Raw genomic sequence first — 53,882 nt, forward strand, 5'->3', positions numbered from 1 at the left:
ATGGGTCGTTAGCTCAGTTGGTAGAGCAGTTGACTTTTAATCAATTGGTCGCAGGTTCGAATCCTGCACGACCCACCATCATCTCAAAGCGTTAAAATCCTGCACGACCCACCATCATCTCAAAGCGTCAAATTCCTGCACGACCCACCATCATCCTAAAGCGTCAAATTCCTGCACGACCCACCATCATCCTAAAGCGTTAAAATTCTGTACGATCCACCCATCACTCCAAAGCCTTCACATCCTGTAAAAGTCATCATTATCCTGTTATCTTCCTGCTTCCCTGCCTAATCCCAACCCTCAGCATTCCGGTTTTTTCTGTTATGCCCTGAAATCACTGCCCTAAACAAATTCCTCGCCTGTGATGCGATTCTCAGCGACATTGCGTTTTTTATCCGCTATTTTGTTTAGCATATAAAACACGCGCGGGCGAAGGGTCGCCACGGTGCGGCCTGAACTGAGAGAGCAAAATGAGTGACGTGCTGGATCTGAATGTTGATGTCTATCCGTTTCCACCCAAGCCCGCGGCGTTAAGCCCGGCGCAGAAGCAGGCGTACCGCGATACCATTGCTGCCCAGCTGAAGCAGCAGAATGCGGTGTTGGTGGCGCACTACTATACCGACCCGGACATCCAGGCGCTGGCAGAAGCGAGCGGCGGCTGCGTCGCAGATTCGCTGGAGATGGCGCGCTTCGGCAGCCAGCACCCGGCCACCACGTTGCTGGTTGCCGGCGTCCGCTTTATGGGCGAGACGGCGAAAATCCTTAACCCGGAAAAACGGGTGTTGATGCCGACGCTACAGGCGGAGTGCTCGCTGGACCTCGGCTGCCCGGATGAAGCCTTTGCCGCCTTTTGCGACCAGCACCCTGACCGCACCGTGGTGGTCTACGCCAACACCTCCGCCGCGGTGAAAGCACGCGCCGACTGGGTGGTCACCTCCAGCATTGCCGTGGAGCTGGTTGAGCACCTCGACAGCCTGGGGCAGAAGATCCTCTGGGCACCTGACCGCCACCTGGGCAATTATGTCCGCAAGCAGACCGGTGCCGATGTGCTCTGCTGGCAGGGGGCCTGTATCGTTCACGATGAGTTCAAAACCCAGGCGCTGAGCCGGATGAAAGCGCTGCACCCTGACGCCGCCATCCTGGTGCACCCGGAGTCCCCACAGGCGGTGGTGGAGATGGCAGATGCCGTGGGCTCCACCAGCCAGCTGATCCAGGCGGCGCAACGGTTGCCGCAGCGTAAGCTGATTGTCGCCACCGACCGCGGCATTTTCTACAAGATGCAGCAGGCCTGCCCGGAGAAGGAGCTGTTCGAAGCGCCAACCGCCGGGGAAGGGGCGAGCTGCCGCAGTTGCGCCCACTGCCCCTGGATGGCGATGAACGGCCTGCAGGCGCTCTCTGAGGCACTGGCGCAGGGCGGGGAAGCCCATGAGATTCATGTTTCTCCGGCGCTGCGTGAGCAGGCGCTGATGCCGCTGAACCGGATGCTGGCGTTTGCCGCCACCCTGAAGAAGCCGGTAAAAGGCAACGCCTGACCGCCCGCAGAAAAAAGCCACCGTGAAGGTGGCTTTTTTTGTCAGTGGTGATGGTGGTGGGCGTGTGCATGGGCGGGCGGGGCCGCCTCATTGATCAGGCAGTCCGGCGTGGTGCAGTGCTGGTACTCCATCTGAACGGTGGCGTGGCCGATATTGCAGTGGTCCAGCAGGTAGTGCTGGATGCTGTGCAGCAGCGCATCGTGGTCATGGGGCGGGATCACCTGCACATGCAGGGTCATCAGCCGCTGTTCGCCAATCTGCCAGACGTGCACATGGTGCACATTGCGCACTTCAGGAATGTTGCTGCACAGCTCACGTTTCAGGGCGGCAATATCCACCTCCTGCGGCGTCCCCTCCAGCAGCTCATGGAAGCTCTCTTTCATCAGGCCCCAGGCACTGCGCAGCACCAGGCAGGAGACCAGCACGGAGAGGATCGGGTCGATCGGCGTCCAGCCGGTGTAGAGGATAATCAGCGCCGCCGCAATCGCCCCCACCGACCCCAGCAGATCGCCCATCACATGCAGTGCCGCCGCCCGCACATTGATATTGGCTTTCTCCTCGCCGCGGTGCAGCAGCCAGAACGAAATGAGGTTCGCCATCAGCCCGGCCACGGCAATCACCATCATGGTGCCGCCCAGCACCGGCTGCGGCGTCATAAAGCGCTGGATCGCCTCCCAGAGAATCAGCAGCACAATCACCAGCAGCGCGGCAGCATTGACGAAGGCCGCCATGGTGGTCAGCCGCAGGTAGCCGAAGGTGTGGCGCGCATTGGGTTTGCGCTGGGCGAACCGCACGGCCAGCAGCGCCATCAGCAGCGCTGCCGAGTCCGTCAGCATATGGCCGGCATCCGCCAGCAACGCCAGTGACCCGGAGACCAGCCCGCCGATCACCTCCGCGACCATAAACCCGGCCGTCACCAGAAACGCCCACAGCAGGCGTTTGCTGTTGCCCGATTGCGGGCCGGCATGAGAGTGATGAGAGTGAGACATAACATTTCCTATCAATAAGTGACAGCCTGGCAAGACCGGCTGCGGGTGTCATGTTATAACAAAACACTAAAAATCAGGGGGTTAACCTGTTACTGATAGCATAACCTACGCAGGGCAGGTTGCAAGGGGCGCAGTCGGGAAGGGAGGAGCAGAAGGCGGAAAGAGAAACAGGGGGCAACGCCCCCCGTTTGATGTATCACTGACAAACCCGGCCGGTTATTTGGACGTGGCGTCCGCTTCGGAAGAACCTGGGGTCTGATCCGGGCAGCGGCCATCTTTACAGATGGTGTCTTTATGCGCTTCGTTGGCATCGGTGCTGCCGGTGGCGGTGCTGGTGTCGCCGGTGCCCTGCTTGTTGCTGCTGCCCTGGTCGATGCTGGTATTACCGCTGGTGTCCGTGGAGCCGGTGTTGATCTGGTTGTTGTCTACGCTGGCCGGCGGCAGATTCTCTTTGGCGCCTGGGCTGCCGGACTGGTTAGACAGACCGTTATTATCAGAAGAGGAGCCGCTGTCAGAAGAAGAACCAGCCGCCAGCGCTGCGCCACTACCGAAAGCCATGGTTGCGGTCAGAAAAATCAACGCGAGTTTTTTCATAACGTTTTCTCCATTTTATGATGCTGTGAGTCTGATTGAGTGAAACTTTCAAAGACGGCGGCCTGCCGGGCCACCTGCTCTGCACCCAATCAGGCGCAGCCACAAGGGCTGATGTGCCGCCTTGGCACTGAAAATACGTTTTCACATCCTGATTCACTGCGGGCAGTGAGCGTCCGGCTGCGGGTTTAGCCGGTTGCGCCGGGAGAAACAGGCGTTGCAGGTGCATAGCCTGCGGGGTTTACCGTGTTACATGCATACTTTAAGCCTAGATTATAATTTTCAGTTATCAATCAGAGATTCAGAAAATCGGGGTGTTAAATTATGTTTACAGCTGAAGGCAGAGACGATAAATTTAGCCGGATATGCCGCGTGTGCACCCCCCTGAATACCGAATGGATCAGCTATGAATTATCAAAACGACGATTTACGCATTAAAGAGATCAACGAACTCCTGCCGCCGGTTGCCCTGTTAGAAAAGTTTCCCGCCACGGATAACGCCGCCGCCACGGTGTCACACGCGCGCAACGCTATCCATAAGATCCTGAAAGGCAACGACGATCGTCTGCTGGTGGTGATTGGCCCCTGCTCCATCCATGACCCGGTGGCGGCCAAAGAGTACGCCACACGCCTGCTGGCGCTACGGGAAGAGCTGAAGGACTCCCTGGAAATTGTGATGCGCGTTTACTTCGAAAAACCGCGTACCACCGTGGGCTGGAAAGGGCTGATCAACGACCCGCAAATGGACGGCAGTTTTCAGATTAACGACGGCCTGCGCCTGGCGCGCAAACTGCTGCTGGAGATCAACGACACCGGCCTGCCTGCCGCGGGTGAATTCCTGGACATGATCACCCCGCAATACCTGGCAGACCTGATGAGCTGGGGCGCTATCGGCGCGCGCACCACCGAATCCCAGGTACACCGTGAGCTGGCCTCCGGCCTCTCCTGCCCGGTAGGCTTCAAAAACGGCACTGACGGCACCATCAAAGTCGCCATTGACGCCATCAACGCCGCCGGCGCGCCGCACTGCTTCCTGTCGGTGACCAAATGGGGCCACTCCGCCATCGTCAACACCAGCGGTAACAGCGACTGCCACATCATCCTGCGCGGCGGTAAAACGCCGAACTACAGCGCCGCACACGTCAGCGAGGTAAAAGCCGGGCTGGAGAAAGCGGGCCTGCCGCCGCGTATCATGATTGACTTCAGCCATGCCAACAGCAGCAAGCAGTTCAAAAAGCAGATGGACGTGGCAACTGACGTCAGCGGGCAGATCGCCGGCGGCGACGCGAGCATCATCGGCGTGATGATTGAGAGCCACCTGGTCGAAGGCAACCAGAGCCTGGAGAGCGGCGAACCGTTGGTCTATGGCCAGAGCGTGACCGACGCCTGCATCGGCTGGGAAGATACCGACACCGTGCTGCGCCGGCTGGCGGCAGCGGTACAGGCGCGCCGCGGCTGACCCGCGCGCCCATAAAAAAACGGAGCCTTTCGGCTCCGTTTTTGTGTTCAGCGCGGTAAAAATTACTTCGCTTTACCCTGGTTGGCAACGGCCGCCGCTTTCGCCGCGATTTCGTCTGCATTGCCCAGGTAGTAGTGTTTGATCGGCTTGAAGTTTTCGTCGAACTCATACACCAGCGGCACGCCGGTCGGGATGTTCAGCTCGAGGATTTCCTCTTCGCTCATGTTGTCCAGGTATTTCACCAGCGCACGCAGGGAGTTACCGTGGGCCGCAATGATCACGCGCTCACCGCTTTCCAGACGCGGTTTGATCACGTCAGTCCAGTACGGGATCACGCGGTCGATGGTCAGCGCCAGGCTTTCGGTGGTCGGCAGCTCTTCGGCACGCAGTTTCGCGTAACGCGGGTCGTGGCCCGGGAAGCGCTCGTCATCTTTGGTCAGTTCCGGCGGGGTCACAGCGAAGCCGCGGCGCCACTGTTTAACCTGCTCGTCGCCATACTTCTGCGCGGTTTCCGCTTTATCCAGGCCCTGCAACGCACCGTAGTGGCGTTCGTTCAGTTTCCAGGATTTCTCCACCGGCAGCCACGGCTGGTCCAGCTCATCCAGGATGTTCCACAGGGTGTGGATGGCACGTTTCAGTACCGAGGTGTAAGCAAAATCAAAATGGAAGCCTTCCTGTTTCAGCAACTGACCTGCCTGCTTGGCTTCGGTGCGGCCTTTTTCAGAAAGATCGACATCTTTCCAGCCTGTGAAGCGGTTCTCTTTGTTCCACTCACTTTCACCATGTCTCACCAGCACCAGCTTCGTTACAGCCATAGCTAAACTCCTTAATTTCCTGATTTTTAATGATAACAATTATCATTATATTGCCTGACCATCACGCCGACAATCGGATTGTGCCGCGGTCGCCCGCGCCTTTTTCCACCAACCCATTGGCGGGGACAATCTGTTGACCTACACCATAACGAAATTCAGGGCACAAAGAAAATGAAACGCGGGGCAGGGGTGCCGCAGGCAGGCGGGCACCCCGGTGTTTTCAGGGGGCATCAGTGCTTTTTCAGGCACTTGCTCATAAAGGTTTTGCGGGCATCGCCGGTGATGTCCTGCTTGTCGGCGTCCTGGTTACAGGCCTGCATTTTGAGCTGGTGGGGCGTGAGTTCTTTCGCCGGGTTGACCTGCGCCGGCAGGCACTGGCTCATGAATTTTTTCTTGTCTTCCCCTTTGAGGGATTGCATCGTGGCCTGCTGTTCACAATCGGTCATTTTTTGCTGCTCAGGGTCGCGCAGCACGGATGAGGGCACGGCGGATGAGTGGCTGGCCGCCAGCGCACTGCCGGTAAACAGCAGGGCAACGGCACAGCAACGGAACACATTACACATAAGAACTCCTTGGACGGGAAAGGGCATACCGTTAAGCGTAGAGGGCAGAGCGCAGGCGAGGCGGGATTTCCGTGGGGAGTGTGCCGGTTCTCACATTTTGTTGCTGAAAAGGCACGAAAAAAACGGGAGCCAGGCTCCCGTCAGGTCAGGGGTTACAGCGCGAAAAACTGGTACACGGTGGTCGCGCGGTAGGGCTTGCCGGGGGCGAGCCAGCAGTCCGGCTGCGGCCATTCCGGGTGCGCCGGGCTGTCGGGCAGGAACTCGCTCTCCAGCGCCACGCCCTGGTAGGCGCTGTAGCTGCCGCCGCTGCGGTTCGGCACGCCGCTCAGGTAGTTGCCGCTGTAGAGCTGCAACGCCGGGGCGGTGGTGAACACGCTCAGCTTCACTTTGTCATCGGAAGACCAGAGGTGCGCCGCCGGGCAGTCCAGCGCGCCGCTGGAACGGCGCAGCAGGTAGGCGTGGTCGTAGCCCTTTACCCGCTGCTGGTCGCGATCTTTCAGGAAATCCTGCGCCAGGGTTTTGGGCTGGCGGAAATCCATGCCGCTGCCGTCTACCGCCGTCAGATCACCGCTCGGGATGCCTTCGCTGTCCACCGGCAGGAAACGGTCGGCAAAGAGTTGCAGCCGGTGGCGGCGCACATCCGTGCCTTCGCCGTCCAGGTTGAAATAGGCGTGGTTGGTCAGGTTGACCGGGCAGGGCTGGTCAACCGTGGCGGCGTACTCAATCTCCAGCCGGTTGTCATCGGTGAGCCGGTAGGTGACGGTGGCCGTGAGGTTGCCGGGGTAGCCCTGATCGCCGTCAGGCGACTGGATCTGGTAGCGGAGCTGTTTCTCATCCGCCTCCAGGCAGTGCCAGCGGCGGGCATGGAACCCTTCCGGCCCGCCGTGCAACTGGTGCGGGCCCTGGTTGGCGGCCAGCGGGAAGGTCTTGCCGTCATGCTGCAACCGGGCATGGGCGATGCGGTTGGCGTAGCGCCCCACGGTCGCGCCGAGGTAGGCCTCCTGCACCGGGTAGCGGTCGGTGGATTCACAGCCCAGCAGCAGCTCGCGTGCCGTGCCGTCGGCGAGCGGCAGCACGGCGGAGAGCCAGGTGGCCCCCCAGTCCATAAAGGTCGCAGTCATGCCGTGGGCATTGCGCAGGGTATGCAGGCGGAACGGCTGGCCGTCCGGTGCCGGGGTCTGGTTCAGCATACGCCCGCCCCTTGCATCGCGCGGCAGACGTAGAAGGTCTCTTTCAGCCCGGTTTTGGCCTGGTACTCCCGCGCCACTGTGGCTTTGACGTCGTCGACCAGTTCGGTCGGCATCAGCGCCACCACACAGCCGCCGAAGCCGCCGCCGGTCATGCGCACGCCGCCGCGCTCGCCAATCACCCCTTTGACCATCTCGACCAGCGCGTCGATCGGCGGCACGGTGATCTCGAAGTCGTCACGCATCGACGCGTGGGACTCGGCCATCAACTGGCCCATTTTCTTCAGGTCGCCCGCGGCCAGCGCATCAGCCGCCGCCAGCGTGCGGTTGTTTTCGGTGATCACATGGCGCGCACGGCGGGAGACCACCGGGTCAAGCTCGTCAGCGATCGGGAAGAAGATGTCCGGGTTGACGTCGCGCAGCGCCTTGACGCCGAAGAAGCGGGCAGCCACTTCGCACTGTTCGCGACGGGTGTTGTACTCACTGCCCACCAGCCCGCGCTTGACGTTGGAGTTGATGATCACCACCGAGACGTTTTCCGGCATCGGCACGGCGCGGGTTTCCAGCGAGCGGCAGTCGATCAGCAGCGCATGATCCTGTTTGCCGAGCGCCGAGATCAGCTGGTCCATGATGCCGCAGTTACAGCCGACAAACTGGTTCTCCGCTTCCTGGCCGTTCAGCGCCAGCGCCACGCCATCCAGCGGCAGGTTATAGAGCGCCTGCATCGCCTGGCCCACGGCCACTTCCAGCGAGGCGGAGGAGCTGAGGCCCGCGCCCTGCGGCACATTGCCGCTGATCACCAGGTCAGCACCGCCGAAGCCGGGGCTGCGCTGCTGCAGGTGTTTCACCACCCCGCGCACATAGTTGGCCCACGGCAGCTCATCGCTGCTCAGGATCGGCGCGTCGAGGGAGAAGCTGTCCTGCTGGTTGTCATAATCCACGGCCACCACGCGGACCTGGCGGTCGTCACGTTTCGCGCAGCTGATCACCGTTTCATAGTCGATGGCGCACGGCAGCACAAAGCCGTCGTTATAGTCGGTGTGCTCGCCGATCAGGTTGACGCGGCCCGGCGCTTTAACGGTCAGCGCGGCCGGGTAACCGAACGCCTGCTCAAAAATCTGTTGGGTAGTGGTGATAAGGCTCATGGGATCACTCCGCGTCACGGTAATGGATGTCACTGACGGCGCGCAGACGCTCGGCGGCCTGTTCAGCGGTCAGGTCGCGCTGGGTTTCGGCCAGCATCTCGTACCCGACCATAAATTTGCGCACTGATGCAGAGCGCAGCAGCGGCGGATAGAAGTGCGCGTGCAACTGCCAGTGCGTGTGGTCGCCGTCGGTGAACGGCGCGCCGTGCCAGCCCATAGAGTAGGGGAAGGAGCACTGGAACAGGTTGTCATAGCGGCTGGTGAGTTTTTTCAGCGCCAGCGCCAGGTCACTGCGCTGGTCGTCCGTGAGGCCGGTCAGGCGCAATACCGGGGCTTTCGGCAGCAGCAGGGTTTCGAACGGCCACGCCGCCCAGTAGGGCACCACCGCCAGCCAGTGTTCGGTCTCGACCACCGTGCGGCTGCCGTCGGCCAGCTCGCGCTGCACATAATCGACCAGCATCGGCGAGCCGTGCTGTTGCAGGTAGTCACGTTGCAGCCGGTCTTCACGCTCCGCCTCGTTCGGCAGGAAGCTGTTGGCCCACACCTGGCCGTGCGGGTGCGGGTTGGAGCAGCCCATCGCCGCGCCTTTGTTCTCAAACACCTGCACCCAGGGGTAGGTTTTGCCCAGCTCGGCACTCTGTTCCTGCCAGGTTTTCACCACCGCTTCCAGCGCCGCCAGCGAAAGCTGCGGCAGGGTTTTGCTGTGGTCCGGCGAGAAGCAGATCACCCGGCTGGTGCCGCGCGCACCCTGGCAGCGCATCAGCGGGTCTTCACTCTCCGGCGCGGCCGGGGTGTCCGGCATCAGTGCGGCGAAGTCATTGGTGAAGACATAGGTATGGGTGTAATCCGGGTTCACATCCCCGGTGACGCGGGTGTTGCCGGGGCAGAGGAAGCAGTCAGGATCGTGGCTGGGTAACGTTTCCAGCGCCGGGGATTCCTGCTGGCCCTGCCACGGACGTTTGGCACGGTGCGGGGAGACCAGGATCCATTGATCGGTCAGCGGGTTGTAACGGCGATGCGGATGATCAACCGGGTTAAAAATCGACATAACGTAAACATTCCTTAATCCGAACGGCCCTGAGGGTCGCCGTCAGGGCATCTGGCCCAGGGGCAAAACAGGGTACAGCAACAGGGAGCACCGCCTGCCGGCGCCATAAGTGTAATCGCTTCCACCCCTGGCCTTTACATCGCCACGCGTTTCTGTGGCACAACGTGCCGAAAGATAGCATGAACGGTGTTAAGAAAAGGTGATCCAGGCTGAAAAAATGGAATCGCTTACACCGGAAAGCCTAGCATAAGGCGCAGGGAAAATGCAGCGGGTGTTTGGCTGAAAAGGCGCGGAGCGGTAAACCGATGACAGGCAGCAGGCGGGCCAAAAACCCGCGGCCGCCCAGAAGTGTAACCGCTTCCACTGAATTGACGCGGAAAATCACGGCCGGCCCCGCGCGGCGCGGGGCCGGAGGCTCAGAGGCGCTCAACCGGGTAGCGGTAGCTGTCGCCTTCCGGCACAAAGCTGAGCCGGTGGGTGATGCAGAGCGGCGCATCCTCGGCGTGGTGCGACACAAACAGCAGTTGCGTTTCGCCCTCGCCAATCAGCACGTCGATCCAGCGGCGCACCAGCTGGCGGTTCAGCGGGTCCAGCCCCTGTAACGGCTCGTCGAGGATCAGCAGCGCCGGGTGTTTCACCAGCGCGCGGGCGATCAGCGCCAGCCGCTGCTGCCCCCAGGAGAGGCTGTGGAACGGCGCATCGGCGGCCGCGCCGTCCAGCCCGAGCAGCGCCAGCCATTGCTGGGTCAGCTGCTGCTGGCGGTCAGACGCCGCCTGATAGATGCCGATGGAGTCGAAGAAACCGGAGAGGATCACCGTGCGCACGCTGGCGCTGACGCGGTACTCCAGATGCAGGCTGCTGCTGACGTAACCGATATGCTTTTTGATGTCCCAGATGGTTTCCCCGCTGCCGCGGCGGCGGCCGAACAGCGTCAAATCGTTGCTGTAGCCCTGCGGGTGGTCGCCGGTGATCAGGCTCAGCAGCGTGGATTTGCCCGCGCCGTTCGGCCCGACAATCTGCCAGTGCTCGCCGGGGTTGACCTGCCAGTCAAGGCCGTTGAGGATCGGGCGGTCGTTATAGGAGACCACGCCGTTGCGCAGGATAATGCGCGGCTGGTCCGGCGGCAGGGTGGTGCGGCGCTGTGGCTCTTCGGTCTCCGGCAGCGTCATGCCCGTGAGCTGTTCACTGTGCGCCAGTTGCGCCACCAGCGCCTGGGACATCACCTCCGCGCGGTGGCCGGTGGTGGTGAGGTGGCAGTCGGCCAGTACCCCGACCTGCGCGATGAACGGCGGGATCTCATCAAAGCGGTTCAGCACCAGCACCAGCGTAATCCCCTGTTGGGAGAGGGTGCCGAGCAGCGTCGCGAGCTGGCCGCGGGAGTGCACATCCAGCCCGTCAAACGGCTCGTCGAGGATCAGCAGGTCAGGCGCGGCCATCAGCGCCTGGCACAGCAGCGTTTTACGCGTTTCGCCGGTCGAGAGGTATTTAAAGCGGCGGGTGAGCAGCGGCGTAATGCCGAACTGTGCGGCCAGCGCCGCGCAGCGCGCCGGGTCAGGGTGGTTCTCCTGGATAATCTCGGCGGCGGTGCGGCCGGTGTCATCTTCGTCGGCGCTCAGCAGGTCAGTATTGTTGCGCTGCCATTCGTCACTCACCAGCTTCTGCAACTGCTCAAAAGAGAGGCGAGCGACGCGGGTGAAATCACTGCGGCGTGTGCCGCCCAGTTGCGTCAGCTCCCCGGCCAGCGCCCGGGCCAGCGCCGATTTGCCGCTGCCGTTCGCCCCGACAAAGGCCCAGCTCTCCCCGGCGTTGAGGGTCAGTTCCGGCAGGTGGAGGGTGCGGGTATCGCTGAGGCGGAACAGGCCTTGCGCAATCTGCAATGACGACATGGTGGTATCCCTTAATGTGCAACCAGTTTGGGTTAGGGATAAGCGGCTCACCCGGTGAAGTCAATTGACAAATCTGCAAACTGTTAACGCTGAAAATGCAACTATCTGATAATAAAAGGCAATCAGCAGAGGGTCGCGACGATCACCTGATCCGGCTGCACCTGCGCCGCCACCTCCATGCCGGGGGCCAGCGCCAGCGCGGTGACCTGCTGGTTCGGTACCGTGGCGCACAAGGTCTCGTGGCCGGCGAAGGCCAGCAGCACTTCGCTGTTCTCACTGCCGGGGTGGATCGTGCTGACCACGCATGCAAACTGGTTGCCCTCAGGCGGGGGCGGCGTGCCGGCGGCGGCCAGCGTCACCCACGGCGCTTTGATCAGCGCCAGCACCTCTTTGCCCGGCTGTAACTGCAGGCGGTCGGCACTCTGCTCGGTCAGCGCGGCGGTGAGGTGGGTCTGCCCATCCGCCAGCAGCAGTTGCACCTGTTGTTGCACCGGCTGGTGGCCGCGGTCGGTCACGGTGGCGAAAAACTGGTTGCGGGCGCTGGTTTGCAGGGAGAAACGGGCAATGGCCGCCAGCAGGCTGTCGAGCGGCAGGGCGTCATCGTTCAGGACATCAAACGCCTTCTGCTGGATCTGGGTCAGCAGCTCATAGAGCTGGATCAGCCGCTGGCCGTAGCGCGTCAGCGTGGCACCGCCGCCCCCTTTGCCGCCGGTGGCGCGCTCGACCAGCGTCTGTTCGCCGAGCTGGTTCATTTCGTTGATCGCGTCCCAGGCGCTTTTATAGCTGATGCCCGCCAGCTTCGCCCCCTGGCTGATGGAGCCGGTGGCCTGCACCTGCTTCAGCAGGGCGATGCGGCGCGGGTCGGCGAACAGCCGTTGGTCGAGTTTCAGGGTCAGCAAAATATCAGCGTGCATGTCGGCATCCCACAGCGGAGAGGAAAAAAGGATTGTCGCTGATTGCAGCCGGTGAGGCAAACCGGCCCGGTTGGCGAATTGCTAACGCCACGGCGCGCAATCGTTGCTATTATCGGAACATAATGCGCGCGGCAGGTGCCGCCTGATGCACAGCTAAGTGAGGCAATGATGTTGGAATTGTTAGAGAGTCTGGTGTTTGCCATCGTGATGGTGCCGGTAGTGATGGCGATTATCCTCGGCCTGATCTACGGGCTGGGCACCGTGTTTAACGTCTTCTCGAAGATCGGCCACCCGAAAGAGGCGCGCAACGGCAACGCCCACGCCAACGCCCGCCACTGATACCGCGAGTGATCCCGCCCGGCCCCTGTGCCGGGTTTTTTTATGCTGCCGCCTCAGGTTCTGTTTTTCGCGGCCGATAAACCGAATGACAAGGTTTGTCATGACGTTATATTCTTGACTATATAACGTAAACCGGAGAGACCCTGATGCCCTTGCTGACCAAAAAAAGCCTGCTCGCCCTGACAATGCTCGCTGCCCTGACGCACCACGCGCAGGCGGCAGAGAAAATTACCGTGTTCGCTGCCGCCTCGCTGACCAACGCGTTGCAGGACATCGCCACGGATTACCAGAAAAGCCACCCGGTGGAGATTGTCTCCTCTTACGCCTCTTCGTCAGTGCTGGCGCGGCAGATTGAGCAGGGCGCCCCGGCTGACCTCTTCATCTCTGCGGACCAGCAGTGGATGGACTACGCCGCCGGGAAACAGCAGATCATCCCGGCCAGCCGTTATACCCTGCTGGGCAACGATCTGGTGCTGATCGCCCCGAAAACGGGCACGGCGAACGTCACGCTGGATAAGCAGACCAACTGGACGTCGCTTTTGGCAGGCGGACGGCTGGCGGTAGGCGACCCGGACCATGTCCCGGCCGGGATTTACGCCAAAGAGGCGTTGCAGTCACTGGGGGCCTGGACGGCGCTGGAGCCGGCACTGGCGCGGGCCAATAACGTGCGTGCGGCGATGGCGCTGGTGGAGCGTGGCGAAGCGCCGTACGGCATCGTCTACGGCTCCGATGCAGTGGTCAGTGACAAAGTGAAAGTGGCCGCGACCTTCCCGGCGGAAAGCCACAAGCCGGTGGAGTACCCGATGGCCATCGTCAACGATCACCAGACCGCCGCCGTCAGCGCCTTCTATGATTACCTGAAAGGGCCGCAGGCCGCGGCAGTATTCAAACACTATGGATTTACCCCCAAAACCAGCGGATTTACCCCCAAAACCAGCGGATTTACCCCCAAACAAGAGGGGTCAACGTCACACTGATGATCATGAGCGCGTATGAGTGGCAGGCGGTGCTGCTGAGTCTCCAGGTGGCGGGCGTGGCGGTGCTGTGCAGCCTGCCGTTCGGCATCCTGATGGCCTGGGTGCTGGTGCGCTGCCGCTTTCCCGGCAAAGCCCTGCTCGACAGCCTGATCCACCTGCCGCTGGTGCTGCCGCCGGTGGTGATCGGCTATTTGCTGCTGATCGGCATGGGGCGGCGCGGGCTGATTGGCGGCTGGCTCTATGAGACCTTCGGCATCAGCTTCAGTTTCAGCTGGCGCGGGGCAGCACTCGCCTCGGCGGTGGTTGCGTTCCCGCTGATGGTGCGCGCCATCCGGCTGGCGCTGGAGGCGATTGACCTGCGGCTGGAGCAGGCGGCGCGCACGCTGGGCGCGTCCCCGTGGCGGGTCTTTTTCACCCTGACGCTGCCGCTGTCGCTGCCGGGCATCATCGTCGGCGCGGTGCTGGCTTTCGCCCGCTCGCTGGGCGAATTCGGCGCGACCATCACCTTTGTCTCCAACATTCCCGGCGAGACCCGCACCCTGCCGCTGGCGATGTACACCCTGATTGAGACGCCCGGCGCGGAAGCGGCGGCGGCGCGGCTCTGCGTCATCGCCATTGTGCTGTCACTGGGGGCGCTGCTGCTCTCGGAGTGGCTGGCGCGCTGGAGCCAACGGCGGCTGGGGGCCTGATGCTGGAACTCGACGTCACCCAACAACTCGGCGATCTGTCGCTGTCGGTGCAGGCCACGCTGCCTGCGCAGGGCATCACCGCGATCTTCGGCCTCTCCGGTGCCGGGAAAACCTCCCTGATTAACCTGATCGGCGGCCTGACGCGCCCGGAAAACGGCCATATCCGCCTCAACGGCCGCACGCTGGTGGACACCGCCAACAACCAGTGGCTGCCGCCGGAAAAGCGCCGCATCGGCTACGTGTTTCAGGACGCGCGGCTGTTCCCGCACTACCGGGTGCGCGGCAACCTGACCTACGGGATGCCGGCCGCCCAGCGCGGGCAGTTTGACGCCGTGGTGGCGCTGCTCGGCATTGAGCCGCTGCTGGCGCGTTACCCGGCCACCCTCTCCGGCGGTGAGAAGCAGCGGGTAGCGATCGGCCGGGCATTGCTTACCGGGCCGGAGATGCTGCTGATGGATGAGCCGCTGGCCTCGCTGGATCTGCCGCGCAAACGCGAGCTGATGCCCTACCTGGAGCGGCTGGCGCGGGATGTTAAATTGCCGATTCTTTACGTCACCCACAGCATGGACGAGCTGCTGCGGCTGGCGCAGAACGTGCTGATGCTGGATCAGGGGCAGGTCCGTGCCGTGGGGCCGCTGGAGGAAGTGTGGGCCAGCAGCGCGCTGCGGCCGTGGCTGCCGAAAGAGGAGCAGAGCAGTGTGCTGCCGGTCACGGTGCTGGAGCACCACCCGCGCTACGCGATGAGCGCCCTGAGCCTCGGCGACCAGCACCTGTGGGTCAACCGGGTCGACGCGGCAGTGGAGTCGCCGCTGCGCATCCGCATCCAGGCGGCGGATGTCTCGCTGGCGCTGCAACCGCCCTCCGGCAGCAGCATCCGCAACATCCTGCGTGCCAAGGTGCTGGAGTGCCTGGAGGTCGGCGATCAGGTTGAAGTGAAACTCGCGGTGGGCGATCAGGTGCTCTGGGCGCGCATCTCCCCCTGGGCGCGGGACGAGCTGCTGATCAAGCCGGGCATGTGGCTCTACGCCCAGATCAAAAGCGTGTCGATTTCAGGCTAGGAAAACGGGCGGCCGCCACGGCCGCCCGGTCATGGCGTGCGTTACTGCAAAATTTCTCTGGTGATCACCTCTGCGATGCCCGGCTCCTCATTGGTGCCGATCACCCGCGCGGCGCGCTCTTTGATGTAATCATCGGCGTTGCCCATCGCCACGCCCAGCCCGGCGGTCTCCAGCATCGAGAGGTCGTTGTAGTTGTCACCAAACGCCAGCACATCTTTCATGGTCATGCCCTGCGCCTCGACCCACGCCTGCAGGCGTTTGCCTTTGCTGTTGCCGCCTTTGGCAACATCCACCTGATCGTGCCACGACCACTCACACGCCAGCCCCAGCTTCTCCTCCACGTCAATGGTAAAGGCCTTCAGCGCTTTCAGGTCGGGGTGGGTGGTGGCAAACTTCCAGATCGCGTCCGCCTCTTTAGCGGCCTCACGCAGGCTGTTGACCTGCAAAATCGTCGGGCGCTGCGCTTCCGGCAGCGTCTCCGCCCACGCCAGCGAACGCAGCACGTGGTCAGTCGGGCGCTCATACAGCATCGCGTTGTCGACGTAGAGCATCCCGTGGATTTTGGAGTGATCGAGCATGGTGATCACCTCCTGCGCCAGATCCTCACGCAGCGGGTCGGACGCCAGCACCTTCCGGTTCTGGTAGTCATACAGGTAGGTGCCGTTGCAGCAGATGGCCGGGGTATCAAGCTTCAGCGCCTGATAAAACGGGTGGATGGCGACATGGTGGCGGCCGGTGACCACCAGCACGGTCACGCCCTGTTCACGGGCCGCCTGAATGGCCTTGAGGGATTCCGGGAGGATACGTTTCTGACGGTCAAGCAGCGTGCCGTCGAGATCGAGCGCAATTACGCGATAGGTCATAGCGGGTCTCTTTATCGAAAGTGAATAAAAGTCAGCCTGTTCAGAAGATAGTACACGTGAACGGCGCACGGGGAAAACGCACACGGTACTTTGCGGCGGCGGGCTGAATGGTTATGGTAGAAGGATTACTGACAACGTACATTGACTTACGCCACCCATGCTGCCCGTTGCGGCAGCTGTAAAAGGAGAGACCATGAAGCAAGTCGTCTATGTCGCCAGCCCGGACAGCCAGCAGATCCACGCCTGGCAATTGGCCGGTGACGGTACGCTCACCCTGTTGCAGACCGTTGACGTCCCCGGCCAGGTTCAGCCGATGGTGTTGCGCCCGGACAACCGTTACCTGTACGTCGGCGTGCGCCCGGCATTCGGGGTGGTGAGCTACCGCATCGCCGATGACGGTAAACTGGAGCAGGCCGGTATGGCCCCGCTGCCGGGCGGCCCGACCCACCTGGAGACCGATTTGCAGGGGCGTTTCCTGTTCGCCGCCTCCTACAGCGGCAACTGCGTCAGCATCAGCCCGATCGGGCAGGATGGCGTGGTACAGGCCGCCACCCAGACGCTGGAAAATCTGCAGGCACCGCACTCCGCCAACATCTCGCCGGACAACCAGCTGCTGCTGATCCCCTGCCTGAAAGAGGACCGCATCCGCCTGTTCGACCTGGCGCAGGACGGCACCGCCACCCCGCACCAGCCGGAGGCGCTCGCCGCCGCCGAAGGGGCCGGGCCGCGCCATATGGCGTTCCACCCGAACCACCGCGTGGCTTATTGCGTCAACGAGCTGAACAGCAGCGTGGACGTCTACCAGCAGGACGGGCAGGGCGGCTACCGCCAGGTGCAGTCCCTTAACGCGATGCCGGATGATTTCGCCGACACCCGCTGGGCGGCGGACATCCATATCACGCCGGACGGCCGTTTCCTCTACACCACCGACCGCACCGCCAGCCTGCTGAGCCTGTTCCAGGTCTCGGAAGACGGCAGCGTGCTGACGCTGGCGGGTCACCACCCGACCGAAACCCAGCCGCGCGGCTTCAACATCGACCACAGCGGCCGGTATGTGATCACCGCCGGGCAGAAATCTGCCGGGATTGAAGTGGCGAAAATCGATCAGGCCACCGGCGCACTGAGCACGCTGGCCCGCTACGACGTCGGCCAGGGCCCGATGTGGGTCACCATCCTCGACCTCGACAAGCAGTATTCGTCAGTGGAGTAAGGTGTCCTTTGCGGCATAAAAAAGCCGGCCCCTGGGGCCGGCTTTTTGCGTTTCAGCGCACTCAGTTAAACGTCACCGTTAAGCTGGCGTTGCCGAGGCTGTGGTGGTGCAGGTTGAAACCGAGCATCGCGCCGCTGGTGTTGTCGTCCACGTCGAGGTGGTCAACGTCCAGGGCGTGTACGGTGAACTGGTAGCGGTGGGTCTCGGTTTTCGGCGGGGCTGCGCCGCCGTAACCGGCTTTGCCGAAGTCGGTGCGGGTCTGCACCGCGCCCGCTGGCAGGCCGCCTTTGCCGGAACCGGCACCGGTAGCGAGTTCGCGCACGTCAGCCGGAATATTGGCGACGCCCCAGTGCCACCAGCCGGAGCCGGTCGGGGCGTCCGGATCGTAGACGGTGATGGCGAAACTTTTGGTGCCTTCCGGCACGCCGTCCCACGCCAGGTGCGGCGACAGGTTTTCCCCGCTGTAGCCCATGCCGTTAAACACCTGCTGTTGCGGCATCTTGTCGCCGTCTTTCAGATCGTTACTGCGTAAAGTAAATGCCATGTGTTCCCCTGAATCTCGGTGGTAAAACGTGGCGGCCGCAGCCGCCCCAGGCAGGGATCTCTACCCTAAACGCCCAGCTTTTTCAATAACATCTGTGCGGTGGCCGCTGAGGAGCCGGGGTTCTGCCCGGTCACCAGGTGGCCGTCGTCAATGACGTAACTTTTCCAGTCCGCCTCTTTGCTGTACTCGCCGCCCATGCGTTTCAGCTCATCTTCCACCAGATAGGGCACGATTTTGGTCAGGCCCACCGCGTCCTCTTCGCTGTTGCTGAAGCCGGTGACGCGCTTGTCCTGCACCAGCGGGGTGCCGTCCGGTTTTTCGGCGTTGCGCAGCACAATCGGCGCATGGCACACCGCCGCCACCGGTTTGCCCGCGGCGTAGAGGGTATTGATGATCATCAGTGACTTACGGTCATTCACCAGATCCCACAGCGGGCCGTGGCCGCCGGGGTAGAACACCGCGTCATACTCATTGGCGTTGATCGCATCCAGCGGCTGCGTGTTCGCCAGCGCCTGCTGCGCCGCCTGATCCTGACGGAAGCGTTCGGTGTACTCCGTCTGGGCGTCTGGTTCGTCACTTTTCGGGTCGAGCGGCGGCTGGCCGCCTTTGGGCGAGGCCACGGTCACCTCCGCACCCGCGTCAATGAATTCGTAATAGGGGGCGGCAAACTCCTCCAGCCAGAAGCCGGTTTTTTTGCCGGTGTCACCCAGCTGATCGTGCGAGGTCAAAACCATCAGAATCTTCATTACGTCCTCCTCTTCATAAGGTGATGGGCGGGGAATCAGTCGTCATCCCCAACGCGAACCACCACTTTGCCGAAGTTTTTGCCTTCCAGCAGGCCAATCAGCGCCTGCGGGGCGTTCTCCAGCCCGTCCGTGACATCCTCACGGAAGTTGATTTTGCCCGCCTTGAACCACTCACCCATCTGGGCGGCGAACTCCGGGTAACGATGGCCGTAGTCATCAAAAATGATAAAGCCCTGCATCCGCAGGCGCTTGCGCAGGATCAGCCCCGCCAGCTGCGGCAGGCGGTCCGGGCCGTCCGGCAGGCCGGTGGCGTTATACTGCGCCACCACGCCGCACACCGGGATGCGCGCCTTGCTGTTGAGCAGCGGCATCACGGCATCAAACACCTTACCGCCGACATTCTCATAATAGACGTCGATGCCGTCCGGGCAGGCCGCGGCCAGTTGCGCCTCCAGGTCGTCCGCGCGGTGGTCAATGCAGGCATCAAAACCGAACTGCTCCACGGCGTAGCGGCACTTCTCCTCGCCCCCGGCGATGCCGATGGCGCGGCAGCCCTTGAGTTTGGCGATCTGCCCGACCATCGAGCCGACCGGGCCGGTGGCCGCGGCCACCACCACGGTTTCACCCGGCTGCGGGTTGCCGATGTCCAGCAGCCCCATGTAGGCGGTAAAGCCCGGCATGCCGAGCACGCCCAGCGCCAGCGACGGGTGCTCGGCGATGTGGTCATCGAGCTTCTGCACCTTGTCACCCGGCATCACGCTGTAGTCCTGCCAGCCGGTGCTGCCGAGCACCCAGTCGCCTTCCTGGAAATCGGGGTGGCGGGAGGTAACCACTTTGGAGACCGCGCCGCCGGTCATCACCTCACCGATCTGCACCGGTGCGGCGTAGGAGGGGGCATCGCTCATGCGGCCGCGCATGTACGGGTCAAGCGAGAGGTAGACCGTGCGCAGCAGCACGTCGCCCTCGGCGGCCTCCGGGATCGGCTGCTCTTCCAGACGGAAATTGTCGGCAGTGGGGGCACCCTGCGGGCGGGACGCCAGCACCAGACGGCGGTTTACGCTATTGCTTTGACTCATCACTCACTCCTGTTCGCGGAAAAAGGAATACCATCCCTAAGTATAGGCATGAGTTCTTAGGATTTTATGCGGCGGTAGCGGCGGGGAACGGCGGGATGCGCCGGAAGCGGCGCGGGGCGGGTATCCGCAGGGCAAAAAAAGGGGAAGCGGCCGCGCTTCCCCTGTTTGGTCAGCCCAGTGCGGCAGCGATAGCACCGGTGAGGCGCGTCAGCTGCGCCGGGGTAATGATGTAAGGCGGCATCAGGTAGATCAGTTTGCCGAACGGCCGCACCCAGACCCCATGATCCACAAAGTGGCGTTGCAGGCCGGCCATCTCCACCGGGTCATGCAGCTCTACCACGCCAATCGCCCCCAGCACCCGCACGTCTGCCACCGCCGGGTGGGCGGCCAGCGGCATCAGCTCCGCGTTGAGCTGGGTTTCAATCGCCGCGACCTGCGCCTGCCAGCGGTTTTCCGCCAGCAGCGCCAGGCTGGCTGTGGCCACCGCGCAGGCCAGCGGGTTGCCCATAAAGGTCGGCCCATGCATAAAGCAGCCCGCCGCGCCGTTGCTGATGGTCTCCGCCACCTGCCGGGTGGTGAGGGTGGCCGAGAGCGTCATATAGCCGCCGGTCAGCGCCTTGCCGAGGCAGAGAATATCGGGCGTGATCCCGGCGTGTTCACAGGCGAACAGCTTGCCGGTGCGGCCGAAGCCGGTGGCGATCTCATCGGCAATCAGCAGGATGCCGTGCCGGTCGCACAGCGCCCGCACCGCCTTCAGGTAGTCCGGGTGGTAGATGCGCATCCCGCCCGCGCCTTGCACCACCGGCTCCAGGATCACCGCGGCGATCTCCGTGGCGTGCTGCGTCAGCAGCTGTTCAAACGGGGCGATGTCTTTGGCGTCCCACGTTTCGTGGAAGCCGCACTGCGGTGCCTCGGCAAACAGGTGGTGCGGCAGGTAGCCCTGGTAGAGGCTGTGCATCGAGTTTTCCGGGTCACACACCGCCATCGCGCCGAAGGTGTCGCCGTGGTAGCCGCGTTTCAGCGTCAGGATGCGCTGGCGCTTTTCGCCGCGCGCCTGCCAGTACTGCATCGCCATCTTCAGCGCCACTTCCACCGCCACCGAGCCGGAGTCCGCCAGGAACACGCACTCCAGCGCCTCCGGGGTGATCGCCACCAGCTGGCGGCAGAGCGCCACCGCGGCCGGGTGGGTAATGCCGCCGAACATCACATGGGCCATCTGCCCCAGTTGCGCGGTGGCCGCCGCATTCAGCGCCGGGTGGTTATAACCGTGGATCGCTGCCCACCACGAGGACATACCGTCCACCAGCGTGCGGCCGTCCGCCAGCGTCAGCTCCGCCCCCTGCGCGGCCACTACCGGGTAGCAGGGGAGCGGGGTGGTCATGGAGGTGTAGGGGTGCCAGATGTGGCGTTGGTCGAAGGCAATATCGTCGTGGGTCATCAGCAAGTCCGGCAAAAACGGTAAACCATAAAGTCTACAGAAGGTTTACCGTAAACTGAAGTGATCTGTTTTTGGTTGACAGGTGCACGCCGTTATTTACACTGTGCCCACAACACCGATAAGGAGATGCCGCCGTGGCACAACGTATTCACTGGACGCCGGAAACCACCCAGGCGCTGTTTGAGAAGCCTTTTTTAGAGCTGATGTTCGAAGCACAACACGTCCACCGCCAACACTTTGACCCGCGTCAGGTGCAGGTCAGCACGTTGCTGTCGATCAAGACCGGGGCCTGCCCGGAAGACTGCAAATACTGCCCGCAAAGCTCGCGCTACAAAACCGGGCTGGAGGCGGAGCGGCTGATGCAGGTCGATCAGGTGCTGGAATCGGCGCGGCAGGCGAAAGCGGCCGGGTCGACCCGTTTCTGCATGGGCGCGGCGTGGAAAAACCCGCATGACCGTGACATGCCTTATCTGGAGCAGATGGTGCAGGGCGTGAAGGCGATGGGCATGGAGACCTGCATGACCCTCGGCACGCTGAACAGCGAGCAGGCGCAGCGCCTGGCGCACGCCGGGCTGGACTTCTACAACCACAACCTCGACACCTCGCCGGAGTTCTACGGCAGCATCATCACCACCCGCAGCTATCAGGAGCGGCTGGACACGCTGGACGAAGTGCGCGGCGCGGGCATCAAAGTCTGTTCCGGCGGCATCGTCGGGCTGGGTGAAACGGTGCGTGACCGAGCCGGGCTGCTGATGCAGCTGGCCAACCTGCCGACCCCGCCGGAGAGCGTGCCGATCAACATGCTGGTGAAGGTCAAAGGCACGCCGCTGGCGGACAATGAAGACGTCGACCCGTTCGACTTTATCCGCACCATCGCGGTGGCGCGCATCATGATGCCGACCTCCTACGTGCGCCTCTCGGCCGGGCGTGAGCAGATGAGCGAGCAGACCCAGGCGATGTGCTTTATGGCGGGGGCCAACTCGATCTTCTACGGCTGCAAACTGCTGACCACGCCGAACCCGGCAGAAGACAAAGACCTGATCCTGTTCCGCAAACTGGGGCTGAACCCGCAGGCCACCGGCGTGGAGCACGGCGACAACCAGCAGCAGCAGGCGCTGGCGGCGCAGCTGCTCAACGCTGACAATGACCAGTTCTACAACGCGGCAGCGCGCTAGGCATCATGGGCTGGCAATCACGCATTGAGGCCGCGCTCACTGAGCAGCACCGCACGGCCGCCTACCGCCGCCGGGTGCCGCTTTCCGGCGGCAACCAGCGGCAACTGGTCCATGAAGGGCAGACCTGCCTCAACTTCTCCGGCAACGACTACCTCGGCCTCAGCCGCCACCCGGCGGTGGTGGCGGCATGGCAGCGCGGCGCGGCGGAGCACGGCGTCGGCAGCGGCGGCTCCGGCCACGTCACCGGCTACAGCGAGGTACACCAGCGGTTTGAGCAGCGGCTGGCGGACTGGCAGGGCTACCCGCGCGCGCTGCTGTTTATCTCCGGCTTTGCCGCCAACCAGGCGCTGCTGGCGGCGCTGTTGCAGCCGGAAGACCGGGTGCTGGCCGACCGGCTGAGCCACGCCTCCCTGCTGGAGGCAGCGCTGCATGCCCCCTGCAGCCTGCGCCGTTTTGCCCATAACGACGCCGCTGCCTTATCACGCCTGCTGGCGAAACCGGTCAGCGGCGAGACGCTGGTGGTCACGGAAGGGGTCTTCAGCATGGACGGCGACGCCGCACCGCTGAAGGCGCTGGCGGCCGATGCGCAGGCGCACCGCGCCTGGCTGCTGGTGGATGACGCCCACGGCATCGGCGTGGTGGGGGAACAGGGCGCGGGCAGTTGCCGCGCGCAGGGGGTGCGGCCCGATCTGCTGGTGCTGACCTTCGGCAAGGCGTTCGGCGTCAGCGGCGCGGCGGTGCTGTGTGATGACGCCACCGCCGAATTCCTGCTGCAACGGGCGCGGCACCTGATCTACAGCACCGCGATGCCTGCGGCACAGGTCTGCGCGCTGGACGCCGCGCTCACGGCGCTGATAGAGGGCGACGCCCTGCGCGACCGCTTGCAGCAGCATATCCGCCGCTTCCGGGAAGGCGTGGCGGGGCTGCCGTTACAGCTGGCGGCATCCGCTACCGCCATCCAGCCGCTGATCGTCGGGGAGAACCAGGCGGCGCTGGATCTGGCCGCCGGGCTGCGTGCGCGCGGCATCTGGGCCAGCGCCATCCGCCCGCCCACGGTGCCGCCCGGCAGCGCCCGGCTGCGCCTGACCCTGACCGCCGCCCACCAACCGGGCGATATCGATACCCTTCTGGAGGCACTTCATGCTGCATGTGGCTGAACCCGTAGACAAACAGGCGGTGGCGGCGGCATTCAGCCGCGCCGCAGAGAGTTATGAGGGCGCGGCCGCCTTGCAGCGCCGGGTCGGTGAGCGGCTGATGGCGCTGGCGGCGGTGCCGGCCGGGGCCACGGTGCTGGATGCCGGTTGCGGCACCGGCCACTTCAGCCGCCGCTGGCGCGCCGCCGGGCACCCGGTGGTGGCGCTGGATCTCGCGCCGGGCATGGTGCAGAAGGCTGAGGCGCTGGCATCGGCCGACCGCTACCTGACCGGCGACATCGAAGCGCTGCCGCTGCCGGATTCCGCCGTGGATGTGGTGTTCAGCAGCCTGGTGGTGCAGTGGTGCGACGCGCTGCCCCGGGTGCTGGCAGAGCTGACCCGCGTCACCCGCCCCGGCGGGGTGATCCTGTTCTCCACGCTGGCGGACGGCTCGCTGGCGGAGCTGGCCGAAACGTGGCAGCAGATCGACGGTGTCGGGCACGTCAACCGCTTCCTGACCCCGGAGCAGATCGCCGCGGCCTGCGCGCCTTACCGGCATGAGCTGGGCTTCAGCCGGGAGCGGGAGCAGTTTGCGGATGTGCGGGCGCTGATGCGTTCGCTGAAGGGCATCGGCGCGACCCACCTGCATCAGGGGCGTGCGCCGGGGCTGACCGGCCGCCGACGGCTGGAGACGCTGGAACAGGTGTTCCCGCGCCATAACGGGCAGTGCCCGCTGAGTTACCATGTCGCTTATGGAGTGATTTACCGTGATTAAACGCTATTTTGTGACCGGCACCGACACCGAAGTCGGCAAAACCGTGGCCAGCAGCGCGCTGTTGCAGGCGGCGGCACGCGCCGGCTACCAGACGGCCGGTTACAAACCGGTGGCCTCCGGCAGTGAGGAGACCGCCGACGGCCTGCGCAACAGTGACGCGCTGGCGTTACAGCAGAACAGCACACTGGCGCTGCGTTATGACGAAGTGAACCCTTACACCTTCGCGGAGCCGACCTCGCCGCACATCGTCAGCCGGGATGAGGGGCGGCCGATCGACCCGGCGGTGCTCTCCGCCGGGCTGCGGGCGCTGGAGGCGCGGGCGGAGTGGGTGCTGGTAGAAGGGGCGGGCGGCTGGTTCACCCCGCTGGGCGAGGCGTTCAGCTTTGCCGACTGGGTGGTGCAGGAGCAACTGCCGGTGATTCTGGTTGTCGGGGTAAAGCTCGGCTGCATCAACCATGCGCTGCTCACCGCCGCCGCGGTGCAGGCCGCCGGGCTGCCGCTGGCGGGCTGGGTCGCCAACGATGTGCAGCCACCGGGGCGGCGGCACGCCGAGTACCTGGAGACACTGCAACGCCTGCTGCCTGCGCCGATGCTGGGTGAAATCCCCTACCTGGACGACCTCAGCCACCTGCCCGGCACCGCGCTGGATCTCACCCGCCTCACATCAGGTAGTCGCTGATCAGCCGGTCATCCAGCTGATCCAGCGTCCCCGCCGCCACATTACGCCCGCGGTCCAGCAGGCAGAAGCGGTCAGCCACGCGGCGGATAAAGGGCAACTCATGCTCCACCAGCAGCACCGTGACCCCGAGGTCACGGTTCAGCCGGTGGATGATATTGCCCATCTCCGCCACCATATCGGGCGCGCTGCCCTCGGTCGGCTCATCCAGGATCAGCAGCTCCGGCTCCGGCACCAGCGCGCGGGCGATCGCCAGCTGCTGCTGCTGGAAGGTGCTCAGCTCCCCGGCGCGGCGGCTGCCCATGTCATGCAGCGCCGGGAACAGGTCAAACACCAGCGTCGGGATCTGGCGGCGCTGGTGCTGCGCTGCCCGCAGCGCCACGTGCAGGTTCTCATCCACACTTAACTGCGAAAAGATCTGCCGCCCCTGCGGCACATAGCTGATGCCGAGCGCGGCGCGGCTCTCCACCGGCTGTTGCAGCAGGTTTTGCGGCGGTTGGTCACCGGTCTGCCAGATGACGGTGCCGCTCCTGACCGGCAGGTGCCCCATGATGCAGTTCACCAGCGTGGTTTTCCCGACCCCCGCCCGGCCCAGCAGGCAGGTACACTCGCCGCGCGGCAACTCCAGATTAACATCCCATAAGGTATGGGTCGGTCCATAGAACTGGTTGACTGATTTTACGCTTAACATCAGGCACTCTCCCGATACGCGATGATGCAGGGTGTGATAAGGCATAAGGGCAGGGGTTCCTGCGCCCGGCTGCCCGTTATGAAAAAGGATAGTCTGCCGGTCAGGGTGAACCCCCCATAATCACTAACTGATAAGCAATCCCCAGGCCAACTTCACGGCGCGTAATGAAAAGGGGAAAGTTACATGTTTGTTAACAGATAAACCGGGAAACAAGGTGAAAAAAAGATAAGCGGGGTTAATCAGTATGGCGGAGCGGGGCGGGGGCCTGCACCCTGCCGGTGCCTCAGGGATGATGCTGGTGCACTCTTAACCGCTGCCCCGCTGCCCGGCACCGCCCCAGGCAATAAAAACGGCCTTCCGGGGATTGGCAAGGGGTAGCGTTAGTCTTTATCAGCATATATAGCCAGTGGAAACGGGATAAAATTAACTAAAAAAAGCCATTTGTCCCCTGATGCAGAGGCAAAGCGTGCTTTTTGCCAACTCCCGCCGCGCGTGGCGCTGTGTGAGTTATCCACCATTCCTGTGGATAACCTTGTGTATGAGTGTGCGAAAACTCTCCGCAAGCAAGGCGGGGCGCGGGTTGGGCCCGGATCGCTGCGAAACGCCTCTTTTTATAAAATCACTTTTTTATCAACACATTACTAAAAAACAAGTGAGGTAAAAATGAGGGCGGTGATTTTGTTGCAGCCTTGTCTCATTTTTCTCATCAGGTTAATTTGCGTCGCGTTCTGGGGATAAAAGTCAACCTGTGATAAAACCATCATTTTTTCGTCACCTGACCCGGGCAGATCCCGCCGCTGCCGGAAAGCGGGCAGCGGATGCGCCGAAAAAGTGCGCTTGAACCTGGAATTATATCCAGTAGAATAGAGGTGGCAAAAATTACACCGGCTTCCATAATTAGTAGCCGTGTAACCCCGTTCCGCGTCGCGGGCCGGGTCAGGTTTTTTCGCGGCAGCCGGCCGCGTCTCTCCAACAGGTAGCCTATCAATGAGTAAAGTGTTCAAACTGCGTTCCGATTTCAAGCCGTCCGGGGATCAGCCCGAGGCGATCCGCCGCCTGGAAGAGGGGCTGGAGAACGGGCTGGCGCACCAGACGCTGCTGGGGGTGACCGGCTCCGGCAAGACCTTTACCGTGGCCAACGTCATCGCTGACCTTAACCGGCCGACCATGGTGCTGGCACCCAACAAGACGCTGGCGGCCCAGCTGTACGGCGAGATGAAGGAGTTCTTCCCGGAGAACGCCGTGGAGTATTTCGTCTCCTACTACGACTACTACCAGCCGGAAGCCTATGTGCCCAGCTCCGACACCTTCATCGAGAAAGATGCGGCGGTGAACGAGCATATCGAGCAGATGCGGCTCTCCGCCACCAAGGCGCTGCTGGAGCGGCGTGACGTGGTGGTGGTGGCCTCGGTCTCTGCCATCTACGGCCTGGGTGACCCGGACGCCTACCTGAAAATGATGCTGCACCTGACGCGCGGCATGATCATCGACCAGCGCTCGATCCTGCGTCGGCTGGCGGAGCTGCAATACGCCCGTAACGATCAGGCGTTCCAGCGCGGCACCTTCCGCGTGCGCGGCGAGGTGATCGACATCTTCCCGGCGGAGTCGGACGATCTGGCGCTGCGGGTGGAGCTGTTTGACGAGGAGGTGGAGCGGCTGTCGCTGTTTGACCCGCTCACCGGCCACCTGGAGCAGGATGTGCAGCGCTTCACCATCTACCCGAAAACCCACTACGTCACCCCGCGGGAGCGCATCCTGGAGGCGATGGAAGGGATCAAGGTGGAGCTGGCTGACCGCCGCAAGTCGCTGCTGGAGAACAATAAACTGCTCGAGGAGCAGCGTATTACCCAGCGCACCCAGTTTGACCTGGAGATGATGAACGAGCTGGGCTACTGCTCCGGCATCGAAAACTATTCGCGCTACCTCTCCGGCCGCGCGCCGGGCGAAGCGCCGCCGACGCTGTTTGACTACCTGCCGGCTGACGGCCTGCTGGTGATTGACGAGTCCCACGTTACCATCCCGCAGATCGGCGGCATGTACCGCGGCGACCGGGCGCGTAAAGAGACGCTGGTGGAGTACGGTTTCCGTTTGCCGTCCGCGCTGGACAACCGGCCGATGCGCTTTGAGGAGTTTGAGGCGCTGGCCCCGCAGACCATCTACGTCTCCGCCACGCCGGGCAACTACGAGCTGGAGAAATCGGGCGGCGAGGTGATCGACCAGGTGGTGCGGCCGACCGGCCTGCTCGACCCGTTGATCGAAGTGCGCCCGGTGGGCACCCAGGTGGATGACCTGCTGTCGGAGATCCGCAAGCGCGTGGCGATCAACGAGCGTGTGCTGGTCACCACCCTGACCAAACGCATGGCCGAGGACCTCACCGAATACCTGGAAGAGCACGGCGAGCGGGTGCGCTACCTGCACTCGGACATCGACACCGTGGAGCGCGTGGAGATCATCCGCGACCTGCGCCTGGGCGAGTTCGATGTGCTGGTGGGCATCAACCTGTTGCGTGAGGGGCTGGACATGCCGGAGGTGTCGCTGGTGGCGATTCTGGATGCGGACAAAGAGGGCTTCCTGCGCTCTGAGCGCTCGCTGATCCAGACCATCGGCCGTGCGGCGCGTAACCTTAATGGCAAGGCGATCCTCTACGGGGACAAGATCACCAACTCCATGGCGCGTGCCATTGAGGAGACGGAGCGCCGCCGCGCCAAACAGCAGGCGTACAACGAAGAGCACGGCATCACGCCGCAGGGGCTGAACAAACGCATTGCCGACATCCTGCAACTGGGCCAGCCGACCTCGCGCACCAAGCAGAGCAAGCGTGCGGCCGAGGCCAAAGCGACCTATCAGGCGCTGTCGCCCAAAGCGCTGGACAGCAAAATCCGCGAGCTGGAGGCGAAAATGTACGTCCATGCGCAGAATCTGGAGTTTGAGGAAGCGGCCAGCGTACGTGATGAGATCCATCAGTTGCGCGAGCAGTTTATCGCCGCCTCCTGATGGTTTGCCGGGGCGCGCAAACCTGTTAAGGTGTGCGCCCCCGATTTCAGAGGCGCACGGCGATGACGCAAAACAAGGCTTCCCACACCCCGAAAGACCCGCTGCACGGCATTACGCTGGAGCAGCTGCTGACCGCCCTGGTGGCGCACTACGGCTGGCCGGGCCTGGCCCAGCGCATCAGCATCAACTGCTTCAAGAGTGACCCCAGCATTAAATCCAGCCTGAAATTCCTGCGCCGTACCCCGTGGGCGCGCCAGAAAGTCGAAGAGCTTTATATCGACACCCAGCACGGCAACCCCTGGAAACAGCCCTAAAAAAACCGCCGGAAGGCGGTTTTTTTGTCTCACGCGGGCGCGGTTATTTCATCAGTTGCAGGGCGCGGTCCAGCGCCAGCCGCAGCAGTTCGCGGTCATGCCGGTAGGGGATGTCGCTCGCTTCCAGCGGCTGCTGGACAATCAGCCGGTCGGTGATGCCGCGGGTATCCACGCGCGGCCCGGCAACAATTGCCTGAATCGCCTTGCGGCCGATGCGCTGCTCCATCAGCGCCAGCTTGTCCGCCAGGGAGAGCGAGGCGGCCGCCACGCTCAGCTCCCGGCCGAGGTTGCCGACGTAGATCACCGGGGCAGTGCTGCGGCGCAGCGCGGTGGCCAGCTCCTCCAGCAGCAGCAGCGGCATCAGGCTGGTGAGGAAGCTGCCCGGCCCGATCAGGATGATGTCAGCGTGGGTGATGGCGTCAATCGCCTCCTGGGTGGCGGGCACCGGCGGCGACAGCATCAGCTGTTGCGGCATGTGCTGCAACTGGTCGACGTCCACTTCGCCATACACGTGGTTGCCTTCGTGGTCGAGCGCCACCAGATCCACCGGCTGTTCAGACATCGGGATCAGCTGCGCTTCCACCTTCAGCAGGCTGCGCACCAGGTTGATCGCCTCCAGCGGCCGCACGCTGAGGTTATCCAGCGCTTTCAGCATCAGGTTGCCGAGGTTGTGCCCGGCCAGCTCGCCGTTGCCGGTGAAGCGGTACTCGAACATCGCGGAGGCGACGCTGGGTTCGGTGATCAGCTGGTTCAGGCAGTTGCGCATGTCCCCCCAGGCGATGCCGCCCTCAGAGCGGCGGATGCGGCCGGTGGAGCCGCCGTTGTCAGTGGTGGTGACAATGCCGGTCAGCCGGGAGCCGAGCGAGGAGAGGGCGGACATCACCCGGCCCAGGCCGTGGCCCCCGCCGAGGGCGACCACTCTGTCCAGATCGGCCAATGTTCTGTTGCGCATACTGCTCCTTGGGTATGAAAAGCGTGGGCCGTGCGGGATGGCCCGGCGTGACGGCGGCGATTTTACCTGAATTTTTTACCGGCTGTTACCATTGGATAAGAAGCAAGCGGTTGCGTACCAAAATGCGTTATATATCAATATATATAGCGAAAAAGCAGATTGGCGCTGTGGGCAAATTAGCGCTAAGATTTCCCTCTCAACAAGGTCTTACCCCCCGCTGAAGTCGGTGGGTTTTTGATCAACATCCTAGCCTTTGCGCCTAAGTCATTTAAAAGCTTCAGACTAATGATATGGCGCCCTGGCCGTGGCGTATGCCACCAGGGTGCGAGGCAGAAATGCCTGCATCTCCCGTATTTGGAAAGGTGTTACTGGTGCCCCAACTTACCGATGCTTTTGCGCGCAAGTTTTACTACCTGCGCCTGTCAATTACTGACGTGTGTAACTTCCGTTGCACTTACTGCTTACCGGATGGCTATAAATCAGCCGGCCATGCCAAAAAAAGCTTTCTTTCACTGGATGAGATCCGCCGCGTCACCCGCGCGTTTGCCGAACTCGGCACCGAAAAGGTGCGCCTGACCGGCGGTGAGCCGAGCCTGCGCCGCGACTTTTGCGAGATCATCGCTGCCGTGCGCGAGAACCCGCAAATCCGCACGCTGGCGACCACCACCAACGGCTACCGCATGGCGCGGGACGTCGCGGCCTGGCGTGACGCCGGGCTGACGGCGATCAACGTCAGCGTCGACAGCCTCGACGCCCGCCAGTTCCACGCCATTACCGGGCAGGACAAATTCCGCCAGGTGATGGAAGGGATCGACGCCGCCTTTGAGGCGGGGTACGAAAAGGTCAAGGTCAACGCGGTGCTGATGCGCGACGTCAACCACAAACAGTTACCGGCGTTCCTTAACTGGATCAAAGACCGGCCGATCCAGCTGCGCTTTATCGAGCTGATGGAAACCGGCGACGGCAGCGACCTGTTCCGCAAACACCACGTCTCCGGTGAAGTGATCCAGCGCCAGCTGATGCAGCAGGGCTGGCAGCTGCAGCTGCGCGGCCGCAGCGACGGCCCGGCGCTGGTGTTCCGCCACCCGGACTACCAGGGTGAGATTGGCCTGATCATGCCCTATGCCAAAGACTTCTGTGAAAGCTGCAACCGCCTGCGCGTCTCCGCCATCGGCAACCTGCACCTCTGCCTGTTTGGCGAGCAGGGCGTGCCGCTGCGCGACCTGCTGGCGGATGACCGCGACCACGAGGCGCTGCTGGACCGCATCCAGGGCGGGCTACGCCGTAAAAAGCAGACCCACTTCCTGCATGAGGGCAACACCGGCATCACGCAGAACCTTTCATTTATCGGCGGCTGATCCGCTGCCTGACAAGGAGCTTCCATGAGCAAATCCCGCGGTGAATTTGTGCCCGCCCAGCTTGCGGTGCTGACCGTCTCCGACTCCCGCACCGACGCGGATGACACCTCCGGTGACTACCTGCGCGAGGCGGCGCACGAGGCGGGGCACAAGGTGGTGGTGAGCCGGATCGTCAAAGATAACCGTTACCAGATCCGCGCCGTGGTCTCGGCGTGGATTGCCGACCCGGATGTGCAGGCGATTCTGATCAACGGCGGCACCGGCTTCTCAACGCACAACACCACGCCCGAGGCGCTGCGGCCGCTGTTTGACCGTGAAATCGAGGGCTTCGGCGAGCTGTTCCGCATGGCCTCCTATGAGGAGATCGGCACGTCGACCATCCAGTCGCGCGCCATCGGCGGCATCGCCAACCAGACGGTGATTTTCGCCATGCCCGGCTCTACCCGCGCCTGCCGCACCGCCTGGGAGCGCATCATCGCCGAGCAGCTGGATGCCCGCCACGGCCCCTGTAACTTTATTCCGCATCTGAAAGCACTGCCGCAGGCAGACGCGCCGGATACCACCGAGTAAGAGAGTGTTATGTCCCAACTGACCCACATCAATGCCGACGGCGAGGCCCACATGGTGGATGTCTCCGCCAAGGCGGAGACCGTGCGCGAAGCGCGCGCCGAAGCCTTTGTTGAGATGCTGCCCGCCACGCTGGCGATGATCATCGACGGCAGCCACCACAAGGGCGACGTCTTCGCCACGGCCCGCATCGCCGGGATTCAGGCCGCCAAAAAAACCTGGGATCTGATCCCGCTCTGCCACCCGCTGCTGCTGACCAAGGTCGAGGTGCAGCTTGAGGCGCAACCGGAACATAACCGGGTGCGCATTGAGTCGCGCTGCCGCCTGAGCGGCAAAACCGGCGTGGAGATGGAGGCGCTGACGGCCGCCTCGGTGGCCGCCCTGACCATCTATGACATGTGCAAGGCGGTGCAGAAAGACATGGTTATCGGCCCGGTGCGCCTGCTGGCAAAAAGCGGCGGCAAATCCGGCGACTTCAGGGCGGACGTATGATTGAGATTCTGTTTTTCGCGCAGGTGCGCGAGCTGGTCGGCACCCCGTCCCTGACGCTGCCGGCAGAGTTTAAGGACGTCGATGCCCTGCGGCAGGCGCTGTGCACACGCGGTGACCGCTGGGCGCTGGCGCTGGAGGCGGGCAACCTGCTGGCGGCGGTGAACCAGTCGCTGGTGGCGATGGACCACCCGTTACAGGCGGGCGATGAAGTCGCCTTCTTCCCGCCGGTCACCGGGGGCTGATGATGGAAAACACCCGCATCCGCGTCGGCGCGGAACAGTTCAGCGTCGGTGATGAGTACCAGTGGCTGGCCGCCTGTGATGACGACGGCGCAGTGGTGACCTTCACCGGCAAAGTGCGCAACCACAACCTCGGCAGTGACGTCAGCACCCTGACGCTGGAGCACTACCCCGGCATGACGGAAAAAGCGCTGGCGGAGATCGTCACTGAGGCGCGCCAACGCTGGGCGCTGCAACGCATCTCCGTTATCCACCGCATCGGTGCCATGTACCCCGGCGATGAGATTGTGTTTGTCGGTGTCACCGCCGCCCACCGCGGCATGGCGTTTGACGCGGCGGAGTTCATCATGGATTACCTGAAAACCCGCGCGCCGTTCTGGAAGCGCGAAGCGACGCCGGAAGGGGAGCGCTGGGTCGACGCCCGGGACAGCGACCACCAGGCCGCCGGCCGCTGGGCGTAGCCCGCAGCCGGGCGGTCGTTGTCAGGCGGTTGCCCCGGCTGTGCTAAACTATACCTTTATGGGGGCTGCCGGTTGCAGCCTGATTTTTCTGTCACTTACGCAAAAGGTTTCACATGGACAGATATCCGCGTTCCAATAACTCCATCATCCAGGGTGCCGGCACCGGCATCCAGACCTACATGGCCCAGGTCTACGGCTGGATGACCTGCGGCCTGCTGCTGACGGCGTTCGTCTCCTGGTATGCCGCCAATACCCCGGCGGTGATGCAGGCGATCTTCTCCAGCCAGATCACCTTCTTTGGGCTGATTATCGCCCAGCTGGCGGTAGTGTTTGTGCTCTCCGGGCTGGTGAACCGCCTGAGCGGGGCCGTGGCCACGGCGCTGTTTATGCTCTATTCGGTGCTGACCGGCCTCACCATGTCGAGCATCTTTGTGCTCTACACCTACTCCTCTATCGCCAGCACCTTTGTGGTGACCGGCGGGATGTTCGGGGCGATGAGCCTGTTCGGCTACACCACCAAGCGTGACCTGAGCGGCATGGGCAGTATGCTGTTTATGGCGCTGATCGGCATCGTGCTGGCGTCCGTGGTGAACATCTGGCTGAAGAGCACCGCGCTGATGTGGGCCGTGACCTATATCGGGGTGCTGGTGTTCGTCGGCCTCACCGCCTACGACACCCAGAAGCTGAAAAACATCGGCGAACAGCTCGACCCGGCTGACCGCGACGGCTTCCGCAAATACTCCATCGTCGGCGCGCTGACGCTCTACCTCGACTTCATCAACCTGTTCCTGATGCTGCTGCGCATCTTCGGCAACCGCCGTTAAGCAGGGTGCAGCAAACAAAAAACCGGGCATTGCCCGGTTTTTTTCTGCCTGCGGGTCAGCGCCGCCGCGGCACCCGTTTCACGTTCAGCCAGAGTTGCAGGGTGTTGATGATGATAATGATGGCCGTGGCGATAAACACCCAGCGGAAGCCCGCCAGCGCCGAGATGCCGGAGCCGATCAGCGGCCCGGCGACGTTGCCGAGGTACATAAATGACTGGTTGTAGCCGAAGATCCGCCCGGTGACCTGCTCGCTGCTGTGCTTCATCAGCAGCGTCTGCACCGCGGGCAGCAGCGCGCCGTCGGCAAAGCCGAGCAGGAAGCGCAGCACCGCCAGCTGCACCGGCGTGGTGACCCAGGACATCAGGAAAAACAGCAGCATGGCGAACAGCAGCGCCGCCAGCAACACCCGCTCGGTGCCGATGCGATCACCCAGCCGCCCGAGCCGGGGCGCGGCCAGCAGCGCCGAGACGCCCGGCACCGCGGCGATCACCCCGCTGATAAAGGCGATGTTGTCGTTGGCCGGGGTCAGCGCCTGGATAAACAGCGCCAGGATCGGGCCGATAGAGCCGTTCGCCAGCTGGATGGTCAGGGTGGTGCAGAACAGGCTGATGATAAGCATAGGGTAGGGCAGGGAGGCGAACACCGCCTTGCCGCTGAGCTTGTCCGCTTTGCTTACCACCACCACCCGCTCCTTGATCAGGAACAGCGTCACCAGGAAGCTGATAAACAGCATCCCGGCGGTCATAAAGAACACCACCCGCAGCCCGACGTGGTCAGCCATAAAGCCGCCCAGCAGCGGGCCTAAAATCACGCCGGAGATCTGGCCGGTGGAGAGGGTGCCGAGCGCCCAGCCGCTTTTGTCCCGCGGCACCTGCGAGGCCACCAGCGCCATCGCGTTCGGGATATAGCCGGAGGTCAGCCCCATCAGGGTGCGCAGGATAAACAGCTGCCAGACGTTGGTGGCGAAGCCCTGCAACAGCATCACCACCGCCATGCCGAGGGAGGCGCGCAGCAGCATCAGCTTGCGCCCTTTGCGGTCTGCCAGGCTGCCCCACATCGGCGCGACAACCGCCGACACCATAAAGGTGCCGCTGAAGACCAGCCCCGACCAGAGGCTCAGTGACGCATGGCCCTGCACGCCGAGCTGCGCAATATAAAGCGGCAGGAACGGCAGGATCTGGCTCATTGCCAGCCCCGTGAAAAAGCAGCCGAGCCACACCGAGAACAGATTAACCTTCCAGGTTTCCATGGTTCCTGAATACCCTTTTTTGCAGGGGAAACAAGCCTGAAGAGTAGCAGGTGCGCCAGTGGCGGTAATAACAAAAAAGCGTGGGATTTTATGTCAAAGGTGGGAAAGCCCCGTGCCAGCCTGCGGAAAAACGCCCGTGCGCCCCGGTTTTTTTCATCACAATGTGACCGGCCGCATAATATTTCACGTATCCCGGGGGTTATCTGCTACACTTTGCGCAACTGGCGCACTCGCAGTTTGTGCCGAATCCTCGTGGTAATGCCTCATCTTGCCTCGTCTGAATATCTCCCCGGAAACTGCACCAACCTTGTTGGTAACGGGAGATCTGGAGCTTTACTCTTTATGTCATTTGATTCTCTCGGTTTACATACCGATATTCTGCGTGCGGTCGAAGAACAGGGTTATCGTGAGCCTACCCCTATTCAGCGTCAGGCGATCCCGGTCGTACTGGAAGGCCGTGACCTGATGGCCAGCGCCCAGACCGGTACCGGTAAAACCGCCGGTTTTACCCTGCCGCTGCTGCACCTGCTGAACAAAACCCCACACCAGAGCAAGGGCCGCCGCCCGGTGCGCGCCCTGATCCTGACGCCGACCCGTGAACTGGCGGCGCAGATTGGCGAGAACGTCGACGCCTACAGCAAACACCTGCGCCTGCGCTCGCTGGTGGTCTTCGGCGGGGTCAGCATCAACCCGCAGATGATGAAACTGCGCGGTGGCGTGGATGTGCTGATCGCCACCCCAGGCCGCCTGCTCGACCTGGAACACCAGAACGCGGTGGATCTCTCCCAGATCGAAATCCTGGTGCTGGACGAAGCGGACCGGATGCTCGACATGGGCTTCATCCACGACATCCGCCGCGTGCTGGCCAAACTGCCGGCCAAACGCCAGAACCTGCTGTTCTCCGCGACCTTCTCTGACGAGATCAAAGCGCTGGCGAACAAGCTGCTGCACAACCCGGCGTCGGTGGAAGTGGCCCGCCGCAACACCGCCTCTGAGCAGGTGGCGCAGAGCGTCCACTTCGTGGACAAGAAGCGCAAACGGGAACTGCTGTCGCAGATGATCGGCACCGGTGACTGGCAGCAGGTGCTGGTGTTTACCCGCACCAAGCACGGCGCCAACCACCTGGCGGAGCAGCTGAACAAAGACGGCATCACCGCTGCGGCGATCCACGGCAACAAGAGCCAGGGCGCGCGTACCCGTGCGCTGGCAGACTTCAAAGACGGCCGCATCCGCGTGCTGGTGGCGACCGACATCGCGGCGCGCGGGCTGGACATCGACCAGCTGCCGCACGTGGTGAACTATGAGCTGCCGAACGTGCCGGAGGATTACGTCCACCGCATCGGCCGTACCGGCCGCGCGGAAGCCACCGGTGAGGCGATCTCGCTGGTCTGCATCGATGAGCATAAACTGCTGCGTGACATCGAGCGCCTGCTGAAGAAAGAGATCCCGCGCATCGCCCTGCCGGGCTATGACCCGGACCCGACCATCAAGGCGGAGCCGATCATCAACGGCCGCCAGGGTGGCGGCCGTGGGCAGGGTGGTGGCCGCGGCAACGGCGGCGGCCAGCGCAGCGGTGCCCCGCGCACCGGCGAAAGCCGCAACGGCCAGCCGCGCCAGCGCCAGGAGCACAGTGACGGCCAGCGCCGCCCGAGCCGCCCAAGCCAGCCGCGCCGCTCGCGCCCGGCCGGCAAAGCGGACTGATTGCCCCGCGTTCTGAGAAAAAGCTGCCTGCGGGCAGCTTTTTTTTTGCCTGTGGCCTGTACCGTCGCACAGCGATTGCCCCGGACAGGGCATCGCCCGTATCATGTCGCACTCTTTTTCTGAGGTATCCGGCAATGCGTGTATTACTCGCCCCGATGGAGGGCGTCCTCGACTCACTGGTGCGGCAACTGCTCAGCGAGGTCAACGATTACGATCTCTGCATCACGGAGTTCCTGCGGGTCGTCGACCAGCTGCTGCCGGCGAAATCCTTCCTGCGCCTCTGCCCGGAGCTGGAACACCAGAGCCGCACCCCCTCCGGCACCCTGGTGCGGGTGCAGCTGCTGGGGCAGCACCCGCAGTGGCTGGCGGAGAACGCCGCGCGTGCCGTGGATCTCGGCTCCTACGGCGTGGATCTCAACTGCGGCTGCCCGTCGAAACTGGTGAACGGCAGCGGCGGCGGGGCGACGCTGCTGAAAGACCCGGAGCTTATCTACCGCGGCGCGAAAGCGATGCGCGAGGCGGTGCCGGCGGCGCTGCCGGTCACGGTGAAGATCCGGCTGGGCTGGGATTCCGGCAGCCGCAGCCTGGAGATTGCCGATGCGGTGCAGCAGGCCGGGGCCACCGAGCTGGCGGTGCACGGCCGCACCAAAGAGGATGGCTACAAAGCGGAGCGCATCAACTGGGCGGCGATTGGCGAGATCCGGCAGCGCCTCACCATCCCGGTGATCGCCAACGGCGAAATCTGGGACCACGCCAGCGCGCAGGCGTGCATGGCGGCCACCGGCTGTGACGCGGTGATGCTGGGGCGCGGCGCGCTCAACGTGCCGAACCTCAGCCGGGTGGTGAAGTATAACGAGCCGCGCATGCCGTGGCCGGAGGTGGTCAGGCTGCTGCAAAAATATGTGCGGCTGGAGAAGCAGGGCGACACCGGCCTCTACCATGTGGCGCGCATCAAACAGTGGCTCGGCTACCTGCGCAAAGAGTATGACGAGGCCACGGCGCTGTTTACGGAGATCCGCACCCTGACCTCATCGGGGGCTATTGCCCGGGTGATTGATCGTCAGTAGCCGGTGCCTCGTCCCAGTAGCGGTACTGGTAGGCGGTGCTGAGGTTGCGCGTCAGGCGCATGGAAGGCAGCAGCTCGGTTTCAAACGTATCGCTCAGGGTGCAGTTGCCGGTCTCATCCCAGGACTGGCAGCGCTCCACACGGCTGGTCTGGCCGAACGGCGAGGAGGAGAAGGTCACCGATCCGCTCTCGCGGCCCTGCGGGTCGTAGCGGTAGGTGGTGCGGTCGCCGTCGGCGGCGATGGCGCTGAACAGCGCGCCCTGCGGCGTGTAGCGGTAACGGGTCTCCTGGTTGCTGAGCGCATCGCTGCCGCGCGTCACGCTGCGCACCAGCCGCAATTGGGGATCGTAGTCGTAGGTGCCGGTGGTAAACCCCGGTTCATCGTTGATGGTGAAGCGATCGGTTGAGGCGGTGATGTTGCCGCGCTTGCCGGTGGTAAAATACTGGGTGCCGCGCTTGCGGTTGACCAGCAGCGGCTGCCCGCCCTTCAGCACCGATACCCTGACCTCATACTCCGTGACCCAGCCCGGGTCGATCCGCAGGGTCTGGCTTACCATCTCCAGCCGGACGTTTTTCTCGGTTTTCTGGTACTTGAACACCGCCTCATCCAGGCGGCCGCAGCGGTCAATATTGCCGCTGAGGTGCACCTGCTGGTTGACGTCCTTGCCGAGCGTGCCGGAGACAAACTGCCGGATCTCCCCTTTGGCACTGCCGCCCAGCAAAATCTGGATGTTGCTCTCATTGACCTGGCGGTTTTTCACCACACAGGCGAGGTCGGCGGCCGCGGCGCCGTGCATGCCGGCCGCCAGAACGATCCCTGTCACTACCTTGCGCGCTATGCCCATTGTTTATCCGTGATTGAGAGAGGTCTTCCCTTTATCGTAGCGGATAGGCGGGGCAGCGTCAGGCGCGTTTCGTGGGTTATAGCGCCATATCAATCACGATGCGGCCTTCAATCTTCCCGGCGTGCATCCGGGCAAAAATGTCATTGATATTCTCCAGCGGCTCGGTGGCAATGGTGGCGTGCACTTTGCCTTCCCCGGCAAAGTTGAGCGCCTCCTGAAGATCGAGCCGGGTACCGACGATGGAGCCGCGCACTGTGGTGCCGTCCAGCACCATGTCAAAAATCGACAGCTCGAAGTTGCCCGGCGGCAGCCCGTTCAGCGCAATGGTGCCGCCGCGGCGCGTCATGCCGATCGCCTGCTGGAAGGCGATGGGGGAAACCGCCGTCACCAGCGCGCCGTGCGCGCCGCCGATCTCTTTTTTCAGGCAGGCGGCCGGGTCTTGCTGGCGGGCGTTCACCGTCACCGTCGCGCCCAGCCGTGACGCCAGCGCCAGTTTGCTGTCATCCACGTCTACCGCCGCCACGTTCATGCCCATCGCTTTGGCGTACTGCACCGCCAGGTGCCCCAGCCCGCCGATGCCGGAGATCACCACCCACTGGCCGGGTTTGGTCTCCGTCATCTTCAGCCCCTTGAATACCGTCACCCCGGCGCAGAGGATCGGCGCAATCTCGGTAAAGCTGACGTTATCCGGCAGGATGCCGACGTAATTGGCATCCGCCAGCGTGTATTCGGCAAAGCTGCCGTTGACGGAGTAGCCGGCATTCTGCTGCTTCTCGCACAGGGTTTCCCAGCCGCCGAGGCAGTGTTCGCAGTGGCCGCAGGCGGAGTAGAGCCACGGCACGCCGACGCGGTCGCCCTCTTTCAGGTGGGTGACGCCCGCCCCGACGCTGACCACATGGCCGACCCCTTCATGGCCGGGAATAAACGGCGGGTTGGGCTTCACCGGCCAGTCGCCCTGAACCGCATGGAGATCGGTGTGGCAGACGCCGGTGGCGGCAATTTTCACCAGGATCTGCCCGGGGCCGACGGACGGCACCGGCACCTCTTCTATCTGGAGCGGTTTGTTGAATGCATGCACAACTGCGGCTTTCATTGTCATTGCCATAAAAACTCCTTGGAAAGGAGGCAGCCACCGGAACGGGCTGCCGGGTGCCCGTTAAGCGTAGGCGAAAGGGGGGAGAAGCGGGCAGACCGGGAAGAACATGCACGGCTGCGCGGCGGTGACAACCGGGCCGCATGCCGCGCCGGCCGGGGCGCGGCGACGCCTGCCCGCCGCGGGGGATTTCAGATTAACCTGATAAACAGAAGGGATTAAGGGGGCGGCATAGCCTGCGGTTGCCGGGCATCAAACCGGGTGGCGTAACCGCGCTGGCGGAAGGCCTCCACCAGATAATCCACAAACACCCGCGTCTTGGGCGGCAGCAGCGTGCGGTGGGCGTAGTACACCGAAATGGTGCCGATGTCGACGTACCAGTCCGGCAGCAGGCGCACCAGCGCCCCGGAGGCCAGCCAGGGCAGGGCGTCCGGCAGGGTGATCAGCGCCACGCCCAGCCCCTGCAAGGCCGCCTGGCGCATTGCCAGCGGATCGTTGACCACCAGCGATTCATTCAGCATCGCGGCCTGCGCCTCGCCCGCCGCATTGCGCAGCGCCCAGCGGTGCAGGCGGCCGGTATTGGCCGACCGCAGCAGGATGCCGTCAAAGTCCGCCAGATCGTCCGGCGTGGCGGGCAGGGCGCGCCCGGCCAGCAATGCCGGGGCGGCCACCGCAATACAGTGCGCCGGGGCCAGTGAGCGCGCCACCCGGCCCGGCGTCAGGGCGAAACCGCCGCCGATGGCCACATCAATCCCTTCAGCAATCAGGTCGGCCGCGCGGTTATCACACAGGCACTCCGGGCGGATGGCCGGGTAACGCGCCACAAACGCCGGCAGCAGCGGCAGCAGGTAGTCGGTGCCGAACGCCAGCGACATGCTGATTTTCAGCACGCCCGCCGGTTCGCCCTGCTGGGTGGTCTGCGCCGCAATCGCTGCCTGCAAGCCGTCAAGGTGGCCGCCAATCGCCAGCCGGAAACGCTCGCCCGCCTCAGTCAGCGTCAGCTTGCGGGTGCTGCGCAAAAACAGCCGCTGCCCCAGGTTGCGCTCCAGCATCGCCACATTGCGGCTCACCGCCGCCGGGGTCAGCCCCAGCCGCCGCGCCGCGGCAGAAAAGCTGCCGCTCTCGGCACTGCGCACAAAAGATTCAATATTCGCCAGCGTTTCCATCGGGTGACCTTCAAGCATCGGTTGAAAATGATAGTCATCACTATGGGCTAATCAGCGGGGAACCGGAAGCGTAGGCTTAAGCCATACCGACATACCGGCCATTCCGGCTTAACCGACGAGGAACAGATCATGACAATCGGCATTATTGGTGCAGGCGCTATCGGCAGTGCATTGGCCCGTGCATTGGCACGCCATAACATCCCGGCGATGATCGCCAACCGCCGCGGCCCGCAGACGCTGGCGGCGCTGGTGGAGGAGACAGGCCCGGCGCTCACGGCCGTGACCCGCGAACAGGCGGCACAGGCGGACATCGTCTTTCTGGCGGTGAACTGGTCGGCGCTGCCGCAGGCGCTGGCTGACCTGCCGCCCTGGCAGAACCGCATCGTGATTGATGCCAACAACGCCATTGAGGCACCTTCGTTCCGCGCCGTGCCGCTGGGCGGGCGCACCTCCAGCGAGGTGGTGGCGGAAAGGCTGCCGGGCGCACGGCTGGTGAAAGCCTTTAACCACCTCAGCGCGCCGCTGTTGAGCGAGCCGCCGGAGAGCCACGGCGGGCAGCGGGTGCTGTTTTATGCCGGGGATGACGCCGATGCCAAACAGCAGGTGGCGGCGCTGATGGCGCAACTGGGGTTCGCGGGGCTGGATCTCGGCGGGCTGGTGGCGGGCGGGGCGCTGTTCCAGTTCCCCGGCGGCCCGCTGGCGGTGCACCATCTGGTCAGACTGGGGTAAAGGCGGGGCCGGGCAACCGGCCCCTGTTGTCACTTGCACTTTGTCACAAATAGTCCTGCATTATCCGGATGCTAACGGTATTCACGTAATTTATAATTCGCCGGCAATCTGGCGGGCAGTGTCCGATAATCCTGGCAAGTGACAGAGTATTTCATGTGAAAATCCCTTTTTTGGTTTTAAGCCTGCTCGCGGTCAGCGTGGGCGCAGTGGCAGCACCGGCCTCCACGGCCGTCAGCAATGCGGCAATTGCCGGTAAACTCACGCCGCTGGAGATCGCCTCCGGCAGTGCCATGGTGGTGGATATGCAGTCTCACCAGGTGATCTACTCCCGCAACCCCGATGAAGTGGTGCCGATCGCCTCCATCACCAAGCTGATGACCGCAATCGTCACGCTGGATGCCAAACTGCCGCTGGATGAGGTGATCGCCGTGGACATCCACAACACGCCGGAGATGCGCGGCGTCTTTTCGCGGGTGAAAATCGGCAGTGAGGCGAGCCGCCGCCTGATGTTGCAGATGGCGCTGATGTCCTCGGAGAACCGGGCGGCCGCCACGCTGGCGCACCACTACCCGGGCGGCTATGACGCCTTTATCCGCGCGATGAACGCCAAGGCGCGCGCGCTGGGCATGAGCCACACCCGTTATGTGGAGCCGACCGGGCTGTCGGTGCAGAACGTCTCCACCGCCCGCGACCTGACCAAGCTGCTGCAGGCCACCCGGCTCTATCCGTTGATCAGCCAGCTCAGCACCACCGAGCAGGCGCAGGTCAGCTTTGAGCACCCGCGTTACAGCCTGCCGTTCCGCAACACCAACCACCTGCTGAGCAACGGCAGCTGGAACATCCAGCTGACCAAAACCGGTTTTACCAACCAGGCGGGCCACTGCCTGGCGATGCGCACCACCATTAACCACCGGCCGGTGACGCTGGTGGTACTGGATGCGTTCGGGAAATATACCCACTTTGCGGATGCCAACCGGCTGCGCAGCTGGATGGAGACCGGGCGCGCCGCGCCGGTGCCGCAGGTGGCGAAGAACTACCGCAGGGAGAAGGATCAACAGCTCGACCACCCGACGGTGGCGCAGGCGATCGAATAACCGCCAGGGGGGACGCCGCCCTGTCCGGCCTCAGGGCCGGGCAGGGCGAAGAGGGGGCCGGTCAGAACAGCATTTTAAACACGCCGGTAAGGGTCAGCAGGCCAACAATAAAGATAATCGCGATAATCCATAAAATAATTTTCATACTTTTCTCCTGACTTCATCTGCAAAATACAACGTTCTGACGTTGTTCATCCCAATACGGCAGCGCGCTGCTCCTCGCCTTCCATGCCACCCCGGTTTGCTGGGCGGCGCATGTTCAGTATAGCCCGCTTTGCCCTTTCTGCCGGAAATCGCGAAAATTGCGTTACATACCCGACTGAAAAGCATGACGTTTATCGCAACCTGAAGTTTTAACCGGCCACAGGGCGGCATGCGCCTTGTATTCACCCCGTACTGGGTTATGGTGAGATCACTAATCTGAAAGGACACAAAAGGGGTGATTGATGAAAAAAATCGTGCTGTGTTGTGCCGCCGGGATGTCGACCAGTATGCTGGTTCAGCGGATGCGTCAGGAAGCCGAAAAGCGCCAGCTTGAGGTGGACATTGAGGCGGTGCCGGTGTCGGATTTTGAACTGATCGTCAAGGATGCGGATGTCATCCTGCTGGGGCCGCAGGTGAAGTTCCAGCTCAAGCGGTTGCAGGAAGCGGCGGCCCCGCTGGGCAAGCCGGTGGATGTGATCGACATGATGGATTACGGCACCATGCGCGGTGACAAAGTGCTGGACAAGGCGCTGGCCCTGATCGCGTGACCCCCTGCCGCGCAGCCTGCTGCGCGGTGTTATTTCCGCATTTCCCCTGTTTTCGCTTCCCCTTTTTTCCCGGCGCACCTGCGCAACCTCCGCCTTTCTGGTCAAGCCCCACTGCATAAAAAATGGACAGCACTATACTTGAGCTGAAGAGGGTCGTGCACACTCAGGGCCACCTGAGCGCGCCTCAGCCGGTTCGTCTGTTGCGGCCACAGGCGGACACTGGGAGGTAGCTATGATCAATCATGTCTGGGGGCTGTTCGCCCACCCTGAACCGGAAATGCAGCAGATTCGGCGTGAGCATGAGTCGGTTCCCCACCTCTATATGCACCATGTGCTGTTGATGGCCGCCATCCCGGTGGTCTGTTCCTTTATCGGCACCACGCGGGTCGGCTGGAGCTTCGGCGACGGCGAATACCTGCGCATCCTGCCCTCCACCGCCCTCGCCATCGCGGTGGTGTTCTACCTGCTGATGCTGGGTGCGGTGGCCGCGATGGGGCAGGTGATCCACCTGCTGGCGAGCCACTACCCCAGCCACCCGACGCGCAATGACTGCATTGTGTTCGCCGGTTACGTGGCGACGCCGATGTTCCTGAGCGGGGTGATTGCACTCTACCCGATGGTGTGGCTCTGCCTGTTTGTCGGCGCGCTGGCGCTGGCCTACAGCGGTTACCTGCTGGCGGTGGGGATGCCCGCGTTCCTGGGCATCGACCGGCAACAGGGGCTGCTGGTGTTCGGCTCCACCCTCGGCATCGGCGTGCTGGTGCTGGAACTGCTGCTGGCGCTGGCCGTGATGATGTGGGGCTACGGCTCGCACTTCTTCTGACGCCTCCGCCCCCGCCAACCCCACGCGGCCTGTTCCGGCAACGTGGGGTTTTTTATGCGCTTTTCCCGCCTGCGCCGCCGTTTCACGCGCAGCCCCTGTCATCATTTGTTAAAGTGGCCCCCTCAAACAGAAAAAAGAGGAACGGGCCGCAGCCCGTCACTGTATGCAGCTGAAAGCGTTATTTACCGTGGTGTCGTGGATGGTCACCCTGATTGGCGTGTTACTGGCAGCGGATGCCGTCTGGTTTGCCCCGAACGGGGCGTTTGCCCATTTTAACGGCTACGTGGCGCTGGGGATTCTGGCGGTCACCAATTTCACCACGCTGCTGCTGCACCTGGCGATGCTGACGATGGCCCCGGCGCGGCGCGGTTTCAGGCTGCTGGTAGGGGTACAGTGCGCCGGGGTGCTGTTGACCGCCGGGGCGGCCGGGGCCTTTTTCCTCTGACGGTCACCCCTGCCAGTGTTTCTGTTTCGGCGTCTTGCCGATGCCGGGGTTAAAGCTGTTGGTGGGGTCGATTTGCTGGTAGAACGCCTTCAGCGCGGGCTTGGCCGGGTAGAGGTGGCCGACATTGTGCTCCGCCGGGTACTCCGCCCCGCGGGCGTTCAGCCCGGCCAGCATCTGCGCTTTGATCGCGTGCGCGTCCGCGCCCTTTTTCACGATGTAATCCTGGTGGAACACATGGCACATAAAGTGCCCATAGTAGAGTTTCGCCACCAGTTGCGATTCAATCTCCGGCGGCAGTGACTCAAACCACGCCGTTTCATTGCGGCGCAGGGCGATATCCAGCGCCAGAATATCCTCGACCTTGTCCTGATGCACCGCATGGTAACGCACCGCGGCCCCGGCGGCGGCGAAGCGGTGCAGGAACGCCTTGCGCCCCTCCTCCTCAGTACAGGCGAAGAAATCCCCCTCCGCCTGCTGGAAAAAGGCGGTCAGGAAAGCCTCCGCCTCCGCCACGCCGTCACCGGACATCTTCAGCAGCAGGTGGTGGGCGTAGCGGTCGCGGTAGTCAGTGATGCGCGACGGCAGATGGCCCGGCAGCACACGGCTCATGCACTGCATGACCCGGTCGCTCATGTTGGGCGGCAGCAGCGGCACCCTGTTGAGCCGCGCATCCAGTTTGCCTTTGGTCAGGAACAGGTCCGGCATCCGGTCGGTGCCGAGCCGGTCGATCAACAGGAACGTGTCTTTGCCGTAGATCTCGGCGATGTTGAAACAGTCACGGTGCATATACTCCCCGGCCACCGGCAGCGCCTTAAACTCGCTGAGGATGTGGCGGCGGATCGCCGTCAGCACCGCGGTGTCATTGGTGCCGATGTAAAACACCTGCTGGTGCGGCTCCATCGGGAAGGTGTCGAGCCGCACGGCGAACACCGCCAGCTTGCCGGCGCAGCCGCTCGCCTCATGCAGGCGGCGCGGGTCGGCATTGAAGCGCGACGGGGTGTCGGCGTCCACGTCCCGCACCCGCTCCGCGTACTCATGGTCGGAGGCGGCGCGCGGGGTCTGCTCAATCTCATAGGGGCTGTAGCTGCCTTTCTCCAGCCGCGTCAGGATCTCTTCCGGCGTCTCGCCGAGGTCAATGCCGAGGTGGTTCACCAGTTGCAACTTACCCTCAGCGGTGACCTGCGCATAGAGCGCCAGCTCGGTGTAGGCGGGGCCGCGCTTAATCAGCGAGCCGCCGGAATTATTGCAGATGCCGCCCATCACCGACGCGCCGATGCAGGAGGAGCCGATCACCGAGTGCGGCTCGCGGCCGTGCGGCTTGAGCAGCTTTTCCAGGTGGTGCAGGGTGCTGCCGGGAAAGGCGATCACCTGTTCGGCATTGTTGATCAGTTGCAGCTTGTCGAGTTTGCGGGTGCTGATGATCACGATGTCGCGGTCGTAATCGTGGCCGCTGGGGGTCGAGCCTTCCGTCAGCCCGGTGTTGGCCGCCTGCATGATCACAATCTTATTGGCGGCCACGCAGGCCTGGAGGATGCGCCACTGCTGCAACAGCGTCTGCGGGAACACCACCGCCAGCGCATCGCCGCCGCCGGAGCGGTAGCCGTGGCGGTAACGTTCGGTGCTGCGCGCATCGGTCAGCAGGTTCTGGCTGCCGACAATCTCCTGTAAACGCGTCAGGAACACGCGGTTGACGCTGGCGGGCTGGTTCATGCTCTCTCTCCCTGTGCGGATAAATTATTCACTTGATGAATAAACCTAATCCTAACCTGGGGTATGGTCAATAAAACGTCGGGGGAGTGAGGCGGATAATGCATGCGGATGATTTATGGGGATAGCCGCAGGGAAAACCGGCCGCCGGGGCGGCGGCCGGGGAGGGCAGGGGGCGTTATGACTTCGCCACCACCACCAGTTTCTGGTTCACAAACTCTTTGATGCCGAGGTCAGACAGCTCGCGGCCATAGCCAGAGCGCTTGACGCCGCCGAACGGCAGCTCCGGCGCGGTGTCGGTCAGCGAGTTGATATAGACCATGCCGGTTTCAATGCGGGACGCCAGCTTTTTGCCGCGCTCAATGTCCTGCGTGAACAGCGCGCCGCCCAGGCCATAGTTGGAGTCGTTGGCGAGTGCGACCAGCTCGTCATCATCTTTCACCACGTAGACCTGCGCCACCGGGCCGAAGAACTCCTGGAAGTAGGCCGGGTTATCGCGTTTGACGTGGGTCAGGATGGTCGGCAGGTAGAAGTTGCCGGGGTTGTTCTCCAGCCGTTTGCCGCCGAGGTGCAGCGTCGCCCCGGCTTTTACCGCCTCATTCACCTGTTTCTCGAGATCGTCCAGTGCCTGCTTAGAGGAGAGCGGGCCGAGGGTGGTCTCCGGGTCAAGCGGGTCGCCCAGCTTGGCGGCCTTCATCTGCTCGGTGAAGCCCTGCAGGAAGCGGTCAGCCACTTTCTCATGCACGATAAAGCGCTTCGCCCCGGTACAGACCTGCCCGCAGTTGTTCAGGCGTGCATAGGCAGCGGCTTTCACGGCTTTGTCGAGGTCGCAGTCATCCAGCACCGCGAAGATGTCATTGCCGCCCAGCTCCAGCGTCGATTTCTTCAGCTTGCCCGCCGCGCGCGCCGCCACGATGCTGCCCGCTTTTTCCGAGCCGGTCAGCGCCACGCCCTGCACCCGGTCATCATCAATCAGGTTGCCGACCTGATCGGTAGAGATAAACAGGTTGGTGTAGGCCCCTTCCGGCGCGCCCGCTTCGCGAACTAATTGTTCGAACACTTCCGCACAGTGCGGCACGATGCTGGCATGTTTCACCAGGATGCTGTTCCCGGCCGCCAGGTTGGGAGCCAGCACGCGCATCAGCTGGTAGTAGGGGAAGTTCCACGGCTCGACGGCCACCAGCACGCCGATCGGCGCATTTTCCACCCAGGCTTCCCCCAGATCGGTCGGGTAGCGGGTCGGTTTCAGGAATTCTTCGGCGTGCTCAGCGTAATATTTGGCGATGGCAGCACAGAGCTTCACCTCGCCCCGGCTCTGCTCAATCAGCTTGCCCATCTCTTCGCTGGCGATTTTCGCCAGATCCTCCACCCGCGCAGAGATAAGTTCCGACAGCGTATGCAGCACCTGCAGGCGCGGTTTGATGTCGCCCTGCGCCCACTGCGATTTGTAAAGCTCATGGGCGGTGGCCAGTGCCTGCTGCACTTTCTGGTCATCATGCGCCGGGTACTCTTTGATCAGTTTATTGTTGAAAGGGTTAACGGTTTGATAAGCCATATCGTGCTCCTTGGTGACGGCGAACGCGCGGGGGTAACCCCTTACGCGCCGCGAAAAGGCACCGCGGGTTACGCGGTAAACGTCTTTAAGCATAGTTGAAAACAGGGCGTTTCTGGCCCGCAGACATCTTTTGCAACAGAGCAGTGGGTTATGCGGCAGCGCGCGGCCGTGACCGCCTGAAAATCCGCGGTTTCCGCCTTTTGCCTGATTTACTTAACTTTTCACTTTTGGCCGCTGGTCAGTGACGCGGGCGTTTCCGTATGCTGGCTGTCCTGCATATCCCCAAGGAGCGATGATGAAACTGTCCGCGATTCCGTTCGGCATCACTGACTGGTCAGAGGTTGAGGCCACCCAACACCCCGGTGAGCAGGGCGTCGCCTGGTGGCGCACCCGCCATTTCGGCGACGAAGCGCAGCCGGTACGCGTGCGCATGGTGGAGTATTCGCCCGGTTACCTGGCGGACCACTGGTGCAAAAAGGGCCATATCCTGCTCTGCCTGGCGGGGACGCTGGAGAGCCGCCTCGGGGACGGCCGCACCTTTACGCTGACGCCCGGCATGAGCTACCAGGTGGCAGACGATCACGAGGCGCACCGGTCCTTTACCGCCACCGGCGCGACGCTGTTTATCGTCGACTAAGCCGCGCGGCCGCTTTACTTTTCAGTTCCGGCCGCGCCATTATTTCGCGTCAATCACTCCCTGAGATCAGTAAGGAACCGGCGTGGCAAAAATTCGGGTAGGCGTTATTTTCGGCGGCAAATCCGCTGAGCATGAGGTGTCATTGCAATCGGCCAAAAACATCGTGGACGCGATGGACAAAGCACGGTTTGAGGTGACGCTGCTCGGCATCGACAAACAGGGGCAGTGGCATGTCAGCGACGCTGCCCATTACCTGCAACACGCCGACGACCCGGCGCGCATTGCCCTCAACCCGTCACAGCGTAACGTGGCGCTGATCCCCGGCCAACCGCAACACCAGCTGATCGAAAGCCGCGACGCCCGGGCGCTGGCGCAGCTCGATGTGATCTTCCCGATTGTCCACGGCACGCTGGGCGAGGACGGCTCCTTACAGGGGCTGTTGCGCATGGCGAACATCCCGTTTGTCGGCGCGGGGGTGCTCGGCTCGGCGCTGAGCATGGACAAGGACGTCACCAAACGGCTGCTGCGCGACGCCGGGCTGGCGGTTGCGCCCTTTGTCACCCTGACGCGCCGCAACGCTGCCCGGCACGGTTTCGCCCAGGTCAGTGAAAAGCTGGGGCTGCCGCTGTTTATCAAACCGGCTAATCAAGGCTCGTCGGTGGGCGTCAGCAAGGTGCGCAGCGCGCAGGAGTATGAAACCGCGCTGGCGCTGGCGTTCCGCTATGACCATAAAGTGCTGGTGGAGTCCGCCATCGTCGGGCGGGAGATTGAGTGCGCGGTGCTCGGCAACGACCACCCGCAAGCCAGCGTCTGCGGCGAGGTGGTGTTGCAGGATGAGTTCTACGCCTATGACACCAAATACATCAACGCGCAGGGCGCGACAGTGGCGATCCCGGCCGATCTGCCGCCGGGCGCCAACGATCGTATCCGCAGCATTGCCGTGCAGGCGTTCCAGGTGCTGGAGTGCAGCGGCATGGCGCGGGTCGATGTGTTCCTCACCGCCGCAGGCGAGGTGATCATCAACGAGATCAACACGCTGCCCGGCTTCACCAACATCAGCATGTACCCGAAACTCTGGGAAGCCAGCGGCCTGGCCTACCGCGACCTCATCACCCGGCTGATTGAGCTGGCGCTGGAACGGCACCAGGCGGATAACCGGTTGCAAAGCTCGGTGCGTTAAGCGGAATTGATGTGCCAGGGGAATAAACGGCGGGGCGCAATGCCCCGCTTTTTTATGCCGTGAAGGTTGCCGGCAGGGCAAACCGGCTTAATAAACAGCCAGGTGTTCTGCCAGCAGGGCCAGCAGGCGCGGGGTGTCGACGCCGGTCATGATGTGGGTATTGGGCGCGCGGCCTGCCAGGTGGCGCGTTTTCACGGCGGCCAGGGCGTGCCCGGCGGTGCTGCCGTCGGTGATTATGCTGATGTGGCCGTCAATGCCGCTGAACAGCGTCGGGTCGATCAGCCAGGCGATCACGCACGGGTCGTGCAGGCAGGGGTCGGCGGCCCCGTAGCTGCGCATCATCGCCGCCATCGCGGCCCCGGCGGCGCTGCGCTGGTGCAGGGCGTCGAGCCAGGCGGCGTCCATCCGCGCCTGCGACGTCACATCCAGCCCGAACATCACCTGCGGGATACCGGCGCTCAGCACCACATGCGCCGCCCAGGGGTCGACGTAGAAATTGAATTCTGCCGCCGGGGAGACGTTACCCGGGCAGAACGCCGCGCCGCCCATCAGCACCAGTTGTTTGATTTTCCCGGCGATACCGGGGTCTTTGATCAGCGCCAGCGCAATGTTGGTCAGCGGGCCGATGGCGCACAGGGTGATGTTGCCGGGTTCGGCGTTGACCGTCTCAATGATGAAATCCACCGCGTGCTGCCGTTGCACGGCAAACCCCGGCTCCGGGATCGGCACGCCGCCGAGGCCGTCATGGCCGTGCACCTGCGTGTGGTAGCCGTGCGGGTCACGCATCGGCCGCGGGCAGCCGGCAAAGACCGGGATGTCGTGGCGGTTCGCCAGGGTACAGATGCGCCGGGCGTTGTATTCGGTGAGGCTGGCGGAGACATTGCCGGCCACCGTGGTGATACCGGCCAGTGAGATCGCCTGCGGGGCGGCCAGGGCCAGCAGGATCGCGACGGCGTCATCTACGCCGGGGTCGCAGTCAAGGATAATGCGGTGTAAAGCCATGAAATCTCCTGACAGTCAGGATAGTCGGGAGCACTACAGTAAAGGGTGGCGGGGCAGAGGGCAATGCGGGGAAACGCGGGCAAGAAAAAGGCGGCCCATGCCGCCTCTTCGACCGTACTGCCTGTGCTTATTTATACAGCTCAGCGTTACCATAAAGATGGTTGTTGCCGGAGGCTGAGATAATGCGGTACGAGGTCGCACCCTGTTCGTCCGCTTTCTGGGCCAGACGGCTTTCCAGGTCACTCAGGTTCAGTGAACGGGCGCTCACGGTACCGACAGGCTGTTCACCGGCGGGGGCGTGATCGACCTGCTGGGCGGCAAAGGCACCGAAAGAAGCGGTGGTCAGGGCCAGGGCGACAAGGGCGGTTTTCAGGTTTTTCATGGTCTTATTCCTATCCGAAGTTAATGATTTTATTATTAATTATCAGTCGTTATGCCGGAATCAGTTATACAGCTCAGCGGTACCGTACACCAGGTTGGTGCTGCCGGACGCGGAGGTGATGCGGTAAGCACTTGCACCCTGTTCCTGCGCTTTGTTGGCAATCTGGCGTTCCAGGCCGCTCAGGTCAGTTGAACGGGCGCTGACGGTGCCGATGTGCTGGGCATCAGCCGGGGCCTGGGTGACTTCCTGGGCGGCGAAAGCACCGAAAGAGGCAGTGGTCAGGGCAAGGGCGGCGAGGGCAATTTTCAAGTTTTTCATGATGTCGTTTCCTATAGCAAGTTGGGGTTAACCGGTGACCGTTATTTAATTAACGATCGATAACTAAATGTTAGACCGATCATCCGGACTGTGCAACTATTTTTTTAATGAACGTTAATTAATCTTTAACAGGCGGTGCGATCGGCGGGAAAAGCAGCGGGCGGCCACGGCCGCCCGGGGAAGAGGGAATTAATTGTAGAGCGTGCTGTCATCAAACAGGTGGTTTGCGCCGGAGCTGGCGATCAGCTGCCGCGCCACCGGGTCACGCAGGGTGGTGCGCTGGGCGGCGGCCGGTTTCAGGCCGGAGAGATCCTGGCGGGTCTGGGTGGTGAAGCCAATTTTCTGGCTATCGACCTGCATCGTGATAACCTGTTGGTTCGCCAGCGCTGCCAGAGGGCTGGCGGCCGAGAGCAGGGCCGCAATAAGCAGAGTAACGGTTTTCATGGTGAATGTTCCCATCAGGACGAGTCCCGTGGTGGCCGGTCTGCGGCCGTCAGAAGCGCCGTTATCATCGGCGGGGGTGGCGGTCTGTGTGGCCCGGCAGGGTGGGAGTCGTCAATTGTTTAACGATCGATAACAAAATTATAAACACTCCTCGACACACCTGCCACCGTTTTTTATAATGATCATTAATAAATATTTTCTGACCTAATCACAGCAGTGATAAGAGGAGCGTGTATGAGCACTGAAAATATGGCACTGGCCAAAAAATGCCGCGGACGCCCCAAGCAGTTTGACCGTGATGACGCCCTGAACAAGGCCCTGAAACTCTTCTGGAAATATGGTTACGAAGCGACGTCGCTGGCCGATCTGGTGGAAGCCACCGGGGCCAAGGCACCGACGCTGTATGCCGAATTCGGGAATAAAGAGGGGCTGTTCCGCGCGGCGGTTGAGCACTACCTCACGCTGTTTGTGGAGACCAGCAACCGCGCGCTGATGCAGTCCGACGTGCCGCTGCGCCAGGCGATTGAAGAGTACCTGCGCGCCGCCGCCGCGCTGTTCACTGACTGCGACAACCCCTCCGGCTGCTTTATGGTCTGTACTTCCGCCACGCTGTCTGCCGCGTCTGAGGAGATCGCCTCGATGCTGCGCTCGCGCCACCATTTGCAGGAGGAGACGCTGAGCGAGTTCCTGGACAGCAAAAAAGAGACCGGCGAGCTGTCGCCTAAGGTGTCGAGCCGGATTCTGGCGAAATACCTGAACTGCACGGTGCAGGGGATGTCGGTGCAGGCGCGTGATGGGGCCAGCCGTGCCGAGCTGAACCAGCTGGTGGATGTGGTGATGGCAATCTGGCCGCAGCTGATCGCCTTTGAGGCGCAGCCCGTTACCGCTGCCTGAGGCCTTAGTGATGGAGGCATTACGCCAGCGGATTGAGCGGCAGGTGCTGAGCATTACCGGCCTGTCGCTTGGCGGCATCGATCTGGAACACCCGCCCGGCGACCCGGGGCTGTTTGGCCCGGATTCTGTAACCTGGCGCATTCACGGCGATTTTACCTCAATGCTCTGCGGCGGCGTCTCTGCGCTGCTGTTGCAGATGCTGCATCCGCTGGCGCTGGCCGGCGTCTGGGATCACTCCAATTTCCGCGACGACATGCTCGGCCGCCTGCGCCGCACCAGTCAGTTTATCTCCGGCACCACCTTCGGGGCGACGGCCGATGCTGAGCGCCTGATCCAACGGGTGCGCGCGATTCACGATCAGGTCAGCGGGCAGGACGCGCACGGCACGGCCTATACGGCCAGCGACCCGGCGCTGCTGGTCTGGGTGCATGTGGCCGAGACCTATAGTTTTCTGCAATCCCACCTGCGTTACCGGAACCCGCACCTTCCCCCAGCCGATCAGGACGCCTACTACCGCGAGGCGGCGCGCGTCGCCTATGCGCTGGGAGCCGGGCCGCTGCCGGAGAGCGTGGCGGCGGTAGAGGCTTATCTGGCGCAGATGCGCCCGCAATTGCGGTATGACGCCCGCACCGCCGAGGTGGTGCGGGTGCTGCTTAGCGCCCCGGCCCCCAGCCGCCTGGCCGCGCCGTTCGGCGCGCTGATGATGCAGGCGGGCATCGACCTGCTGCCGGGCTGGGCGGCGGCACAGCTCCGGCTGCCGATCTCCCCGGCCCGCCGCCGCGCCGTGCGTTTCGGCACCCGCCGCCTGGCGCGGCTGCTGCGCTGGGCGGTGAGGAATGGGTCGTGGCACCGGGCGATGCGGAGAATGGGGAGATTGTGAAGGGGGGGGGCCGCCCCCTTGAACCCTGGGGGGTGGGCGTATTGGCATACGCCGGGCGTAATTTAGCATGTATCGGTTGCTACATGCGGTTATGTGGCTGGGGTTAAAGGGGGATCGAGGTATGTTGCGTTGGCATACGCCCGCACGCTTTCTGCGGCCCCGCTGCCGCCACCGCGCAAGGGGCGCGTAGGCGCGCGCCC

At 63.1% G+C, this 53,882-nt stretch carries 56 protein-coding genes, 1 tRNA gene, 1 pseudogene and 1 riboswitch; of the genes and pseudogenes, 31 read left to right on the forward strand and 27 right to left on the reverse strand.

Annotated features, from left to right (window positions below):
• Positions 1-2: 2 nt before the first annotated feature.
• Both CYR32_RS17745 and nadA read left to right on the forward strand, forming a co-directional pair.
• Positions 3-78, forward strand: a tRNA-Lys gene (locus tag CYR32_RS17745).
• Positions 79-470: 392 nt separating this feature from the next.
• Positions 471-1,532, forward strand: coding sequence for a quinolinate synthase NadA (nadA, locus tag CYR32_RS17750; RefSeq protein WP_101826490.1), 1,062 nt, complete (start codon positions 471-473; stop codon positions 1,530-1,532).
• 41 nt (positions 1,533-1,573) lie between these two features.
• Here the strand turns inward: nadA and zitB are convergent, their stop codons facing one another.
• A complete protein-coding gene (gene zitB / locus CYR32_RS17755; protein WP_101826491.1) occupies positions 1,574-2,521 on the reverse strand; it encodes a CDF family zinc transporter ZitB in 948 nt (315 codons plus the stop codon).
• A gap of 216 nt (positions 2,522-2,737) precedes the next feature.
• Positions 2,738-3,115: a protein YbgS gene (locus CYR32_RS17760; RefSeq protein ID WP_101826492.1), complete on the reverse strand. Its 378-nt coding sequence runs from the start codon at positions 3,113-3,115 to the stop codon at positions 2,738-2,740.
• A gap of 403 nt (positions 3,116-3,518) precedes the next feature.
• On the opposite strand from CYR32_RS17760, the gene aroG reads away from it, so the two are divergent.
• Positions 3,519-4,571 (forward strand): 3-deoxy-7-phosphoheptulonate synthase AroG, encoded by a 1,053-nt coding sequence (gene aroG / locus CYR32_RS17765; protein WP_101826493.1) that lies wholly within the window; start codon positions 3,519-3,521, stop codon positions 4,569-4,571.
• 62 nt (positions 4,572-4,633) lie between these two features.
• Here the strand turns inward: aroG and gpmA are convergent, their stop codons facing one another.
• The 7 genes from gpmA to modE all read right to left on the reverse strand — a co-directional run bounded on the left by gpmA (position 4,634) and on the right by modE (position 12,129).
• A complete protein-coding gene (gene gpmA / locus CYR32_RS17770) occupies positions 4,634-5,386 on the reverse strand; it encodes a 2,3-diphosphoglycerate-dependent phosphoglycerate mutase (protein WP_101826494.1) in 753 nt (250 codons plus the stop codon).
• 230 nt (positions 5,387-5,616) lie between these two features.
• A complete protein-coding gene (locus tag CYR32_RS17775) occupies positions 5,617-5,949 on the reverse strand; it encodes a PsiF family protein (protein ID WP_101826495.1) in 333 nt (110 codons plus the stop codon).
• Between the two features lie 152 nt (positions 5,950-6,101).
• Positions 6,102-7,139, reverse strand: coding sequence for a galactose-1-epimerase (galM, locus tag CYR32_RS17780; RefSeq protein WP_101826496.1), 1,038 nt, complete (start codon positions 7,137-7,139; stop codon positions 6,102-6,104).
• Positions 7,133-8,281: a galactokinase gene (gene galK / locus CYR32_RS17785; RefSeq protein ID WP_101826497.1), complete on the reverse strand. Its 1,149-nt coding sequence runs from the start codon at positions 8,279-8,281 to the stop codon at positions 7,133-7,135. The genes galM and galK overlap by 7 nt, the downstream gene beginning before the upstream one ends.
• A 4-nt stretch (positions 8,282-8,285) precedes the next feature.
• Complete coding sequence (gene galT / locus CYR32_RS17790; RefSeq protein WP_101826498.1) at positions 8,286-9,329, reverse strand: galactose-1-phosphate uridylyltransferase; 1,044 nt, start codon at positions 9,327-9,329, stop codon at positions 8,286-8,288.
• 416 nt (positions 9,330-9,745) lie between these two features.
• Positions 9,746-11,215, reverse strand: coding sequence for a molybdate ABC transporter ATP-binding protein ModF (modF, locus tag CYR32_RS17800; protein ID WP_101826500.1), 1,470 nt, complete (start codon positions 11,213-11,215; stop codon positions 9,746-9,748).
• 122 nt (positions 11,216-11,337) lie between these two features.
• Entirely contained in the window at positions 11,338-12,129 is a 792-nt protein-coding gene (modE, locus tag CYR32_RS17805; RefSeq protein ID WP_101826501.1) for a molybdenum-dependent transcriptional regulator, read from the reverse strand.
• A gap of 168 nt (positions 12,130-12,297) precedes the next feature.
• Here modE and CYR32_RS17810 point away from each other — a divergent pair, with 168 nt between their 5' ends.
• The 4 genes and pseudogenes from CYR32_RS17810 to modC all read left to right on the forward strand — a co-directional run bounded on the left by CYR32_RS17810 (position 12,298) and on the right by modC (position 15,192).
• Positions 12,298-12,468, forward strand: a complete 171-nt coding sequence (locus CYR32_RS17810; RefSeq protein ID WP_101826502.1) for an AcrZ family multidrug efflux pump-associated protein — start codon at positions 12,298-12,300, stop codon at positions 12,466-12,468.
• Between the two features lie 146 nt (positions 12,469-12,614).
• Positions 12,615-13,379 (forward strand): annotated as a pseudogene (gene modA / locus CYR32_RS17815) (molybdate ABC transporter substrate-binding protein); the annotation flags it as partial.
• 65 nt (positions 13,380-13,444) lie between these two features.
• Positions 13,445-14,134: a molybdate ABC transporter permease subunit gene (gene modB / locus CYR32_RS17820; protein ID WP_101826504.1), complete on the forward strand. Its 690-nt coding sequence runs from the start codon at positions 13,445-13,447 to the stop codon at positions 14,132-14,134.
• The gene (gene modC, locus CYR32_RS17825; RefSeq protein WP_101826505.1) at positions 14,134-15,192 is read left to right on the forward strand and encodes a molybdenum ABC transporter ATP-binding protein ModC; all 1,059 of its coding nucleotides are present in this window, start codon (positions 14,134-14,136) and stop codon (positions 15,190-15,192) included. Before modB ends, modC begins: the two co-directional genes overlap by 1 nt.
• Positions 15,193-15,233: 41 nt before the next feature.
• Here the strand turns inward: modC and CYR32_RS17830 are convergent, their stop codons facing one another.
• On the reverse strand, positions 15,234-16,055 hold the full coding sequence (locus CYR32_RS17830; RefSeq protein ID WP_101826506.1) for a pyridoxal phosphatase: 822 nt from the start codon (positions 16,053-16,055) through the stop codon (positions 15,234-15,236).
• Between the two features lie 193 nt (positions 16,056-16,248).
• Between CYR32_RS17830 and pgl the strand changes: the two genes are divergently transcribed.
• Positions 16,249-17,265 (forward strand): 6-phosphogluconolactonase, encoded by a 1,017-nt coding sequence (gene pgl / locus CYR32_RS17835; protein ID WP_101826507.1) that lies wholly within the window; start codon positions 16,249-16,251, stop codon positions 17,263-17,265.
• A gap of 61 nt (positions 17,266-17,326) precedes the next feature.
• Here the strand turns inward: pgl and CYR32_RS17840 are convergent, their stop codons facing one another.
• From CYR32_RS17840 to bioA, 4 genes are all read right to left on the reverse strand, one after another.
• The gene (locus CYR32_RS17840; protein ID WP_101818019.1) at positions 17,327-17,809 is read right to left on the reverse strand and encodes a kinase inhibitor; all 483 of its coding nucleotides are present in this window, start codon (positions 17,807-17,809) and stop codon (positions 17,327-17,329) included.
• Positions 17,810-17,874: 65 nt separating this feature from the next.
• Positions 17,875-18,555, reverse strand: a complete 681-nt coding sequence (locus CYR32_RS17845; RefSeq protein ID WP_101826508.1) for a type 1 glutamine amidotransferase domain-containing protein — start codon at positions 18,553-18,555, stop codon at positions 17,875-17,877.
• Between the two features lie 35 nt (positions 18,556-18,590).
• Positions 18,591-19,631 carry an NADP-dependent oxidoreductase gene (locus tag CYR32_RS17850; RefSeq protein ID WP_101826509.1) on the reverse strand — a complete coding sequence of 347 codons (1,041 nt, stop codon included), beginning with the start codon at positions 19,629-19,631 and terminating at the stop codon, positions 18,591-18,593.
• A 169-nt stretch (positions 19,632-19,800) separates the two neighbouring features.
• Complete coding sequence (gene bioA / locus CYR32_RS17855) at positions 19,801-21,069, reverse strand: adenosylmethionine--8-amino-7-oxononanoate transaminase (protein WP_101826510.1); 1,269 nt, start codon at positions 21,067-21,069, stop codon at positions 19,801-19,803.
• Between the two features lie 134 nt (positions 21,070-21,203).
• Between bioA and bioB the strand changes: the two genes are divergently transcribed.
• Genes bioB through bioD form a run of 4 tightly spaced genes read left to right on the forward strand, consistent with a single transcriptional unit; the run spans position 21,204 to position 24,831 of the window.
• Complete coding sequence (gene bioB, locus CYR32_RS17860) at positions 21,204-22,244, forward strand: biotin synthase BioB (RefSeq protein ID WP_101826511.1); 1,041 nt, start codon at positions 21,204-21,206, stop codon at positions 22,242-22,244.
• A 5-nt stretch (positions 22,245-22,249) separates the two neighbouring features.
• Entirely contained in the window at positions 22,250-23,401 is a 1,152-nt protein-coding gene (gene bioF / locus CYR32_RS17865; protein ID WP_101826512.1) for an 8-amino-7-oxononanoate synthase, read from the forward strand.
• Positions 23,385-24,152: a malonyl-ACP O-methyltransferase BioC gene (gene bioC, locus CYR32_RS17870; protein ID WP_101826513.1), complete on the forward strand. Its 768-nt coding sequence runs from the start codon at positions 23,385-23,387 to the stop codon at positions 24,150-24,152. The genes bioF and bioC overlap by 17 nt, the downstream gene beginning before the upstream one ends.
• The gene (gene bioD / locus CYR32_RS17875; protein ID WP_101826514.1) at positions 24,145-24,831 is read left to right on the forward strand and encodes a dethiobiotin synthase; all 687 of its coding nucleotides are present in this window, start codon (positions 24,145-24,147) and stop codon (positions 24,829-24,831) included. Before bioC ends, bioD begins: the two co-directional genes overlap by 8 nt.
• Here the strand turns inward: bioD and CYR32_RS17880 are convergent.
• Entirely contained in the window at positions 24,812-25,519 is a 708-nt protein-coding gene (locus tag CYR32_RS17880) for an ABC transporter ATP-binding protein (protein ID WP_101826515.1), read from the reverse strand. The genes bioD and CYR32_RS17880 overlap by 20 nt on opposite strands.
• A gap of 987 nt (positions 25,520-26,506) precedes the next feature.
• Between CYR32_RS17880 and uvrB the strand changes: the two genes are divergently transcribed.
• Together uvrB and CYR32_RS17890 are read left to right on the forward strand one after the other, a co-directional pair.
• Positions 26,507-28,513, forward strand: coding sequence for an excinuclease ABC subunit UvrB (gene uvrB / locus CYR32_RS17885; RefSeq protein WP_101826516.1), 2,007 nt, complete (start codon positions 26,507-26,509; stop codon positions 28,511-28,513).
• Between the two features lie 62 nt (positions 28,514-28,575).
• Complete coding sequence (locus CYR32_RS17890; protein WP_072926145.1) at positions 28,576-28,827, forward strand: VF530 family protein; 252 nt, start codon at positions 28,576-28,578, stop codon at positions 28,825-28,827.
• A gap of 43 nt (positions 28,828-28,870) precedes the next feature.
• Here the strand turns inward: CYR32_RS17890 and CYR32_RS17895 are convergent, their stop codons facing one another.
• Positions 28,871-29,779, reverse strand: a complete 909-nt coding sequence (locus tag CYR32_RS17895; protein ID WP_101826517.1) for a gluconeogenesis factor YvcK family protein — start codon at positions 29,777-29,779, stop codon at positions 28,871-28,873.
• A gap of 230 nt (positions 29,780-30,009) precedes the next feature.
• Positions 30,010-30,160, forward strand: a riboswitch (molybdenum cofactor riboswitch).
• On the opposite strand from CYR32_RS17895, the gene moaA reads away from it, so the two are divergent.
• The 6 genes from moaA to CYR32_RS17925 all read left to right on the forward strand — a co-directional run bounded on the left by moaA (position 30,148) and on the right by CYR32_RS17925 (position 33,720).
• Complete coding sequence (moaA, locus tag CYR32_RS17900) at positions 30,148-31,137, forward strand: GTP 3',8-cyclase MoaA (protein WP_165698273.1); 990 nt, start codon at positions 30,148-30,150, stop codon at positions 31,135-31,137. It overlaps the preceding riboswitch by 13 nt.
• A gap of 24 nt (positions 31,138-31,161) precedes the next feature.
• Positions 31,162-31,707 (forward strand): molybdenum cofactor biosynthesis protein B, encoded by a 546-nt coding sequence (moaB, locus tag CYR32_RS17905; RefSeq protein WP_101826518.1) that lies wholly within the window; start codon positions 31,162-31,164, stop codon positions 31,705-31,707.
• 9 nt (positions 31,708-31,716) lie between these two features.
• Complete coding sequence (gene moaC, locus CYR32_RS17910) at positions 31,717-32,196, forward strand: cyclic pyranopterin monophosphate synthase MoaC (protein WP_101826519.1); 480 nt, start codon at positions 31,717-31,719, stop codon at positions 32,194-32,196.
• Positions 32,193-32,438 carry a molybdopterin synthase sulfur carrier subunit gene (gene moaD, locus CYR32_RS17915; RefSeq protein WP_101826520.1) on the forward strand — a complete coding sequence of 82 codons (246 nt, stop codon included), beginning with the start codon at positions 32,193-32,195 and terminating at the stop codon, positions 32,436-32,438. The genes moaC and moaD overlap by 4 nt, the downstream gene beginning before the upstream one ends.
• Positions 32,439-32,440: 2 nt before the next feature.
• A complete protein-coding gene (gene moaE / locus CYR32_RS17920; protein WP_165698272.1) occupies positions 32,441-32,896 on the forward strand; it encodes a molybdopterin synthase catalytic subunit MoaE in 456 nt (151 codons plus the stop codon).
• A 113-nt stretch (positions 32,897-33,009) separates the two neighbouring features.
• Positions 33,010-33,720: a Bax inhibitor-1/YccA family protein gene (locus CYR32_RS17925; RefSeq protein WP_101826522.1), complete on the forward strand. Its 711-nt coding sequence runs from the start codon at positions 33,010-33,012 to the stop codon at positions 33,718-33,720.
• Between the two features lie 55 nt (positions 33,721-33,775).
• Here CYR32_RS17925 and CYR32_RS17930 read toward each other — a convergent pair whose 3' ends face one another.
• Positions 33,776-34,969 carry a multidrug efflux MFS transporter gene (locus CYR32_RS17930; protein ID WP_101826523.1) on the reverse strand — a complete coding sequence of 398 codons (1,194 nt, stop codon included), beginning with the start codon at positions 34,967-34,969 and terminating at the stop codon, positions 33,776-33,778.
• A 342-nt stretch (positions 34,970-35,311) separates the two neighbouring features.
• Between CYR32_RS17930 and rhlE the strand changes: the two genes are divergently transcribed.
• Both rhlE and dusC read left to right on the forward strand, forming a co-directional pair.
• Positions 35,312-36,670: an ATP-dependent RNA helicase RhlE gene (gene rhlE / locus CYR32_RS17935; protein ID WP_101826524.1), complete on the forward strand. Its 1,359-nt coding sequence runs from the start codon at positions 35,312-35,314 to the stop codon at positions 36,668-36,670.
• A gap of 134 nt (positions 36,671-36,804) precedes the next feature.
• Positions 36,805-37,737, forward strand: a complete 933-nt coding sequence (gene dusC, locus CYR32_RS17940; RefSeq protein WP_101826525.1) for a tRNA dihydrouridine(16) synthase DusC — start codon at positions 36,805-36,807, stop codon at positions 37,735-37,737.
• Here dusC and CYR32_RS17945 read toward each other — a convergent pair.
• From CYR32_RS17945 to CYR32_RS17955, 3 genes are all read right to left on the reverse strand, one after another.
• On the reverse strand, positions 37,709-38,581 hold the full coding sequence (locus CYR32_RS17945) for a hypothetical protein (RefSeq protein WP_101826526.1): 873 nt from the start codon (positions 38,579-38,581) through the stop codon (positions 37,709-37,711). The genes dusC and CYR32_RS17945 overlap by 29 nt on opposite strands.
• Before the next feature lie 76 nt (positions 38,582-38,657).
• The gene (adhP, locus tag CYR32_RS17950) at positions 38,658-39,686 is read right to left on the reverse strand and encodes an alcohol dehydrogenase AdhP (RefSeq protein ID WP_101826527.1); all 1,029 of its coding nucleotides are present in this window, start codon (positions 39,684-39,686) and stop codon (positions 38,658-38,660) included.
• A gap of 206 nt (positions 39,687-39,892) precedes the next feature.
• Complete coding sequence (locus CYR32_RS17955; RefSeq protein ID WP_101826528.1) at positions 39,893-40,840, reverse strand: LysR family transcriptional regulator; 948 nt, start codon at positions 40,838-40,840, stop codon at positions 39,893-39,895.
• A 129-nt stretch (positions 40,841-40,969) separates the two neighbouring features.
• Between CYR32_RS17955 and CYR32_RS17960 the strand changes: the two genes are divergently transcribed.
• Both CYR32_RS17960 and pbpG read left to right on the forward strand, forming a co-directional pair.
• Complete coding sequence (locus CYR32_RS17960; protein ID WP_101826529.1) at positions 40,970-41,569, forward strand: NADPH-dependent F420 reductase; 600 nt, start codon at positions 40,970-40,972, stop codon at positions 41,567-41,569.
• A gap of 155 nt (positions 41,570-41,724) precedes the next feature.
• The gene (gene pbpG / locus CYR32_RS17965; protein ID WP_101826530.1) at positions 41,725-42,663 is read left to right on the forward strand and encodes a D-alanyl-D-alanine endopeptidase; all 939 of its coding nucleotides are present in this window, start codon (positions 41,725-41,727) and stop codon (positions 42,661-42,663) included.
• 61 nt (positions 42,664-42,724) lie between these two features.
• On the opposite strand, the gene CYR32_RS22145 is transcribed toward pbpG, so the two are convergent.
• Positions 42,725-42,808 (reverse strand): small membrane protein YohP, encoded by an 84-nt coding sequence (locus tag CYR32_RS22145; RefSeq protein WP_455423860.1) that lies wholly within the window; start codon positions 42,806-42,808, stop codon positions 42,725-42,727.
• Between the two features lie 301 nt (positions 42,809-43,109).
• Here CYR32_RS22145 and CYR32_RS17970 point away from each other — a divergent pair, with 301 nt between their 5' ends.
• From CYR32_RS17970 to CYR32_RS17980, 3 genes are all read left to right on the forward strand, one after another.
• Positions 43,110-43,415, forward strand: a complete 306-nt coding sequence (locus CYR32_RS17970) for a PTS sugar transporter subunit IIB (protein WP_101826531.1) — start codon at positions 43,110-43,112, stop codon at positions 43,413-43,415.
• 232 nt (positions 43,416-43,647) lie between these two features.
• Positions 43,648-44,238, forward strand: a complete 591-nt coding sequence (locus CYR32_RS17975; protein ID WP_101826532.1) for a Yip1 family protein — start codon at positions 43,648-43,650, stop codon at positions 44,236-44,238.
• A 163-nt stretch (positions 44,239-44,401) separates the two neighbouring features.
• On the forward strand, positions 44,402-44,683 hold the full coding sequence (locus tag CYR32_RS17980) for a hypothetical protein (RefSeq protein WP_101826533.1): 282 nt from the start codon (positions 44,402-44,404) through the stop codon (positions 44,681-44,683).
• Positions 44,684-44,686: 3 nt separating this feature from the next.
• Here CYR32_RS17980 and dld read toward each other — a convergent pair whose 3' ends face one another.
• Positions 44,687-46,393 (reverse strand): D-lactate dehydrogenase, encoded by a 1,707-nt coding sequence (gene dld / locus CYR32_RS17985; RefSeq protein ID WP_101826534.1) that lies wholly within the window; start codon positions 46,391-46,393, stop codon positions 44,687-44,689.
• A 175-nt stretch (positions 46,394-46,568) separates the two neighbouring features.
• Positions 46,569-47,945 (reverse strand): NAD-dependent succinate-semialdehyde dehydrogenase, encoded by a 1,377-nt coding sequence (locus CYR32_RS17990; protein ID WP_101826535.1) that lies wholly within the window; start codon positions 47,943-47,945, stop codon positions 46,569-46,571.
• 295 nt (positions 47,946-48,240) lie between these two features.
• On the opposite strand from CYR32_RS17990, the gene CYR32_RS17995 reads away from it, so the two are divergent.
• Positions 48,241-48,582 carry a DHCW motif cupin fold protein gene (locus CYR32_RS17995; protein WP_101826536.1) on the forward strand — a complete coding sequence of 114 codons (342 nt, stop codon included), beginning with the start codon at positions 48,241-48,243 and terminating at the stop codon, positions 48,580-48,582.
• Between the two features lie 82 nt (positions 48,583-48,664).
• Positions 48,665-49,762 (forward strand): D-alanine--D-alanine ligase, encoded by a 1,098-nt coding sequence (gene ddlA, locus CYR32_RS18000; RefSeq protein ID WP_101826537.1) that lies wholly within the window; start codon positions 48,665-48,667, stop codon positions 49,760-49,762.
• Between the two features lie 87 nt (positions 49,763-49,849).
• On the opposite strand, the gene CYR32_RS18005 is transcribed toward ddlA, so the two are convergent.
• From CYR32_RS18005 to CYR32_RS18020, 4 genes are all read right to left on the reverse strand, one after another.
• Entirely contained in the window at positions 49,850-50,764 is a 915-nt protein-coding gene (locus tag CYR32_RS18005) for a nucleoside hydrolase (RefSeq protein ID WP_101826538.1), read from the reverse strand.
• Positions 50,765-50,891: 127 nt separating this feature from the next.
• Complete coding sequence (gene bhsA / locus CYR32_RS18010) at positions 50,892-51,146, reverse strand: multiple stress resistance protein BhsA (RefSeq protein ID WP_101826539.1); 255 nt, start codon at positions 51,144-51,146, stop codon at positions 50,892-50,894.
• Between the two features lie 60 nt (positions 51,147-51,206).
• Positions 51,207-51,464 carry a multiple stress resistance protein BhsA gene (gene bhsA / locus CYR32_RS18015; RefSeq protein ID WP_101826540.1) on the reverse strand — a complete coding sequence of 86 codons (258 nt, stop codon included), beginning with the start codon at positions 51,462-51,464 and terminating at the stop codon, positions 51,207-51,209.
• 189 nt (positions 51,465-51,653) lie between these two features.
• Complete coding sequence (locus CYR32_RS18020; RefSeq protein ID WP_101826541.1) at positions 51,654-51,908, reverse strand: hypothetical protein; 255 nt, start codon at positions 51,906-51,908, stop codon at positions 51,654-51,656.
• Positions 51,909-52,142: 234 nt separating this feature from the next.
• Here CYR32_RS18020 and CYR32_RS18025 point away from each other — a divergent pair, with 234 nt between their 5' ends.
• Positions 52,143-52,802 carry a TetR/AcrR family transcriptional regulator gene (locus CYR32_RS18025; RefSeq protein ID WP_101826542.1) on the forward strand — a complete coding sequence of 220 codons (660 nt, stop codon included), beginning with the start codon at positions 52,143-52,145 and terminating at the stop codon, positions 52,800-52,802.
• A gap of 10 nt (positions 52,803-52,812) precedes the next feature.
• A complete protein-coding gene (locus tag CYR32_RS18030) occupies positions 52,813-53,682 on the forward strand; it encodes an oxygenase MpaB family protein (protein ID WP_101826543.1) in 870 nt (289 codons plus the stop codon).
• Positions 53,683-53,882 lie beyond the last annotated feature (200 nt).

It is taken from the genome of Chimaeribacter coloradensis (assembly GCF_002858715.1).
Lineage (GTDB): Bacteria > Pseudomonadota > Gammaproteobacteria > Enterobacterales > Enterobacteriaceae > Chimaeribacter > Chimaeribacter coloradensis.

Coding starts and splice junctions, on each gene's coding strand:
- CYR32_RS17760 (WP_101826492.1), bottom strand. CDS start 3,115: ATGAAAAAACTCGCGTTGATTTTTCTGACCGCAACCATGGCTTTCGGT.
- modC (WP_101826505.1), top strand. CDS start 14,134: ATGCTGGAACTCGACGTCACCCAACAACTCGGCGATCTGTCGCTGTCG.
- CYR32_RS18025 (WP_101826542.1), top strand. CDS start 52,143: ATGAGCACTGAAAATATGGCACTGGCCAAAAAATGCCGCGGACGCCCC.
- bioC (WP_101826513.1), top strand. CDS start 23,385: ATGCTGCATGTGGCTGAACCCGTAGACAAACAGGCGGTGGCGGCGGCA.
- modB (WP_101826504.1), top strand. CDS start 13,445: ATGATCATGAGCGCGTATGAGTGGCAGGCGGTGCTGCTGAGTCTCCAG.
- CYR32_RS17930 (WP_101826523.1), bottom strand. CDS start 34,969: ATGGAAACCTGGAAGGTTAATCTGTTCTCGGTGTGGCTCGGCTGCTTT.
- CYR32_RS17895 (WP_101826517.1), bottom strand. CDS start 29,779: ATGCGCAACAGAACATTGGCCGATCTGGACAGAGTGGTCGCCCTCGGC.
- CYR32_RS18005 (WP_101826538.1), bottom strand. CDS start 50,764: ATGGCTTTACACCGCATTATCCTTGACTGCGACCCCGGCGTAGATGAC.
- bioA (WP_101826510.1), bottom strand. CDS start 21,069: ATGACCCACGACGATATTGCCTTCGACCAACGCCACATCTGGCACCCC.
- CYR32_RS18020 (WP_101826541.1), bottom strand. CDS start 51,908: ATGAAAACCGTTACTCTGCTTATTGCGGCCCTGCTCTCGGCCGCCAGC.
- galK (WP_101826497.1), bottom strand. CDS start 8,281: ATGAGCCTTATCACCACTACCCAACAGATTTTTGAGCAGGCGTTCGGT.
- CYR32_RS17975 (WP_101826532.1), top strand. CDS start 43,648: ATGATCAATCATGTCTGGGGGCTGTTCGCCCACCCTGAACCGGAAATG.
- rhlE (WP_101826524.1), top strand. CDS start 35,312: ATGTCATTTGATTCTCTCGGTTTACATACCGATATTCTGCGTGCGGTC.
- zitB (WP_101826491.1), bottom strand. CDS start 2,521: ATGTCTCACTCTCATCACTCTCATGCCGGCCCGCAATCGGGCAACAGC.
- pgl (WP_101826507.1), top strand. CDS start 16,249: ATGAAGCAAGTCGTCTATGTCGCCAGCCCGGACAGCCAGCAGATCCAC.
- CYR32_RS17830 (WP_101826506.1), bottom strand. CDS start 16,055: ATGACCTATCGCGTAATTGCGCTCGATCTCGACGGCACGCTGCTTGAC.
- bioF (WP_101826512.1), top strand. CDS start 22,250: ATGGGCTGGCAATCACGCATTGAGGCCGCGCTCACTGAGCAGCACCGC.
- CYR32_RS17980 (WP_101826533.1), top strand. CDS start 44,402: ATGCAGCTGAAAGCGTTATTTACCGTGGTGTCGTGGATGGTCACCCTG.
- moaB (WP_101826518.1), top strand. CDS start 31,162: ATGAGCAAATCCCGCGGTGAATTTGTGCCCGCCCAGCTTGCGGTGCTG.
- CYR32_RS17810 (WP_101826502.1), top strand. CDS start 12,298: ATGTTGGAATTGTTAGAGAGTCTGGTGTTTGCCATCGTGATGGTGCCG.
- modE (WP_101826501.1), bottom strand. CDS start 12,129: ATGCACGCTGATATTTTGCTGACCCTGAAACTCGACCAACGGCTGTTC.
- CYR32_RS17990 (WP_101826535.1), bottom strand. CDS start 47,945: ATGGCTTATCAAACCGTTAACCCTTTCAACAATAAACTGATCAAAGAG.
- CYR32_RS17970 (WP_101826531.1), top strand. CDS start 43,110: ATGAAAAAAATCGTGCTGTGTTGTGCCGCCGGGATGTCGACCAGTATG.
- CYR32_RS18030 (WP_101826543.1), top strand. CDS start 52,813: ATGGAGGCATTACGCCAGCGGATTGAGCGGCAGGTGCTGAGCATTACC.
- moaE (WP_165698272.1), top strand. CDS start 32,441: ATGGAAAACACCCGCATCCGCGTCGGCGCGGAACAGTTCAGCGTCGGT.
- moaD (WP_101826520.1), top strand. CDS start 32,193: ATGATTGAGATTCTGTTTTTCGCGCAGGTGCGCGAGCTGGTCGGCACC.
- galT (WP_101826498.1), bottom strand. CDS start 9,329: ATGTCGATTTTTAACCCGGTTGATCATCCGCATCGCCGTTACAACCCG.
- CYR32_RS17880 (WP_101826515.1), bottom strand. CDS start 25,519: ATGTTAAGCGTAAAATCAGTCAACCAGTTCTATGGACCGACCCATACC.
- CYR32_RS17925 (WP_101826522.1), top strand. CDS start 33,010: ATGGACAGATATCCGCGTTCCAATAACTCCATCATCCAGGGTGCCGGC.
- nadA (WP_101826490.1), top strand. CDS start 471: ATGAGTGACGTGCTGGATCTGAATGTTGATGTCTATCCGTTTCCACCC.
- modF (WP_101826500.1), bottom strand. CDS start 11,215: ATGTCGTCATTGCAGATTGCGCAAGGCCTGTTCCGCCTCAGCGATACC.
- CYR32_RS17945 (WP_101826526.1), bottom strand. CDS start 38,581: ATGGGCATAGCGCGCAAGGTAGTGACAGGGATCGTTCTGGCGGCCGGC.
- moaC (WP_101826519.1), top strand. CDS start 31,717: ATGTCCCAACTGACCCACATCAATGCCGACGGCGAGGCCCACATGGTG.
- CYR32_RS17775 (WP_101826495.1), bottom strand. CDS start 5,949: ATGTGTAATGTGTTCCGTTGCTGTGCCGTTGCCCTGCTGTTTACCGGC.
- aroG (WP_101826493.1), top strand. CDS start 3,519: ATGAATTATCAAAACGACGATTTACGCATTAAAGAGATCAACGAACTC.
- CYR32_RS17995 (WP_101826536.1), top strand. CDS start 48,241: ATGAAACTGTCCGCGATTCCGTTCGGCATCACTGACTGGTCAGAGGTT.
- bhsA (WP_101826539.1), bottom strand. CDS start 51,146: ATGAAAAACCTGAAAACCGCCCTTGTCGCCCTGGCCCTGACCACCGCT.
- uvrB (WP_101826516.1), top strand. CDS start 26,507: ATGAGTAAAGTGTTCAAACTGCGTTCCGATTTCAAGCCGTCCGGGGAT.
- gpmA (WP_101826494.1), bottom strand. CDS start 5,386: ATGGCTGTAACGAAGCTGGTGCTGGTGAGACATGGTGAAAGTGAGTGG.
- CYR32_RS22145 (WP_455423860.1), bottom strand. CDS start 42,808: ATGAAAATTATTTTATGGATTATCGCGATTATCTTTATTGTTGGCCTG.
- CYR32_RS17845 (WP_101826508.1), bottom strand. CDS start 18,555: ATGAAGATTCTGATGGTTTTGACCTCGCACGATCAGCTGGGTGACACC.
- CYR32_RS17850 (WP_101826509.1), bottom strand. CDS start 19,631: ATGAGTCAAAGCAATAGCGTAAACCGCCGTCTGGTGCTGGCGTCCCGC.
- dusC (WP_101826525.1), top strand. CDS start 36,805: ATGCGTGTATTACTCGCCCCGATGGAGGGCGTCCTCGACTCACTGGTG.
- bhsA (WP_101826540.1), bottom strand. CDS start 51,464: ATGAAAAACTTGAAAATTGCCCTCGCCGCCCTTGCCCTGACCACTGCC.
- galM (WP_101826496.1), bottom strand. CDS start 7,139: ATGCTGAACCAGACCCCGGCACCGGACGGCCAGCCGTTCCGCCTGCAT.
- CYR32_RS17890 (WP_072926145.1), top strand. CDS start 28,576: ATGACGCAAAACAAGGCTTCCCACACCCCGAAAGACCCGCTGCACGGC.
- dld (WP_101826534.1), bottom strand. CDS start 46,393: ATGAACCAGCCCGCCAGCGTCAACCGCGTGTTCCTGACGCGTTTACAG.
- CYR32_RS17840 (WP_101818019.1), bottom strand. CDS start 17,809: ATGGCATTTACTTTACGCAGTAACGATCTGAAAGACGGCGACAAGATG.
- adhP (WP_101826527.1), bottom strand. CDS start 39,686: ATGGCAATGACAATGAAAGCCGCAGTTGTGCATGCATTCAACAAACCG.
- CYR32_RS17955 (WP_101826528.1), bottom strand. CDS start 40,840: ATGGAAACGCTGGCGAATATTGAATCTTTTGTGCGCAGTGCCGAGAGC.
- CYR32_RS17960 (WP_101826529.1), top strand. CDS start 40,970: ATGACAATCGGCATTATTGGTGCAGGCGCTATCGGCAGTGCATTGGCC.